Source organism: Saliphagus sp. LR7 (assembly GCF_003344565.1).
Taxonomy (GTDB): Archaea; Halobacteriota; Halobacteria; order Halobacteriales; family Natrialbaceae; genus Saliphagus; species Saliphagus infecundisoli.
In genome coordinates this window covers 222,298-276,635 of sequence record NZ_QPND01000004.1, presented here as the reverse complement: position 1 = coordinate 276,635, position 54,338 = coordinate 222,298, and the positions used below count along the sequence as shown (strand labels likewise).

General features: G+C 68.6%; 58 protein-coding genes and 1 pseudogene (2 of these 59 only partly in view). 30 read left to right on the top strand and 29 right to left on the bottom strand.

Annotated features, from left to right (window positions below):
• Both DVH23_RS08505 and DVH23_RS08500 read left to right on the top strand, forming a co-directional pair.
• Positions 1–458, top strand: the 3' end of a protein-coding gene (locus DVH23_RS08505) for a radical SAM protein (RefSeq protein WP_114577004.1). 1,276 nt of this gene lie to the left of the window's left edge; only the last 458 of its 1,734 coding nucleotides appear in the window; its start codon lies off the left edge, out of view; it ends in the stop codon at positions 456–458.
• Between the two features lie 100 nt (positions 459–558).
• The gene (locus DVH23_RS08500; protein WP_114577003.1) at positions 559–975 is read left to right on the top strand and encodes a TRAM domain-containing protein; all 417 of its coding nucleotides are present in this window, start codon (positions 559–561) and stop codon (positions 973–975) included.
• Positions 976–1,058: 83 nt separating this feature from the next.
• Here the strand turns inward: DVH23_RS08500 and DVH23_RS08495 are convergent, their stop codons facing one another.
• From DVH23_RS08495 to DVH23_RS24185, 6 genes are all read right to left on the bottom strand, one after another.
• On the bottom strand, positions 1,059–1,766 hold the full coding sequence (locus DVH23_RS08495; RefSeq protein WP_114577002.1) for a rhamnogalacturonan acetylesterase: 708 nt from the start codon (positions 1,764–1,766) through the stop codon (positions 1,059–1,061).
• Between the two features lie 100 nt (positions 1,767–1,866).
• Entirely contained in the window at positions 1,867–2,631 is a 765-nt protein-coding gene (locus DVH23_RS08490) for a heptaprenylglyceryl phosphate synthase (protein WP_114577068.1), read from the bottom strand.
• A 42-nt stretch (positions 2,632–2,673) separates the two neighbouring features.
• Entirely contained in the window at positions 2,674–3,366 is a 693-nt protein-coding gene (locus tag DVH23_RS08485) for a YkgJ family cysteine cluster protein (RefSeq protein WP_114577001.1), read from the bottom strand.
• Between the two features lie 37 nt (positions 3,367–3,403).
• Positions 3,404–4,147, bottom strand: a complete 744-nt coding sequence (locus DVH23_RS08480; RefSeq protein WP_114577000.1) for an MBL fold metallo-hydrolase — start codon at positions 4,145–4,147, stop codon at positions 3,404–3,406.
• A gap of 30 nt (positions 4,148–4,177) precedes the next feature.
• Positions 4,178–4,456, bottom strand: a complete 279-nt coding sequence (locus DVH23_RS08475) for a helix-turn-helix domain-containing protein (RefSeq protein WP_114576999.1) — start codon at positions 4,454–4,456, stop codon at positions 4,178–4,180.
• 121 nt (positions 4,457–4,577) lie between these two features.
• Positions 4,578–4,718 (bottom strand): hypothetical protein, encoded by a 141-nt coding sequence (locus tag DVH23_RS24185; RefSeq protein ID WP_198667878.1) that lies wholly within the window; start codon positions 4,716–4,718, stop codon positions 4,578–4,580.
• An 89-nt stretch (positions 4,719–4,807) separates the two neighbouring features.
• On the opposite strand from DVH23_RS24185, the gene DVH23_RS08470 reads away from it, so the two are divergent.
• The 3 genes from DVH23_RS08470 (at position 4,808) to thsA (ending at position 8,137) form a co-directional block, all read left to right on the top strand.
• Positions 4,808–5,515, top strand: a complete 708-nt coding sequence (locus tag DVH23_RS08470) for a class I SAM-dependent methyltransferase (protein ID WP_114576998.1) — start codon at positions 4,808–4,810, stop codon at positions 5,513–5,515.
• A 52-nt stretch (positions 5,516–5,567) separates the two neighbouring features.
• Positions 5,568–6,482, top strand: a complete 915-nt coding sequence (locus DVH23_RS08465; RefSeq protein WP_114576997.1) for a glycosyltransferase family 2 protein — start codon at positions 5,568–5,570, stop codon at positions 6,480–6,482.
• A gap of 110 nt (positions 6,483–6,592) precedes the next feature.
• Complete coding sequence (gene thsA / locus DVH23_RS08460; protein ID WP_114577067.1) at positions 6,593–8,137, top strand: thermosome subunit alpha; 1,545 nt, start codon at positions 6,593–6,595, stop codon at positions 8,135–8,137.
• Positions 8,138–8,945: 808 nt separating this feature from the next.
• Here thsA and DVH23_RS08445 read toward each other — a convergent pair.
• A complete protein-coding gene (locus DVH23_RS08445) occupies positions 8,946–9,737 on the bottom strand; it encodes an S-adenosyl-l-methionine hydroxide adenosyltransferase family protein (RefSeq protein ID WP_114576994.1) in 792 nt (263 codons plus the stop codon).
• Between the two features lie 202 nt (positions 9,738–9,939).
• Positions 9,940–10,461 (bottom strand): nicotinamide-nucleotide adenylyltransferase, encoded by a 522-nt coding sequence (locus DVH23_RS08440; RefSeq protein ID WP_114576993.1) that lies wholly within the window; start codon positions 10,459–10,461, stop codon positions 9,940–9,942.
• A gap of 164 nt (positions 10,462–10,625) precedes the next feature.
• Here DVH23_RS08440 and lonB point away from each other — a divergent pair, with 164 nt between their 5' ends.
• From lonB to DVH23_RS08425, 3 genes are read left to right on the top strand one after another with little or no spacing between them, the layout of a single operon-like run.
• Entirely contained in the window at positions 10,626–12,872 is a 2,247-nt protein-coding gene (lonB, locus tag DVH23_RS08435) for an ATP-dependent protease LonB (RefSeq protein ID WP_114576992.1), read from the top strand.
• Positions 12,873–13,736, top strand: a complete 864-nt coding sequence (locus DVH23_RS08430) for a CPBP family intramembrane glutamic endopeptidase (protein WP_114576991.1) — start codon at positions 12,873–12,875, stop codon at positions 13,734–13,736.
• A 24-nt stretch (positions 13,737–13,760) separates the two neighbouring features.
• Positions 13,761–14,102, top strand: coding sequence for a hypothetical protein (locus DVH23_RS08425; RefSeq protein WP_114576990.1), 342 nt, complete (start codon positions 13,761–13,763; stop codon positions 14,100–14,102).
• Here DVH23_RS08425 and DVH23_RS08420 read toward each other — a convergent pair.
• Both DVH23_RS08420 and DVH23_RS08415 read right to left on the bottom strand, forming a co-directional pair.
• Positions 14,090–14,515 (bottom strand): NUDIX domain-containing protein, encoded by a 426-nt coding sequence (locus tag DVH23_RS08420; RefSeq protein ID WP_114576989.1) that lies wholly within the window; start codon positions 14,513–14,515, stop codon positions 14,090–14,092. The two genes, DVH23_RS08425 and DVH23_RS08420, sit on opposite strands and share 13 nt — an antisense overlap.
• Before the next feature lie 79 nt (positions 14,516–14,594).
• On the bottom strand, positions 14,595–15,050 hold the full coding sequence (locus DVH23_RS08415; RefSeq protein WP_114576988.1) for an MGMT family protein: 456 nt from the start codon (positions 15,048–15,050) through the stop codon (positions 14,595–14,597).
• Positions 15,051–15,133: 83 nt separating this feature from the next.
• Here DVH23_RS08415 and trpC point away from each other — a divergent pair, with 83 nt between their 5' ends.
• The 7 genes from trpC to DVH23_RS08380 all read left to right on the top strand — a co-directional run bounded on the left by trpC (position 15,134) and on the right by DVH23_RS08380 (position 20,970).
• Positions 15,134–15,919 carry an indole-3-glycerol phosphate synthase gene (gene trpC / locus DVH23_RS08410; protein ID WP_114576987.1) on the top strand — a complete coding sequence of 262 codons (786 nt, stop codon included), beginning with the start codon at positions 15,134–15,136 and terminating at the stop codon, positions 15,917–15,919.
• Complete coding sequence (gene trpB, locus DVH23_RS08405; protein ID WP_114576986.1) at positions 15,916–17,223, top strand: tryptophan synthase subunit beta; 1,308 nt, start codon at positions 15,916–15,918, stop codon at positions 17,221–17,223. The genes trpC and trpB overlap by 4 nt, the downstream gene beginning before the upstream one ends.
• Entirely contained in the window at positions 17,220–18,041 is an 822-nt protein-coding gene (gene trpA / locus DVH23_RS08400) for a tryptophan synthase subunit alpha (RefSeq protein ID WP_114576985.1), read from the top strand. Before trpB ends, trpA begins: the two co-directional genes overlap by 4 nt.
• A 38-nt stretch (positions 18,042–18,079) precedes the next feature.
• Positions 18,080–18,871 (top strand): 2-amino-3,7-dideoxy-D-threo-hept-6-ulosonate synthase, encoded by a 792-nt coding sequence (locus tag DVH23_RS08395; RefSeq protein ID WP_380682881.1) that lies wholly within the window; start codon positions 18,080–18,082, stop codon positions 18,869–18,871.
• 9 nt (positions 18,872–18,880) lie between these two features.
• The gene (locus DVH23_RS08390) at positions 18,881–19,438 is read left to right on the top strand and encodes a SprT-like domain-containing protein (RefSeq protein ID WP_114576983.1); all 558 of its coding nucleotides are present in this window, start codon (positions 18,881–18,883) and stop codon (positions 19,436–19,438) included.
• Between the two features lie 109 nt (positions 19,439–19,547).
• A complete protein-coding gene (locus DVH23_RS08385) occupies positions 19,548–19,742 on the top strand; it encodes a hypothetical protein (protein WP_114576982.1) in 195 nt (64 codons plus the stop codon).
• Positions 19,743–19,794: 52 nt separating this feature from the next.
• Entirely contained in the window at positions 19,795–20,970 is a 1,176-nt protein-coding gene (locus tag DVH23_RS08380) for a 3-dehydroquinate synthase II (protein ID WP_114576981.1), read from the top strand.
• On the opposite strand, the gene DVH23_RS08375 is transcribed toward DVH23_RS08380, so the two are convergent.
• From DVH23_RS08375 to DVH23_RS08365, 3 genes are read right to left on the bottom strand one after another with little or no spacing between them, the layout of a single operon-like run.
• Positions 20,971–21,393: a zinc ribbon domain-containing protein gene (locus DVH23_RS08375; RefSeq protein ID WP_114576980.1), complete on the bottom strand. Its 423-nt coding sequence runs from the start codon at positions 21,391–21,393 to the stop codon at positions 20,971–20,973.
• 24 nt (positions 21,394–21,417) lie between these two features.
• The gene (locus DVH23_RS08370; protein WP_114576979.1) at positions 21,418–22,110 is read right to left on the bottom strand and encodes a type I 3-dehydroquinate dehydratase; all 693 of its coding nucleotides are present in this window, start codon (positions 22,108–22,110) and stop codon (positions 21,418–21,420) included.
• A gap of 41 nt (positions 22,111–22,151) precedes the next feature.
• The gene (locus DVH23_RS08365; protein WP_114576978.1) at positions 22,152–23,129 is read right to left on the bottom strand and encodes a transcription initiation factor IIB family protein; all 978 of its coding nucleotides are present in this window, start codon (positions 23,127–23,129) and stop codon (positions 22,152–22,154) included.
• A 164-nt stretch (positions 23,130–23,293) separates the two neighbouring features.
• On the opposite strand from DVH23_RS08365, the gene DVH23_RS08360 reads away from it, so the two are divergent.
• Positions 23,294–23,839 (top strand): DUF84 family protein, encoded by a 546-nt coding sequence (locus DVH23_RS08360; protein ID WP_114576977.1) that lies wholly within the window; start codon positions 23,294–23,296, stop codon positions 23,837–23,839.
• On the opposite strand, the gene DVH23_RS08355 is transcribed toward DVH23_RS08360, so the two are convergent.
• Positions 23,824–25,644, bottom strand: a complete 1,821-nt coding sequence (locus tag DVH23_RS08355) for a flippase-like domain-containing protein (RefSeq protein ID WP_114576976.1) — start codon at positions 25,642–25,644, stop codon at positions 23,824–23,826. The two genes, DVH23_RS08360 and DVH23_RS08355, sit on opposite strands and share 16 nt — an antisense overlap.
• Positions 25,645–25,885: 241 nt before the next feature.
• Between DVH23_RS08355 and DVH23_RS08350 the strand changes: the two genes are divergently transcribed.
• Positions 25,886–26,119, top strand: a complete 234-nt coding sequence (locus DVH23_RS08350; RefSeq protein WP_198667877.1) for a hypothetical protein — start codon at positions 25,886–25,888, stop codon at positions 26,117–26,119.
• Here the strand turns inward: DVH23_RS08350 and DVH23_RS08345 are convergent.
• The 4 genes from DVH23_RS08345 to DVH23_RS08330 form a co-directional block, all read right to left on the bottom strand.
• Positions 26,116–26,742, bottom strand: a complete 627-nt coding sequence (locus DVH23_RS08345) for a winged helix-turn-helix transcriptional regulator (protein ID WP_114576975.1) — start codon at positions 26,740–26,742, stop codon at positions 26,116–26,118. The two genes, DVH23_RS08350 and DVH23_RS08345, sit on opposite strands and share 4 nt — an antisense overlap.
• 80 nt (positions 26,743–26,822) lie before the next feature.
• Positions 26,823–27,962, bottom strand: coding sequence for an SPFH domain-containing protein (locus DVH23_RS08340; protein ID WP_114576974.1), 1,140 nt, complete (start codon positions 27,960–27,962; stop codon positions 26,823–26,825).
• A gap of 60 nt (positions 27,963–28,022) precedes the next feature.
• Positions 28,023–28,589: an NfeD family protein gene (locus tag DVH23_RS08335; RefSeq protein ID WP_114576973.1), complete on the bottom strand. Its 567-nt coding sequence runs from the start codon at positions 28,587–28,589 to the stop codon at positions 28,023–28,025.
• Between the two features lie 49 nt (positions 28,590–28,638).
• Positions 28,639–28,953: a hypothetical protein gene (locus tag DVH23_RS08330; RefSeq protein ID WP_114576972.1), complete on the bottom strand. Its 315-nt coding sequence runs from the start codon at positions 28,951–28,953 to the stop codon at positions 28,639–28,641.
• An 87-nt stretch (positions 28,954–29,040) separates the two neighbouring features.
• On the opposite strand from DVH23_RS08330, the gene DVH23_RS08325 reads away from it, so the two are divergent.
• On the top strand, positions 29,041–30,240 hold the full coding sequence (locus DVH23_RS08325; protein WP_114576971.1) for a site-2 protease family protein: 1,200 nt from the start codon (positions 29,041–29,043) through the stop codon (positions 30,238–30,240).
• A gap of 7 nt (positions 30,241–30,247) precedes the next feature.
• Here the strand turns inward: DVH23_RS08325 and DVH23_RS08320 are convergent, their stop codons facing one another.
• On the bottom strand, positions 30,248–31,231 hold the full coding sequence (locus DVH23_RS08320) for a formyltetrahydrofolate deformylase (protein ID WP_114576970.1): 984 nt from the start codon (positions 31,229–31,231) through the stop codon (positions 30,248–30,250).
• Between the two features lie 85 nt (positions 31,232–31,316).
• The gene (gene leuS / locus DVH23_RS08315) at positions 31,317–34,016 is read right to left on the bottom strand and encodes a leucine--tRNA ligase (protein ID WP_114576969.1); all 2,700 of its coding nucleotides are present in this window, start codon (positions 34,014–34,016) and stop codon (positions 31,317–31,319) included.
• 394 nt (positions 34,017–34,410) lie between these two features.
• Here leuS and DVH23_RS08310 point away from each other — a divergent pair, with 394 nt between their 5' ends.
• The 3 genes from DVH23_RS08310 (at position 34,411) to DVH23_RS08300 (ending at position 38,375) form a co-directional block, all read left to right on the top strand.
• Positions 34,411–36,111, top strand: coding sequence for a nitrite/sulfite reductase (locus DVH23_RS08310; protein WP_114576968.1), 1,701 nt, complete (start codon positions 34,411–34,413; stop codon positions 36,109–36,111).
• Positions 36,101–37,786 (top strand): Coenzyme F420 hydrogenase/dehydrogenase, beta subunit C-terminal domain, encoded by a 1,686-nt coding sequence (locus DVH23_RS08305; RefSeq protein ID WP_114576967.1) that lies wholly within the window; start codon positions 36,101–36,103, stop codon positions 37,784–37,786. Before DVH23_RS08310 ends, DVH23_RS08305 begins: the two co-directional genes overlap by 11 nt.
• Before the next feature lie 163 nt (positions 37,787–37,949).
• The gene (locus DVH23_RS08300) at positions 37,950–38,375 is read left to right on the top strand and encodes a hypothetical protein (RefSeq protein ID WP_114576966.1); all 426 of its coding nucleotides are present in this window, start codon (positions 37,950–37,952) and stop codon (positions 38,373–38,375) included.
• Positions 38,376–38,772: 397 nt separating this feature from the next.
• On the opposite strand, the gene DVH23_RS08295 is transcribed toward DVH23_RS08300, so the two are convergent.
• Entirely contained in the window at positions 38,773–39,264 is a 492-nt protein-coding gene (locus tag DVH23_RS08295; protein WP_114576965.1) for a DoxX family protein, read from the bottom strand.
• A 141-nt stretch (positions 39,265–39,405) separates the two neighbouring features.
• Between DVH23_RS08295 and DVH23_RS08290 the strand changes: the two genes are divergently transcribed.
• The 3 genes and pseudogenes from DVH23_RS08290 to DVH23_RS08280 all read left to right on the top strand — a co-directional run bounded on the left by DVH23_RS08290 (position 39,406) and on the right by DVH23_RS08280 (position 42,257).
• Positions 39,406–40,575 carry an MFS transporter gene (locus DVH23_RS08290; protein ID WP_114577065.1) on the top strand — a complete coding sequence of 390 codons (1,170 nt, stop codon included), beginning with the start codon at positions 39,406–39,408 and terminating at the stop codon, positions 40,573–40,575.
• 129 nt (positions 40,576–40,704) lie between these two features.
• Positions 40,705–41,325, top strand: a pseudogene (locus DVH23_RS08285) (DUF4397 domain-containing protein); the annotation flags it as partial.
• Between the two features lie 734 nt (positions 41,326–42,059).
• Positions 42,060–42,257 carry a hypothetical protein gene (locus DVH23_RS08280; protein WP_114576964.1) on the top strand — a complete coding sequence of 66 codons (198 nt, stop codon included), beginning with the start codon at positions 42,060–42,062 and terminating at the stop codon, positions 42,255–42,257.
• Between the two features lie 84 nt (positions 42,258–42,341).
• Here the strand turns inward: DVH23_RS08280 and DVH23_RS08275 are convergent, their stop codons facing one another.
• The gene (locus DVH23_RS08275; RefSeq protein ID WP_114576963.1) at positions 42,342–42,614 is read right to left on the bottom strand and encodes a PadR family transcriptional regulator; all 273 of its coding nucleotides are present in this window, start codon (positions 42,612–42,614) and stop codon (positions 42,342–42,344) included.
• A gap of 117 nt (positions 42,615–42,731) precedes the next feature.
• Between DVH23_RS08275 and DVH23_RS08270 the strand changes: the two genes are divergently transcribed.
• From DVH23_RS08270 to DVH23_RS08255, 4 genes are all read left to right on the top strand, one after another.
• Positions 42,732–43,277: an NUDIX hydrolase gene (locus DVH23_RS08270; RefSeq protein ID WP_114576962.1), complete on the top strand. Its 546-nt coding sequence runs from the start codon at positions 42,732–42,734 to the stop codon at positions 43,275–43,277.
• A gap of 123 nt (positions 43,278–43,400) precedes the next feature.
• Positions 43,401–44,867 carry a tRNA guanosine(15) transglycosylase TgtA gene (gene tgtA, locus DVH23_RS08265; protein ID WP_114577064.1) on the top strand — a complete coding sequence of 489 codons (1,467 nt, stop codon included), beginning with the start codon at positions 43,401–43,403 and terminating at the stop codon, positions 44,865–44,867.
• A gap of 43 nt (positions 44,868–44,910) precedes the next feature.
• Entirely contained in the window at positions 44,911–46,668 is a 1,758-nt protein-coding gene (arcS, locus tag DVH23_RS08260) for an archaeosine synthase subunit alpha (protein WP_114576961.1), read from the top strand.
• 95 nt (positions 46,669–46,763) lie between these two features.
• Positions 46,764–47,348 carry a DUF308 domain-containing protein gene (locus DVH23_RS08255; RefSeq protein WP_318247891.1) on the top strand — a complete coding sequence of 195 codons (585 nt, stop codon included), beginning with the start codon at positions 46,764–46,766 and terminating at the stop codon, positions 47,346–47,348.
• Positions 47,349–47,357: 9 nt separating this feature from the next.
• Here the strand turns inward: DVH23_RS08255 and DVH23_RS08250 are convergent, their stop codons facing one another.
• A complete protein-coding gene (locus tag DVH23_RS08250; protein ID WP_114576960.1) occupies positions 47,358–49,283 on the bottom strand; it encodes a bacterio-opsin activator domain-containing protein in 1,926 nt (641 codons plus the stop codon).
• 95 nt (positions 49,284–49,378) lie between these two features.
• Here DVH23_RS08250 and DVH23_RS08245 point away from each other — a divergent pair, with 95 nt between their 5' ends.
• Positions 49,379–49,648 (top strand): hypothetical protein, encoded by a 270-nt coding sequence (locus DVH23_RS08245; protein ID WP_114576959.1) that lies wholly within the window; start codon positions 49,379–49,381, stop codon positions 49,646–49,648.
• Between the two features lie 163 nt (positions 49,649–49,811).
• On the opposite strand, the gene DVH23_RS08240 is transcribed toward DVH23_RS08245, so the two are convergent.
• The 3 genes from DVH23_RS08240 to DVH23_RS08230 all read right to left on the bottom strand — a co-directional run bounded on the left by DVH23_RS08240 (position 49,812) and on the right by DVH23_RS08230 (position 51,797).
• Positions 49,812–50,456, bottom strand: coding sequence for a helix-turn-helix domain-containing protein (locus tag DVH23_RS08240; protein ID WP_198667876.1), 645 nt, complete (start codon positions 50,454–50,456; stop codon positions 49,812–49,814).
• 289 nt (positions 50,457–50,745) lie between these two features.
• Positions 50,746–51,036, bottom strand: a complete 291-nt coding sequence (locus DVH23_RS08235; protein WP_114576957.1) for a DUF424 domain-containing protein — start codon at positions 51,034–51,036, stop codon at positions 50,746–50,748.
• On the bottom strand, positions 51,036–51,797 hold the full coding sequence (locus DVH23_RS08230) for a tetratricopeptide repeat protein (RefSeq protein WP_114576956.1): 762 nt from the start codon (positions 51,795–51,797) through the stop codon (positions 51,036–51,038). Before DVH23_RS08230 ends, DVH23_RS08235 begins: the two co-directional genes overlap by 1 nt.
• Positions 51,798–51,881: 84 nt before the next feature.
• Between DVH23_RS08230 and thpR the strand changes: the two genes are divergently transcribed.
• On the top strand, positions 51,882–52,439 hold the full coding sequence (thpR, locus tag DVH23_RS08225; protein WP_114576955.1) for an RNA 2',3'-cyclic phosphodiesterase: 558 nt from the start codon (positions 51,882–51,884) through the stop codon (positions 52,437–52,439).
• Here thpR and DVH23_RS08220 read toward each other — a convergent pair.
• The 3 genes from DVH23_RS08220 to hisS form a co-directional block, all read right to left on the bottom strand.
• Positions 52,436–52,750: a HalOD1 output domain-containing protein gene (locus tag DVH23_RS08220; RefSeq protein WP_114576954.1), complete on the bottom strand. Its 315-nt coding sequence runs from the start codon at positions 52,748–52,750 to the stop codon at positions 52,436–52,438. The two genes, thpR and DVH23_RS08220, sit on opposite strands and share 4 nt — an antisense overlap.
• A 107-nt stretch (positions 52,751–52,857) precedes the next feature.
• Positions 52,858–53,502 (bottom strand): helix-turn-helix domain-containing protein, encoded by a 645-nt coding sequence (locus DVH23_RS08215; RefSeq protein WP_114576953.1) that lies wholly within the window; start codon positions 53,500–53,502, stop codon positions 52,858–52,860.
• Between the two features lie 39 nt (positions 53,503–53,541).
• Positions 53,542–54,338, bottom strand: partial view of a histidine--tRNA ligase gene (hisS, locus tag DVH23_RS08210; RefSeq protein ID WP_114576952.1) — the 3' portion only. 502 nt of this gene lie beyond the right edge of the window; the window shows 797 of its 1,299 coding nt (coding positions 503–1,299); its start codon lies off the right edge, out of view — the gene reads right to left on this strand; the stop codon is at positions 53,542–53,544.

Here is a 54,338-nt window from a genome sequence, read left to right as displayed (position 1 = left end):
CCGAGATCGCACACGACCACAAGAAGCTGTTCAAGCGCTACAAGCAGCGGGTCCGCGAGGAGATCGACAATCCAATGCTCAAGCGGGTCGCCCCGCCGGGAACCGTCCTCCCGGACGTCCACCTCGAGTACCACCAGGACGGGACGACGTTCGGCCGGCAGCTGGGAACCTACCCGCTGCTGGTCGGGATCCCCGGCGAGCGCGAGCTCGGAACGACGGCGGACGTCGCCGTCGTCGACCACGGCTACCGCTCGGTGACCGGCGTCCCCTACCCCCTCGACCTCAACGCGGCCTCGATGGACGAGCTGACGGCGATCCCGGGGCTTGGACGGAGCCGCGCCGGGGACGTCGTCGTCGGCCGCCCCTACGAGTCGGTCGCCGAGGCCGCCGGCGTCGCCGGCCCCGACGTCGATCTCGAGCGGTTCGCGACCGTGCGAGTGCCGGGCCGGGCGGACTGACCGGGATCGGCGCCGAACGGCACTCGGAAACCCCGAACGGGCGGGCCGTCGTCGGTAGTTCTATTACGGAGGGACCGTAGACTGCAGACGGAGGATCTCTATGGAAATCTCTGACAAACTCCTGTGTCTGTTCAGCACGGAGATCTCGACCGAGGGCGACCGCTACGTCGTCGAAATCCCGCGCCAGGAGATCGAGACCGGTGACATTGACCCCGAGGAGGTCTACCGCGTCGCGATCGTCTCCCGGGACCGCGAGGAGGAAACCGGCTCGAGCGCCCGCGAGGCCCGTCCCGCGGAGTCGACGCCCCCCTCGGAGCCACAGCCGCCGGTCGACGTCGGCGAGACCCGCTACGTCGAGATCGAGGACATCGGCAAACAGGGTGACGGCATCGCCCGCGTCGAGCGGGGCTACGTCATCATCGTCCCCGGCGCCGAGGTCGGCGAGCGCGTCAAGATCGAGGTCAGCGAGGTCAAATCGAACTTCGCCGTCGGCGAGATCATCGAGGAAACGTTCTAACCGGGCCGGCGGCGCCTCGTCGGCTCCGGTCCGGCTCCGGCCGTCGAAACCCCGAGCGTGCTCGAGCGACGGGTGACCCCACGTCACGAGGAGCTGTCTCGCGGATCGCCCCGGGCGACGTGGGAAGCCAGCTCGAGGTCCAGGTCATCGATGCCGTCGACGACCAGTTGGGCGACTCGGCGAGCGCCGTGCTCGCTGAAGTGGGTGTCGTCGGCGACGCCCTCGGGGTAGTTCGGGTGCTCTCCCGGCGACAGGTGGTTGTAGAGCGAGTTCGATCCCTGCGGTCCCAGTTCACGGAGCAGCGACCGGCTCCGCTCGTCCGCGTCGACGAGCGGGACGTCACGCGCCCGGGCGACCTCCCGCACCAGATTCGAATACTCCCGGTGGGTGTCTTCCGGGTCGCCGGTCCCGTCGAACCGGCGGCGCGCGATCGGCGTGAGCAACACCGGGTTCGCCCCGCGGTCGCGCGTCTCGGCGACGAACGTCTCGAGGTTGGCGGTGAACTCCGCCTCTGGCGTGTACTGGTCCTTCGAGGGGACCTCGTCGTTGTGACCGAACTGGACGAACACGTAGTCGTCCTCGTCGAGGTCGCGTATCACGGGCTGCCACCGACCCTCCGCCAGAAAGGTCCGGGTGCTGCGCCCGTTGCGGGCGTGGTTCTCCACCGTCACCGAGTCGTCGGCGAAGTCGGCAAACGGCGTTCCCCAGCCGGTTTCGGGACGTTCGCTCGGCTCCTTCTCGGCCATCGTGGAGTCCCCGATCAGGTGGACCGTGATCGACTCGGACGACATTTCGGAAGCGGTAGTGAGGGGAGGACAAATAAGAACCGGGATTGTCGTCCCCACGTGGCCGTGCGGTACCGTCGGGACGCGAACCGTTGGCGGGCGTCGCCTATTCGGGGATCGTCGCCCGGAACGCCGCCGGGTCGTCGTGGAAGCAGTCGCCGACGACGACCGCGTCCGCGCCCGCCTCGAGGACCTCCCTGGCCCGCTTCTCGCCGTCGATCCCGCCGCCGTAGAGCAGCGTCGTCTCCTCGAGATAGCGCGCGGCGGCCGTGACGTCCTCGGTGCCGCCGTAGGTGCCCGAATACTCGACGTAGAAGACGGGAAAGCCGTAGAACGCCTCGGTCGCGAGGGCCGCACCCGCGACCTGATCGGGCGTGTAGGTCCCGGCGACGCCCGCGGTAGCGGCCGCCGTGGCGTCGGGGTTCTGGACGACGTACCCCTCGCCGAAGAGGCTCCCGACGAGGTCGACGATCGCCTCGGTCGCCTGCTCTCGGATGGCGTCGCCGACGAACGGGACCGACGAGCCGAGGACCTCCTCCGGCTTGCGGGCGACCTCGGTGAAGAGATCGACGTGTTTCCCGACGAAGTTCGCCCGGTCGCCGTTGTAGACCGCCGGGATCGCGACCGCGTCGGCACGCTCTACGGTCTCCCGGGTGACGTGGTCGCCGCTGTACGGCTCCTGGAAGACGGGCACGTCGGGGGCGGCCGACTCGAGTTCCCCGATGGCGTCGAGGGTGTTCTCGCTCGTCACGCCGTCGGAGCCGCCGACGAGGATCAGGTCCGTCCCCGCGAGAACCCCGAGGTCCCCGGGAAGGGGTTTTGCGGGGTCGACCTTCGTGACGTGGGTAACCCCGTTCCAGTCGAACTCCATGGCCATGGCCGACGGTCGCCCCAGGAGCCTAAATAGCTCCCGCTACCCGCCCCGAGGTCGCCCGTCCGCCCGCTTCGTTCCCTCCGAGTCGTGGACGACGACCTCGCCCGAACCGGGATCTGCGGGCTCGTAGGCCTCGCGGACGGCGATCGCCTCCTCGAGCTCGCGGATCGCGCGTTCCTTGAGCGCCCCCGCGAGCTCCTCGGCGTCCGCCCGCGAGATGTCCCGGCCGAGACCCTCGCACTCGTGGGCCCGGACCGACCCCTCCCGATCGACGGCCGCGCCCATCGGCTGTGCGAGTTCGGTGTCCTCGCCCGCGTCGTCTCCCGCCCCCTCGTCCTCGAGAACCACGCTAAAGGGGTAGGTCCGGCAGATCAGCGGCCGGTCGGGGTGGACGGTACAGGCGCCGACGCCTCCCTCCTCCTCGTAGAACGTACAGTCGCCACAGCCGTCGGTGGCGAGCGCCCATTCGAAGGTCTCGCCCTCCGGACCTTCCTCGCCCTCGCGGAGCCCGTAGGGCATCGGCCGGGCGACGTCCCTCCAATCGTAGTCGTTCGTGTCCTGTATCTCCCGCACTTCGTCGGGGAAGACCGTCGCCGTGTGCGGGTCCTCGGCCTCGCTCGTACAGCAGGCCCCACACCGGGTACACTCGAAGCCGATCGACTCGACCGCGTCGGCGAGGTCGGCGACGGCGAGGTCGCGTGCGCGTTCGAGGTCTGCCTCGAGCGAGTCCATCGTCCCTCCATTCGCCGGCAGAGAGAAAAGCCCGTCGTCACCGCACCCGTTCGCTGTCCCACTCCACGACACCCTCGGCGGCCAGCTTCTCGATATGGGCGATGACGGTCCGGGTCGCGAGGTCGGAGACGCCCGACAGATCCCGTTCGTAGGCGGCCTCGCGGATCGCCTCGGGAACGCGGTTTCCGGCCTCGATCGCCTCCCGGACCCGCTGCTCTCGGGCGAGACGGTGGTCGATCAACTCCGCCAAGCGCTCGGCGGGTTCCTCGATCGGGTCGCCGTGGCCGGGGTAGAGAACGTCGAGATTCCGGTCCCGCAGGCGCCGGAGCGAGTCGAGGTAGGCGGCCATCCCCCCGCCGTCCGGACCGACGACGATGCTGCCGGTCGCCGTCGCGAGGTCCCCCGGGAGGGCGAACGCCTCGCCGGCGTCCTCGCCGCAAAACGTGACGTGGTCGACTGCGTGACCGGGCGTCTCGAGGACCGAGAGCCCGGCGACCGAATCGCCCTCGGCGAACGTGCGGTCGGGTTCGACTCCCGTCGCGGCCGCGAAACGGTCGGCGTGGCCCGAGAGCGCCCAGACCGTCCGGCCGTCGGCGTAGTCGGCGACCCCGCCGACGTGGTCGGGGTGGGTGTGAGTGACCGCGAGGTGGGAAGCGCCGGCGGCGTCGAGGCGGTCGGTCCGGCCCGCCGGATCGACGAGGCAGTCGCCGACACGGTAGGCGTTGGTCGCCCCCGTCGGCGCGCGGGTGTCGGTCGGGACGGGAACTCGTCGAACGTCCACGCCGGTGCTACCGCCCGGCGACGGAAGCGTCTACCGCTCGAGGAAGTAGACCTGTTTGCGGGCGTCCCGGAAACTGTACCGGGAGCCGACGAGGCCGACGTCCTCCAACCGATTCAGCGCGTAGCGGACGGTCCGGTCGGGGAGCAGCGACTCCTCGGCGAGCTGGCCCTGCGAGAGGGGGGCGTCGCCCTCTAAGACTTTGGCGACGAGTTTCGCCGAAGGGGGAAGCTCGCGGAGGCGGTCGCGGTACTCGGCCTCCGAGAGGGGTTCGTCGCTCGCGGCAGGATCGTCGGTGGTACTCGTGCTCATAGCCGGAGTGCGGAATCGGCGTTGGTAAAGCTTCCCCATATGTGGATACCTACAATCTTGTTTATAATAGGTGTATATATATGGTAGAATTATGTATTAGGTGCGGACGGTCGGCCGGCGGTCAGCGTCCGATCCCCGGCTCGCGGTACGTTCCCATCGACGCCCCACACGACGGGCAGTGAACGAACAGGAGGTCGCCCGACTCGTGGCGCACCAGCTCCTCGGCGTCGAGGGTCGTCTCGCAGTGGGTGCAGGTGGGCATAGGTGTCCTACGGTATCAGGGGCCAAAAGCCGATCCGTCGGCCGACTCCAGTACCTCTTTATCCTCCGGGAAGTGTAGATCCGCCCAGCGTGAAAGGACAGGAGTGGTATCAGGCCGACGACGTCGCCGAGGAGTACGACGACAAACGGTTCTCCCGGGGCGGTCGGCTGATCGACCGACGCGAGAAGCGGGCGCTCCTCGAGGCGGTCGGGCCCGTCGAGGGCCGGGAGATCCTCGAGATCGCCTGCGGGACCGGCCGGTTTACGACGATGCTGGCGCGGCGGGGCGCGGACGTGGTGGGACTGGACATCTCGGCGGCGATGCTCCGACAGGGCAGGGAGAAGGCCCGACGGGCGGGGGTCGCGGATCACCTCGAGTTCCTCCGGGGCGACGCGGGTCGGCTCCCCTTCCCCGACGACCACTTCGACACGGTGGTCGCAATGCGGTTTTTCCACCTGGCCGACGACCCCGAGGGCTTCCTCCGGGAGATGCGCCGGGTCGCCAGCGACCGGATCGTCTTCGACACGTTCAACCGCTTTTCGGCCCGGAGCATCTACAACTGGGCGCTGCCGATGGGGTCGCGGCTGTACTCGAAGAGCGAGGTCGCGGTCCTGCTTGCGAAGGCGGACCTCACCCTCGTGGACGTCGCCGACGACTTCCTCGTGCCCTACGGGCTCTACCGGGCGATCCCGAACGCCCTTGCGGCCCCGATCCGTGCGGCCGACGAGGCCGTCGGGGCGCTTCCGACCGCCGACCACTTCGCCTCCGTCTCCTACTGGACGGCCCGCGTCCGCTGATGGACGCCCGAACCCCAGCCTATTTTACCGATCGCGGAAACTATCCATGAGTATGGAGCTCTCGGTAGTCGTCTCGACGCTCAACGGCCGGGAGCGACTGCTGCCCTGTCTCGACGCCCTCCGGACCTCGGTGCCCGCGAGCACCGAGGTCGTCGTCGTCAACGGTCCCTCCGCCGACGGGACGACGGGGGCGGTCCGCGAGCGCGACGACGTCGACGTCTTAGTCGAGATCTCCGAGCGCAACCGGAACGTCTCGCGGAACGCGGGGATCGAGGCGGCGACGGGCGACGTCGTCGCGTTCGTCGGCGGCGAGTACGCCGTCGACGGGGGATGGTACGGGGCCCTCGAGTCCGCGAGCGCGAGCGGTGCCGACGTCGTGACCGGCCCCGTCCGGGACGGCGTCGGGAGCCCGGCCGGCGACGACCGGTCGCCGTCGGACCCACGGCCCGTCCGCGGCCGGGCGGTCACCGGCTTCGACGGCGACAACGTCGCCTTCGACCGCGAGGTCATCGAGGCCCTCGACGGGTTCGACGAGTACCTCGAGACGGGCGGAGCCAAGGACTGTGCCCACAGGGTCGCGGCGATGGGGTACGACGTCACCTGGAGCGGGGGGATGGCCGCCCGCCACGAGGTCGGCACCGACGGCGGCCGCCTCGAGCGCAACTGGGGGGTCTGTTACCGGTCGCTTGGCTACCGGCTGGCGAAGAACTACGGGCTCGGCCCGACGGTCCTCGCGCGGGCGGCCGGGAGCGCGCTCCGGGACGCCTCCCAGGAGGTCCGGGCGGTCGCGACCGGCGACTCGACCCCGACGGGCTGGGTCGGCAACGGCGCGGCGGTCGTCCGCAGCACGGCCCGCGGGCTCAGGGACGGGCGATCCGCCCGCGGGGAGGACGGGGGCCAGCGGCGAAACCCCCACGGGCTCTCGGCCCGACAGGACCGGGCGGTCCGCCAGTACGACCTCCGGTAGGGATCGCACGAGGGAAGCGAGCCGGGAGAGAAACGTTTATATAGAAGTGCTAACGACAGGGTAGTGAGGATCGACACATGGCACAACAGCGACGCATGGGCGGACAACCCATGTTCATCATGAGCGAGGACAGCCAGCGAACCCAGGGGCGGGACGCCCAATCGTCGAACATCATGGCCGGGAAGGCCGTCGCCGACTCGGTCCGGACGACCCTCGGCCCCCGGGGGATGGACAAGATGCTCGTCTCCTCGGGCGGCGACGTCGTCATCACCAACGACGGGGCGACCATCCTCGAGGAGATGGACATCGAACACCCCGCCGCCCAGATGATCGTCGAGGTCGCCGAGACCCAGGAGGACGAGGTCGGCGACGGAACCACGACGGCGGCCGTCGTCACGGGCACCCTCCTCGAGGAGGCCGAAGACCTCCTAGAGCAGGACGTCCACCCGACGACGATCGTCGAGGGCTACCACGAGGCCTCCCGGATCGCCCTCGAGGCGGTCGACGACGAGGTACTGGGCGAGGACGTAGACGACGAGGTCCTCGGTCAGGTCGCGGAATCGAGCATGACCGGGAAGGGCACCGGTGGGCTGACCGCCGACGTCCTCGCGGAGACGGTCGTCGACGCGATCCGCCACGTCGACGGCGACGACGGCGTCGTCCGCGAGAACGTCAACGTCCACACCGAGGTCGGCGCCTCCTCCTCGGCGACCGAACTCATCGAGGGGATCATCGTCGACGAGGAACCCGCCCACAGCGAGATGCCGGTCTCCGTCGAGGACGCCGACGTCGCGATCGTCGACGTCGAACTCGGCGTCCGCACCGGCGACGTCGACGCCGAGTACTCCATCGAGTCGATCGACCAGCTCAACGCCGCCCTCGACGCCGAGGAAAGCGAGCTCGCAGGCTACGCCGAGACCGTCGCCGACAGCGGCGTCGACGTCGTCTTCACGACCGAGGACGTCGACGACCGCGTCGCGAGCGCGCTCGCGAACGAGGGCGTCCTCGCCTTCGAGAACGTCTCCAGTAGCGACGCCCGCAAGATCGCGAGCGCGACCGGCGCCGCCCGCGTCGGCGACTTGGACGATCTCGACGCGGACGCCTTCGGCCACGCAGACCACGTCCACACCGACACCTACGCCGGCGAGGACCTCGCGTTCGTCGAGGGCGGCGCCGCCGCCGAGACCGTCACCGTCTTCGTCCGTGGCGGCACCGAACACGTCGTCGACGAACTCGAGCGCGCGATCGGCGACGCCTTAGACGTCGTCGCGACCGCACTCGAAAGCGGCGAGGTCGTCCCCGGCGCGGGCGCGACCGAGATCGCGATCGCCGACCGCATCCGCTCGGAGGCCGCCGGCATCGAGGGCCGCAAACAGCTCGCCGTCACGGCCTTCGCCGACGCCATTGACATCGTTCCCCGCACGCTCGCGGCCAACACCGGCCAGGACCCGATCGACGTCCTCGTCGATCTCCGGGCCGAACACGAGTCGAGCGGCCGGGCCGGTCTCGTCACCGACGGCGAGGACGTCTCGATCGCCGACCCCGTCGAGTACGGCATCGTCGATCCCGCAGACGTCAAACGGGAGGCCGTCGAGAGCGCGACAGAGGCCGCGACGATGATCACCCGGATCGACGACGTCATCTCCGCCGAGTAACGTCGTTCCACCGCTTCGAGTTCTTTTGGTAGCGCAAAAGAGGCCGTCAGAGAACTGTCTCCACCCGTGCAGTCTTCGGCACACGCTCACTGCAGGTGCGAGTATATCACTTGTCTGACTGCGCGTATCGGTCGTACAGCCACCACGGAACATCGAGTACCATGGCCAGTGCGACTACTACTCCAAGTCCCACAAGTAACCCATCAGTAAGTCGAGTTGCGAGGAAGACTGCAGTAACGCTCACAGCAACTCTCACCACTCGGTTCAGGTTCCAATCGAAAAAGGCAGACCGAAGCGCCGACATACTATTCAGTCAGACGGGAGGAATTATAATTGTTCTGTAAATCGAAGCTCTGACGGGAGCAAACCGGTACGTACACGCTCTGTACCAAGCACAAGATCCAGTCAAGAATCGGCCGAATTGAAGAGCATCAATTGCTTAGTATGGCTGCGCGTCGACCGATTTAACTCTCTCTTGATCTACTCGTTGATGTGGAGTACGAAACGAGCGCTCGGCTGCGAATGCTAATTGCGATATGCGTCACTGCGCTACTGACGATACGCCGGACGACTGACTTGTTAGCGTTCGTTGGGATGCTCGAACTAATCGCAGCCTCGGTGGCCATTATTCTGTGTCTCGCCGGATGGTTTTATCACGATCTATCAACTGGCAGTGCCTGATAGAGCTACAACCTACACTGAGCACGAGATTCGGTTCAGACAGGTCGAAAACGATTCTGTAGGAACGATTCTATGGCGTCCTAAGCGTGTAACCGGAAGCCAGCACTCCGTCGGGAACCCGAACGGATCAGTCGGGATCGAACTCCAGAGCCACGTCGTCGCCCGCCGAGAGCCCGAAGAACGTCTCGCCGCGGCCGTCGTTGACGTCGAGTTCGACGTAGCCGTGGCTGCCGACGGTCGCCAGCCCCTCGCTTTCCGGGACCGCCGCGAACGTCTCGACTGCCGGAACGCGTTTCCCCGCGGCCTCGACCCGCTCGACGCCCGCCAGGGCGCTCCCGGGAACGTTCGTGACGACGTTCCCGAAGCCGTCGACGACGAGCACCTCGCCGGTCGCCCGGCCGTCCTCGAGGGTCGCCTCCGGGAACCGGCAGTCGGTGACGTCGTCGGCGGGCTCGAGGGCGGAGAGGGTCTCCATCTCCTCGATGCCGGCCTCGTGGACCGCCGCCGCGGCGGGCGCGAAGACGTCCCGTCCGTGGAAGGTCGTGCTCGCCGAGCCGCCTGACGGATGGCCGACCCGCCCGGAGATCGACTCGTCCACGACGAACGGTTCGACCTCCCCGAGCCGGCGGGCGGCCGGCAGGAGCAGGCCGTTGTCCGGTCCCACGAGTGCGTGGTCGCCCGCCCGGACGGCGAGCGCCGCCCGGTCGGTGCCGACGCCGGGGTCGACGACCGCGAGGTGGGCCGCTGGTGGGAAGTAGGGCAGCACTTCCCGGAGCCAGAACGCCGCGGTCCGAACGTCTCCGCGGGGAAAGTCGTGGGCCACGTCGACCAACCGCGGTTGCGGGTCTGTTTCCGCGAGGAGTACCCCCTTCATCGCCGCCGGGTACGGCGAGCCGAAATCCGAAGCGAGCGTGATCATGGCCGTCTGTTGACTCCCGGACGGCAAAATCGACCCGGTCGCCCCGTCGACCCGATTGCCGCGGCCGGAACGACCGCGTTTTCTCGACGGGTTCCGTCCTGCTGGTGGGGACCATGGCCGGGCTGCTGGTGGGGTTTCGAGTTCTCGACCGGCCGCCGAGGACGGCTCGCCGGGAGCACCGACGGCCCGAACGCAAAACCGGTTACCCGTCGCCGTTGGCGTCCGTCCGGTTTATCATCTCCATCCGTTCTAACCCGTCGATCTCGGAGACGACGGAGACGACGGCGTCGGGGACCAGCGACTCCCAGTCGTCGTCGGCGACCATCCGTTCTCTGATCTGGGTGCCCTCGAAGGTGTCGCGGTTGAACATCGGCGACTGGCGGACCTCGACGCCGGCTTCTCGAAAGAGCTGGATCACCAGCGGGTTGTTCGAGTAGGCGATCTCGAAGTCGGGACTCATGCTCCGGACGTGGCTCACCCACACCGAGTTCCGCTCTAGGTCCTCGATGGGGACGACGTAGGTGACGAGGTCGACGTCGATGAGCGCCTTCGAGATCATCATCACGCGTTCGCCAGCGGTGAAGGGGTTTCGCCTCGTGTGGGAGTCGCCCGCACTCCCGATGCCGACGACGAGTTCGTCGACGTCCTCCGCGATCCGTTCGACCATGCTCAGGTGGCCGTTGTGGAAGGGCTGGAACCGGCCGATGAGAAACCCCCGCGTCATGACCCGGCTATCGGGGCTCGTACTCTTAAGCATGGCGAGACGTCCGTTCGACCGGAAGTCCCGAAATCAGTCGTTTTGGACCCCGAGGAGGCCGGAGGACCGTTTCGGAAGGGAGAAAGTATATCAGTCACAGTCCCCTCGAAACGGGTACCGAATCACGTTCTATGAGCAACGATACGAACCGCGAGGAGGCCCCCGAGGACGACCCGCCGGAGCCGTCGGCACCCGCCGGCACGGACGACGGGTCGGCCGAGGGTTCCGACGCCGACCGCGAGCGGGCCGACGAGGAGTCCCCCGGTCCGTCCGAGGACGCGCCGGAGCCGGTCGATCCGCTGACGGACGACCCCGTCGACGAGCGCGTCGATCCGGACCCCTCTGCGGAGACGACCGAAGACGGGAGTACCGACGCCGATGAGACCGGCGAGAACGGCGGATTCGACGGCGCCGAGGACGTCGAGACCGTCGAGGACCTGGGAAGCTCGGTCGACGTCGATCCCGGCGTCGAGATCGACGAAGAGGAAGAAGAGGGTCTGCTCGGCGGGCTCAAGATCACCTCGACGGCCGACATCGAGGTCCCCGACCGGCTGGTCGATCAGGTCATCGGCCAGGACGAGGCCCGCGACATCATCATCAAGGCCGCCAAACAGCGCCGCCACGTGATGATGATCGGCTCGCCGGGGACCGGGAAGTCGATGCTGGCGAAGGCGATGAGCCAGCTGCTCCCCCAGGAGGACCTCCAGGACGTCCTGGTCTATCACAACCCGGACGACGGCAACGAGCCGAAAGTTCGGACGGTGCCCGCCGGAAAGGGCGACCAGATCATCGACGCCCACAAGGAGGAAGCCCGGAAGCGAAACCAGATGCGCTCGATCCTGATGTGGATCATCATCGCGATCATCATCGGCTACGCGCTGATCATGCGCAACATCCTCCTGGGGATCCTCGCTGCGGGGATCATCTGGCTCATCTTCCGATACACCTCCCGGGGAACCGACGCGATGGTGCCGAACATGATCGTCGACAACGGCGACAAGCGCCAGGCCCCCTTCGAGGACGCCACCGGCGCCCACGCCGGCGCGCTGCTGGGCGACGTCCGCCACGACCCGTTCCAGTCGGGCGGAATGGAGACCCCGAGCCACGACCGCGTGGAACCCGGCTCGATCCACAAGTCCAACAAGGGCGTGTTGTTCGTCGACGAGATCAACACCTTGGACATCCGGACCCAGCAGAAGCTGATGACCGCGATCCAGGAGGGCGAGTTCTCCATTACGGGCCAGTCCGAACGGTCCTCGGGCGCGATGGTCCAGACAGAGCCCGTCCCCTGTGACTTCATCATGATCGCGGCCGGCAACTTGGACGCGATGGAGAACATGCATCCGGCGCTTCGCAACCGGATCAAGGGCTACGGCTACGAGGTGTACATGGAGGACACCATCGAGGACTCCCCCGAGATGCGCCGGAAGTACGCCCGCTTCGTCGCCCAGGAGGTCGAACGCGACGGCCGGCTCCCCCACTTCACCGACGAGGCCGTCGAGGAGCTGATCCTCGAGGCCAAGCGCCGGTCGGGCCGGAAGAATCACTTAACGCTTCACTTCCGGACGCTGGGCGGACTCGTCCGGGTCGCGGGCGACATCGCCCGCGCCGAGGACGCCGAGCTCACCACCCGCGAGCACGTCCTCCAGGCGAAGAAACGGTCGCGCTCGATCGAACAACAGCTCGCCGACGACTACATCGAGCGCCGGAAGGACTACGAACTGCAGGTCAACGAGGGCGGCGTCGAGGGCCGGGTCAACGGCCTCGCGGTCATGGGCGAGGACAGCGGCATCATGCTCCCCGTCATGGCCGAGATCGTCCCCGCCCAGGGCCAGGGCCAGGTGATCGCGACCGGCCAGCTCAAGGAGATGGCCGAGGAGTCGGTCCAGAACGTCTCGGCGATCATCAAGAAGTTCTCCGACGTCAACCTCTCGGAGAAGGACGTCCACATCCAGTTCGTCCAGGCCGGCCAGCAGGGCGTCGACGGCGATTCGGCCTCCATTACCGTGGCGACCGCCGTCATCAGCGCCTTGGAGGACATCCCGATCGACCAGACCGTCGCCATGACCGGCTCGCTCTCCGTGCGCGGCGACGTGCTTCCTGTCGGCGGGGTGACCCACAAGATCGAGGCGGCCGCGAAGGCCGGCTGCAAGACGGTCATCATCCCGGCGGCCAACGAACAGGACGTGATGATCGAGGACGAGTACGAGGAGATGATCGAGATCGTTCCGTGCTCGAACATCAGCGAGGTCCTCGAGGTCGCCCTGATGGGCGAGCCACAGAAGGACTCGCTGGTCGATCGCCTCAAACAGATCACCGGCTCCGCGCTCGAACACCAGACGGTCGGGGCCGGCGGCTCGAACCCGAGCCCCCAGTAGATGACCCAGTGGGCGACGTTCGTCGGCCTGACGGGCGTCGTCACCGTTCTTCTTCTCGCGCTCTCCCGTGCAACCGAGAGTGCCCTCATCGAGCCCACCGAGCGAGACGCCGGCTCTCGAGCCGATAGGGCCGAGGGAGCCGGCGTGGCTACGCCGCCGCTCGAGCCCGCCGTCGAGGAGCGGGGGGTCGACGACGGGCGGGCGCCGGTCGTGGGCCACGAAGAGGAGCCCAACCCGGGAGACACGCTCGCCGACTCGATGTCCACCGGCACCCTGCTCGCGAACGTCGCGCTCTCACAGGGGCTGTTCGCGGCCCTGCTGGTCGGTGCGGCTCTCTACGCCGCGATCCCGCCCGAGGCCCTGGGACTCGACCTCTCTCGAGCGTACGTCACGGAGGGAGTCCTCTACGGCACCGTCGCGGGGATGGTCCTCTACGCCGCCAACGAGGCCGGCGCGGCCGGCGCGCGGCGGGCGGGAATCGACCACGACGAGGGGCTCCGGGAGTTGCTCGCGCCCGACTCGGCGGGCGGGTGGCTCGTCCTCCTGGTCGGCGTGCTCCCGCTGATCGCGATTTTCGAGGAACTGCTCTTCCGGGCGGCGCTGATCGGGGCCGTCTCGGCGGGCTACGGGCTCTCGCCGTGGCCTCTCGCCATCGGCTCCTCGATCGCCTTCGCGCTGGGCCACGGAATCCAGGGCACCGCGGGGATCGTCGTCACCGGACTGCTGGGCTTTGCCCTCGCGGCGCTTTTCATCGCGACGGGGAGCCTGCTCGCGGTCGTCGTCGCCCACTACCTCGTCAACGCCCTCGAGTTCGTCGTCCACGAGGGGATCGGGCTCGAGCCGGGCGGGGCCGAAACCGCTTAAGCCCGCCCGGCCCCACGTTCGGGTATGTCGGCCTCGCTCGACGGATCTGACCGTGCCCGCCGGTGGCTCCTCGGCGGGGTCGTTGCCTACTTCCTCCTGCTTGGCTACGCTGTCCTCGCGAACGACCCGATCGCACGGCTGGCCGCCTACGCGCTGTTCGGGGTCATCGCGGTCGCGATCGGCGTCGCCTTGCTCGCCCAGGGGCCGACCGACCCGATCGGGGCCGCGGGGGCCTCGTTCGCAAGCGGCGGGGTCGCCCAGTTCGTCTGGATCGCGACGGGTGATCCCGCCTTCGAACTCCTCTCGACGGTCGGCGTCTTCGCGGGAATCGGGCTCTACGTCTACGCGACCCGCTACAGGAGGTGAACGTAGTCGTCGAGTTCGAGCGCGAACTCGCGGCCGGCGGTCGAGGAGAGGTCGAGCCAGGTGAAGTCGTACTCGGTGCCGCGTTCCTCGCCCTCGCCGGTGACGACGTGGGTCCACCGGTCTCTGGGCTCGTGGACGGTCGCGTGAAAGAAGTGGCGGACGTAGCGTTTCGGCGGCGAGTTCCGGCGGGTCCAGACGTCGCTCGCGAGGTGGCGGGTCTTCCCGAGCGCCGAGAGCCCGCTCTCCTCTAGGACCTCCCGGAACAGCGCGCTCCGGGGATCCTCGCCGGCCTCGATCGTTCCCTTGGGGATCTGGAGTCCGTCGTGTTCCGGGCCACGGAACACGAGGAGCTCTCCCTCCCCGCGGGTCACGTAGGCACAGGCCTTCTGGACGTGCGTGATCTGGGCGGCCATTCTCCCGCATATAACCACGGGGGTAGATAAAAAGCTTTCAGGGAAGGAATACCGCCCGTCCTTAAAGAATGAATATCAATCAGATCCCCTCTAGGGACCGCAGGCGGGCCTCGACGGCGGCCGGCGCCGCGCTCGGCCCGTCTGGGACCCGATGGTCGGGGATCAGGATCGGAAGCGGGTTCTCCCGCAGGGCCGCCCGAACCGTCTCGCCGTCCTCGTCGTCGAGATCCGGGACCGACCGCGCGATCGAGGCGACGTCGCGCTCGCGGCCGTAGGGGATCGTCCGGACCTCCTCCAACACCCCCCGATGGGGCGTCGGGACCGTGAGCGCGACGGTGACGTCCCCGAAGTCGTCCTCCTCGCCATCGAGGGCGGCGAGGAGTCGCTCGAGAACCGGATGATCCCCGGCGGCGTCGGCAGGGACCTCCTCGGGGAACGAGATCGAGATCACCCGGCCGCTCGCGGCGCCCAGTTGGACGACTCGGTCGATGGCGGGCGACTCGCGCGCGTAGATTCCGGTGATCGCCTCGTCCATACCCGACGGTCGGCCCGGACCGACTTCAAAACGCCGCCGATGGCGCAAGGCTTTTGTACATATGAGTACGTCGATGTACAACAATGGAGCAAGAAACGGAGCTCGCACCCCCGGTGCGCTCGATCCTCGAGACCGCCCGGGACAGGCCGGGCGGCGACCGCGTGGCCGTCGCGGAGCGGCGGTCGCTGCCGGCGGCACTCGCGGAGGCCGCCGCCGAGGGTCGCGTCCCGGTGATCGCGGAAGTGAAGCCGACCAGCCCGACGACCGACGGGGAGCGCCGGGAGGACCCCGTCGAACTCGCCGAGGCGATGGTCGAGGGCGGCGCGGCGGCGCTGTCGGTGCTGACCGAACCCACACACTTCGGGGGGTCGCCCGACGCGCTCGAGCGAGTCCGGGCGGCCGTTTCCGTCCCCGTGCTCCGGAAGGACTTCCTTCTCGAGGAATCGCACCTCGACGTCGTCGAGGCCGACCTCGTCCTCCTGATCGCGCGCTTTCTCGAGGACGTCGAGGGAATGGTCGAAGCCGCCCGCGACCGGGGGTTCGAGCCGCTGGTCGAGGTCCACAGCGAGGACGAACTCGAGACGGCTATCGGTGCGGGGGCCGAACTCGTCGGCGTGAACAACCGCGACCTGGCGGGACTCGACGTGGACCTGGAGACGTTCGAGACCGTGGCGCCCCACGCGCCCGAGGACGTCACCCTGATCGCCGAGAGCGGGATCTCCTCTCGCGCCGACGTCGCCCGGATGCGCGCGGCCGGCGCCGACGGCCTCCTGATCGGGAGCGCGATCATGGCCGGCGACGTCGAGGACCGCACCCGGGAGCTGACGACGCCGACTGCCAGCGAGACCGGGACCGGAGGGACCGCATGAGCGAGGCGACCTTCGGCGAGTACGGCGGCCAGTACGTCCCCGAGGCGCTGATGCCCGCGCTCGCCGAACTCGAGGATGCCTACGAGCGGTACGTCCGCAACAACGAGGAGGGGTTCATGCACGAGTTCCGCGAGCGGATGGCCGACTTCGGCGGCCGACCGACCCCCCTCCAGCGCGCGGACAGACTGAGCGAGCGCTACGACAGGGAGATCTACCTCAAACGCGAGGACCTGCTCCACGGGGGCGCCCACAAGCTGAACAACGCGCTCGGGCAGGTCCTCCTCGCGAAGTACATGGGAAAGGAGCGGATCATCGCCGAGACCGGTGCCGGCCAGCACGGCACCGCGACGGCGATGGCGGCTGCCCACCTCGACATGCCCTGTGAGATCTACATGGGCCGGACCGACGTCAACCGCCAGCGGCCCAACGTCTACCGGATGCGGATGAACGGCGCCGAGGTGACCCCCGTCGAGGCCGGTCGGGGTACCCTGAAAGAGGCGATCAACGCCACGATGCGCGACTGGGCGACGACCGTCGAGAACACCCACTACGTGATCGGGAGCGTCGTGGGACCCCACCCGTTTCCGACGATGGTCCGGGACTTTCAGTCGGTGATCGGCCGGGAGGCCAGAGACCAGATCCGGGAGAAGGCGGGCCGGCTGCCCGATAGCGTGCTCGCGTGTGCGGGCGGCGGCTCGAACACGATGGGGTCGTTCCACGCGTTCGTCCCCGACAGCGTCGAGCAACGCTCCGCGAAGGATTCGAGCGGGCAACGCCCGCGAGACGGAGTCTCCCTCTACGCGGTCGAGGCCGGCGGCTCGAGCCTCGAGATCGACGAGGAGGAGGGGCTGGCCCCGAACTCCGCGACCCTTTCGACCGGGACCGACGGCGTCCTCCACGGCGCGATGACGAAACTCCTCCAGAGTACCGACGGCCAGATCATGGAGTCCCACAGCGTCAGCGCCGGCCTCGACTACGCCGGCGTCGGTCCCGAGCTCTCCCACCTCGTCGCTGAGGGCCGGGTGACGCCCGCGAGCGTCGGCGACGACGCCGCCCTCGAGGCGTTCCATCGGCTCTCGAGACTCGAAGGGATCATCCCCGCCCTCGAGTCGGCCCACGCGCTTGGCTACCTGGAGCGAGTCGCGGGACCCGACGCGGGGGAGTACGACGTCGAGGCGGATCTCGGGGATCTCGTCGTCGTCACCGTCTCGGGACGGGGCGACAAGGACCTGGAGACCGTCCTCGAGGAGACCGAGAAACGCGACATCGAGGCCGCGCCCGACGTGGAGGTGTTCGGCCAATGAACGCCGGCACGGACTCAGAGATCGAACGGACGATCCGGGAGAACCACCCGGCGCTGATCGCCTACATCACTGCGGGCGATCCCTCGCTGGAGGAAACCCGCGAATACGTCGAGGCCCTAGATCGGGGCGGGGCGGACCTGATCGAACTCGGACTGCCGTTCTCGGAGCCAATCGCGGAGGGGCCGACGATCCAGGCCGCGATCAACCGCTCGCTGGAGGCCGGAACCACTCCTGGAGCGTTCTTCGATCTCGTGGCAGGTCTCGAGACGGAGGCACCGCTGCTGGTGATGACGTACTACAACATGATCCTCCAACACGGCCCCGATGCGGATCCGGAGCCGTTCGTTTCCCGTGCGGCGGAGGCCGGCCTCGCGGGAATCATCGTCCCCGACCTGCCCGCAGAGGAGAGCGGGCCCCTTCGAAAAGCGTGCGAGGCCCACGGGCTCGACCTGGTCTTCATCGTCGCGCCGACGACCGACGACGAGCGCCTCGACTCGATCATGGAGCGGACGGCGGGCTTCGCCTACGTCCAGGCCCGGCTTGGGACGACCGGCGCGCGTGCGGACGTCTCGGGGGCGACCCACGACAGTCTCGCGCGCCTTGACGAGTACCCGATCCCGAAGGCGGTCGGCTTCGGCGTCAGCGAGGGCGACCACGCCGCCGAGATCGTTTCGGCGGGTGCCGACGGCGTCATCGTCGGCAGCGCGCTCGTGGATCTGATCGCCGAGAGCGAAGATCCCGCGGCGGCCCTCGAGTCGAAGGCACGAGAGTTGAAGGCGGGCGCCGAACGCGGCGTGCCCGAACCAGAACAGCCATAACCGAACGTTTGCTACACACTCACAACATGACTTCCGGTATGACGGGAACCGAGGCGCGTCTCGAGCGGATCGGGACGGACGGACGCTACGTCGTCGTTCCGATGGACCACGGGATCACACTCGGTGCGGTCGAGGGCCTGGTGGACATCGAGGGGACGATCGACGCGGTCACGCGGGGGGGCGCCGACGCCGTCCTCACCCAGAAGGGGATCGCCCCGCGGGTCCACCCCAACAAGAACGGAAAAGGGTACGTCGTCCACCTGAACGCCTCGACGACGATCGGTCCCGACGAGAACGACAAGCGGCTCACGGGAACCGTCGAGGAGGCCATCCGGGCGGGGGCCGACGCCGTCTCCTTTCACATCAACGTCGGCTCGGACCACGAACCCGACCAGCTCTCCCAGCTCGCCGACCTCACTGGCGAGGCGGCCCGCTTCGGCATCCCCGTGCTCGCGATGGCCTACGCCCGGGGCCCCGGCGTCGAGGGCGACGACCCCGAGGCACTGGCCCACGCCGTCCGCCTCGCCGAGGAACTCGGCGCCGACCTCGTCAAGACGGGTTACAGCGGTGACGGCGACAGCTTCGAGCGCGTCGTCGAGGCGACCGCCAAGCCGGTCGTGATCGCCGGCGGCTCGCGGGGCACGGACCGGGAGACGGTGGAGATGGTCCGGGGAGCGATGGACGCCGGCGCCGCGGGCGTCTCGATGGGCCGGTCGGTCTTCCAGCACGAGGAGCCCGAATCGATCGCCCGCGCGGTCGCCGGCGTCGTCCACGACGACCGGACCGCCGAGGAGGCCCTGCAGAGCGCGGGACTCGCCCTCGAAGCCTGACCCGGCTCCGTGAGCGACGCCACTCCGACCGTCGAGGAGGCGATCGTCGCCCAGGCGCGGGTCCACGCCCGCGAGGTCGCAGACGAGATCGGGGTCGATCTCGCGAGCGTCGACTGGGCGGTGTCGGCGCGGGCGAAGCGGCGTGCGGGGGTCTGTCGGTACGACCACGAACGGGAGGTTGCGACCGTCGTCCTCTCGCGGCGGGCCTATCGCTCGTACGACTCCGGCGAGTTCGAGGCGATCGTCCGCCACGAACTCGTCCACGCCTGGGAGTTCCAGACCCACGGCGAGTCGGGCCACGGCCCTCGGTTCCGAGAACGGGCGGCGGCCGTCGATGCGCCCCGCCACTGCGAGCCGTTTTCGGAGCCCAGATACCGCCTCGTCTGTTCCGACTGTGGTTGGGAGGGAAAGCGCCACCGGGCGTCGAACCCCGTGAAGGCGCCCGACCAGTATCGATGCGGGGACTGCGGGGGTGGCTATCGGGTCGAACACGTCGAGAGTGGCCGGACGTGGACGACCGCGGGCGGCTACGGCGCCGCGAGGGCCGCCCTCGGCGACGACTGGTAGGCAAACCCTACCTCTGTCTCCGTTCCCCGGGCCGTATCCGCCAATAGATGCACGATCGGAAAGCTATATACGTATACACGAGCCATTCATCCACCGAGAGGAAATACAGATGTCCGAACGCACGGATTACAGTAGTTCCGAACCGGCCGACCCCGGAACCGCCCAGCTCGAGCACGCGATCGTCGTCGAGGACGATCGGTCCGAGTGTACGATCTTCCCGCGGGCGTGTCCCGAGGAGGCGATCCTCACCCGCTGGATCACCGCCGACGAGACCTCCCACGTCCCGCTGACGAACTGCCGGTAGCGAACGCTGCGGGTTTCGCCACGTTCAAGCCCGTTCCGACGGACCCTCGACCATGACCGGAGACGTCTGGATCAAGGCCGACGACACCGTCGGCGACTGGGAGGAGCGTCGCGCACGGATCACGGCCGCCCTCGAGGCCGGCGCCGACTGGGTGCTGGTCGAGAGCGAAGACGTCGAACGGGTCCGCGAACTCGGCGAGATATCCATCGCCGCCTTTCGGACCGACGGCGACGTCTCGCTGATCGACGACGCAGAGAGCGACGACCCCGTCCACCCCGACGCCTACGTCGTCGGCAAGAACGGGGAGGGCGACGGGACGATCGATCTCCCCGCGGACTTCTCGGGATCGGCCGATCTCTCGACGCTCCGCCGGGACGACGGGCTCACGACCGGCGCCTACGTCCGTATTCTGGGGTCGGAGTACGAGTCCTTCGCCGAGGCCGCCGCCGACGCGGCCGACCACACCATCGTCGTCGGCGAGGACTGGACGATCATCCCCCTCGAGAACCTGATCGCCCGGATCGGCGAGGAGACCGACCTGATCGCGGGCGTCACGAGTGCCGAGGAGGCCCGCACGGCCTTCGAGACCCTGGAGATCGGCGCCGACAGCGTCCTCCTCGACAGCTCGGACCCCGACGAGATCCGCCGGACCGTCGAGGTCCGCGATGACGCCGGCCGCGAATCCCTCGACCTCACGTGGGGGGAGGTCATCGAGATCGAGCAGATCGGCAGCGCCGACCGGGTCTGTGTCGACACCGGCTCCCTGCTCGAGGACGACGAGGGAATGCTCGTCGGCTCGATGTCGCGGGGCCTGGTCTTCGTCCACGCCGAGACCGCTCAGTCGCCCTACGTCGCCTCCCGGCCGTTCCGGGTCAACGCGGGCGCGGTCCACGCCTACGTCCGCACGCCCGACGGCGGCACGAAGTACCTCTCGGAACTGGGAAGCGGCGACGAGGTCTGTGTCGTAGACACGGAGGGCAACACCCGCGAGGCGGTCGTCGGCCGGGTCAAGATCGAGCAGCGGCCGATGTTCCGGGTCGCCATCGAGGCCGACGACGGTGACCGGATCGAGACCCTCCTCCAGAACGCCGAGACGATCAAGGTCGCCACCCGCGAGGGCCGGAAAGCCGTCACTGACCTCGCCGCTGGCGACGAACTCCGCTTCTACCACGAGGAGACCGCCCGCCATTTCGGCGAGGAGGTCGAGGAGAGCATCATCGAGAAATAGTTAGTCGGTGTTGGCGGGTTCTGGCTCCTCCCACTCGATGCGGGTCGTACACCAGTGACAGAACTCGAGGTCGGTGTCGAGTTCGCGCCCACAGCTCGGACAGGCCGGCCCGTCGGTGGTGGCCGACCGCGAGCCCGGCGGGAACCCCAGCGCGCGGAAGCCGGCGTCCGCGGCCGCGAAGACGAGCATGAACCCGAGGACGAACTGCGTCGTCCGGGGCTCGGCCAGCAGGATCGCCTCGACCTCCGAGATCGAGCCGGCCGCGGCTAGCGGATCGACGGGGAGCAAGAGCGCGACCGCGGTCGTAAACAGGCCGGCGAAAAGCAGGGCGCGGATCCAGTCCCGAAGCAGGACGTGGCCGGCGCCGGGGAACAGAAGGGAGAGCCCGGCGGCGACGATCGCGCGGATCCAGATCGTGACCATGATCTCGTTCCTCACCGATCCGGGTTAATTCTCCCGTTTTCTCTCTCCCAGAGCGCCGACGAGTTCCCGCAGCGTCGCCAGGTCGTACTGGCCCGGCGCGGTCGCCCGGGCCGGATCGACGGGCGCGTAGCCGATCCGCGAGCCGTAGACGGGCGCCACCGCCCGGGTGTGTCTGCCGACCTCGCCCATCGCCATCGTCGCGACCCGGTCGCCCTGGCGACTCAGCTGCTCGGTCGCCGACAGCAGTGTGAGTGTGTCGGCTCGTGACTCCGCCGTGACCGCCAGCTTCGCGACGTCGCCGTGTTTGCCCGCCTCGGTCAGCGTTCGGACGAGCTCCGGGCGCGAGGGCGTCCCCTCAAAGTCGTGGGCGGAGACGATCGCTCGAACGTCGTTCGCGCTGGCGGCCTCGAGAACGCCGTCGGCTTCTCCCTCGAGAACGGAGGCGAGTTCGACGTCGATCGCCTCGACGGCCTCGGTTCGAGCCGCCTCCGCGAGGTCCTCCAGACGGTTCTCGTCGTCGGCCTCGCCGCCCTCCCACGCCGCGCGGTTGGTCGCGATGAGGGGGAGGTCGCCGTCGTAGGCCGAGAGCGCGTCGAGGGAGTCCTCGGCGAGGTCCATCCGGAACTCGAGGCAGTCGGCGTCGGCGCGCGCGGCGGGCTCCTCGCTCAGATCGGCGGTCGCGGCCGCGAGAACGAACTCGTCGAACGTGGGGTCCATGCGTCGGCCACGCAGCCGTCGGGCAAAAAGGTCGTGTCCGCTCAGGCGACGCCGATCGACTCCTCGGCCTCCAGCAGTTCGTGATACCGGTTCCGGATCGTCACCTCGGAGATGTCGGCGACCTCGCTGACGGCGGCCTGGGTCGTCTTCTCGTTCGTGAGGAGGGCCGCGGCGTACACCGCGGCGGCCGCCAGCCCGACGGGCGACTTTCCGGAGTGGACGCCCTGTTCTTTCGCGTTCTGGAGCAGGGAGCGCGCGCGGTGCTCGGCCTCGTCCGAGAGGTCGAGTCCCGACGCGAAGCGGGGGACGTAGCTCTCGGGGTCTGCGGGCTGGACCTCGAGGCCGAGTTCCCGGACGACGTAGCGGTAGGTGCGGGCGATCTCGTTTTTCTCGACCCGCGAGACGTCGGCGATCTCGTCCAAGCTCCGGGGAACGCCGGCCTGGCGGGCGGCGGCGTAGACGCAGGCGGTGGAGACGCCCTCGATCGAGCGCCCGGGGAGGAGGTCCTCGTCCAGCGCGCGCCGGTAGACGACGCTCGCGGTCTCGCGGACGTTCGTCGGGAGGCCGACGGCGCTCGCCATCCGGTCGATCTCACCCAGCGCCTGTTTCAGGTTTCGCTCCTTGCTGTCGCGGGTTCGGAAGCGTTCGTTCCACTTCCGGAGGCGCTGCATCTTCTCGCGCTGGCGGCTCCCCAGAGAGTTGCCGTAGGCGTCCTTGTTGCGCCAGTCGATGTTCGTCGACAGCCCCTTGTCGTGCATCGTGTTCGTCGTCGGGGCGCCGACTCGAGATTTCTCGTTTTTCTCGCTGGCGTCGAACGCGCGCCACTCGGGGCCGCGATCGACGGAGTTCTCGTCGACGACGAGCCCGCAGTCGGCACAGACGGTCTCGCCGTGTTCGTCGTCGGTGACGAGCTGGCCGGAACACTCCGGACACCGGAGGTCGTTGTCCTCGGTTTCGGTCTCCGTCTCCTCCTCTCGTTCGGTACGCCGTACTCGGGTGGTCGATGATGCGTTAGTCATGACGAAGGGGCCGGCCGAACGCCACAGAAGTCCGGACGGGTTCAGTGTCTACCCGGTTCAGAGAGGCCACATATAGCCCTTTCGGATCACTTCACCTCGGAGGGGCGAGACAGCGGTAGCAACCGATAATTCCAACCAGTAGCGTTCCATTGATATACGACACCATGGACGCGCCCCGCGTCGCCGTCGGCAGCACCAACCCCGTCAAGGAGGCGGCCGTCCACACCGGTCTCTCGAGGCTCGAGCCCTTGACCTCGACCCACGACGTCGAGTCGGGAGTGAGCGAACAGCCCCGCTCGGTCGCGGCGACCGTCGCGGGCGCCGAAACCCGCGCCGAACGGGCGCTCGCCGCCGCACGGGCCGAGGGGATCGACGCCGACTACGGTGCCGGGCTCGAGGGCGGCGTGGCCCGCCTCGAGGGGACACCCGGCCTCCACCTGATCATGTGGGCGGCGATAGTCGACGGCGAGCGGACGAGCCGGGCGAGCGGCCCGAGCCTCCGGCTCCCCGATCCCGTCGCCGACCGTCTCGAGGCCGGCGAGGAACTCGGGCCCGTGATGGACGACCGATTGGGCCGGGAGGGCGTCGCCGAGAGCGAGGGCGCCGTCGGCGTTCTCACCGGGGGCCTCCTGACTCGGGAGGCGGCCCTCGCCGCCGCGGTGTCCTGTGCGTTCGCGCCGTTTTCCGACGGGGGTCAGTCCGAGCCGTAGCCGTCCCCGGGCGCGACGTCCCCGCTCTCCTCGACGGCGGCCGAAAGCGAGACGTCGAGAGCGACCGTCGCGCCCAGCCCGCCGACGACGGTCACCAGGTTCTTGATGGCGTGATCGACGACCGCGGCCGCGAGCGCGAGCGCGGGCGAGACCGGCGCGAGCGCGACGACCAGTACGGTGAAGGCGCCCTCGTAGAGCCCGATCCCACCCGGCGTCAGCGGCAACACCTTGGCGAGGTTGCCGACGCTGACGGCCAGCACGCAGACCGAGAGCACGGCCGGGAGCGGGAGTCCGGCCCCGAGCGCCTGGAGGACGGCCGCGGCGACGACGGCATCGACGATCCAGATGACGAGGCTCGAGGCGCCGACGACGGCGAACGCCCGCCGGTCGGTCGCCACCGTCTGGACGTCGCCGGCGAAGCCCGCCAGGAGGTCACCGATCCGGGCCGCGTAGGCGTCGTCACCCAGCCGGGCGACTCCCTCGCGAAGGATCGACCGCTCCGAGCGGGCCGTGGCGACGATCCCGACCAGTGCGGCGAGGGTGGCCGCGGCGACGACGGCCGCGACGGCGACCGCGACCCGGCCGCTGCGGGCGAGGCCGTCGCCCACGCCGGCGCCGTCGACTGCCGCCCGGAGCCCCTCCGTCGCGCCCGTCAGGAAAAAGCCCGCGAGGACGACGGCGGCGAGTGCCAGGACGGTCAGGAGGTCGAACACCCGCTCGACCGCCAGCGAGGCGAAGCCCGTCGGATACGGAACCGCCCGCCTGGCCTTCAGGACGTACGCCCGGACCGCGTCACCCGCCCGCGCCGGAGCGACGAGGTTCCCGGTCTGGCTCACGAAGATCGCGGCCATGAGGAATCCGACCCCCTCGCGGTGTCCGAGGCGCGCGAGGATATCGCGGTAGCGAACCCCCCGGACCGGCCACGAGCAGGCATAGAGGACCGTCGCGGCTCCGAGAACGGCCGGGTCGGCGCCGGCCATCGTCTCGATGACCGCGAGGTCGAAGGAAGCCGCCAGGACGGCGACCGCGAGGACGACCAACAGCGAGCCCGCGAGCAGGCGGCTCCGTCGGCCGATGCGAGGTTCGACCGCCCGCTGCCACCAGGTCCGGGCCAGTTGCCCCCCCATCCCGAAGCCGTCCCGGAGGAGGTCGACGTCGGTGTCTCCCCTGGGGGTCCACTCGACGGGAAACTCCCGGACGCGGTAGCCCGCGCCCTGGGCGGCCACCAGCACCTCGGTGTCCCAGAACCAGTGGCCGTCCTCGACCGCCGGAAGCACGTCCTCCAGGACCGCGCGGTCGAACGCCTTGAACCCACACTGGTGGTCCCGCAGCTCCGACCCGAGCGCGAGCCGGACCAGCCCGTTGTAGACGGCACTCGGCAGGCGCCGCTTCGCGGGCCGGTCGGCCCGCCGCCCCGAGAGCCGGCGCGAGCCCGTCGCGACGTCTACCTCACCCGACCGGACCGACTCGACGAGCTCCTCCAGATGCGAGAGGTCGGTCGCGAGATCGCAATCGAAGTAGACCAGCGTCTCCCCGTCGGCCGCCCGGAACGCACGTTCCAGGGCCCGCCCGCGGCCCAGGCGCTCCCCGCTGTGGACGTGACGGACCCGGTCGTCGCCGGCGGCGAGTTCGCGGGCGATCTCGGGGGTCCGGTCCGTACAGCCGTCCTCGGCGACGATCACCTCGAAGCTCCCCGCCGGCAGGAAGGAAGCGAGGGCCTCGAGAGTGGCACCGACGGTCTCTTGGAGTCGCCCTGCCTCGTCGTGGGCGGGGAGGACGACGCTCACGGAGGCCGGGCGGCTCATCGGTTCCACTGGGTGACCGACGGCCAAGAACGTTCTGCCGGAAACCGCACTGTCAGGAGATCCTGAACGTTGAGAGCCGACGTCGGTTCGCGAACGCGGCGGTTAACTGCCCGTACCAACACCCCCCTGGGGCGCCACCCCACGTCGGAATACGGAGGTTACTGACGGGAAAACCGCTATCGGGCACCGGGTTAACCTGACGTACCAAACCCCCTAAGGCCGATTCGACCGACTACCCGATATGGCCACGACGCTGGCACCCGACCTCACGAGCAAACAGCGACGGATCCTCCGATACCTCCGGGAGAACGCGGCGACCAAGACCTACTTCAAGTCCAGGCTCATCGGCAACGAACTCGACATGACCCCCAAGGAGGTCGGCTCGAACATCACCGCCCTCCAGGAGGGCAACTATGGAGTGGACGTCGAGAAGTGGGGCTACTCCTCGAGCACCACCTGGAAAGTGAGCGTCTAGCCGTCGTAACGCACCAGTCCGTCGGCCTCGGCCGCGAGCGTCCGCGCACGATCCCCGAAGGAGTCGGCGTGGGCCACGAGGAGCAGGAGGATCGTTTCGGGGCGTTCGACCGCGTAGCCGTCGGCCCGCGAGAGCAGCCCCGCCTCCTCTAGCTCGCCGGCGTACTTGCTGACCGTCGGCGCCGACACCCCCAGACTGGTCGCGAGTTCGCTCGCGGTCGCCTCCGGGCGGGCCAGTAGTTCGATCAGCATTCCCCGGGGCGTTTCCCGCCGGAGGTAGCCGAGCGCCTGCTTCTCGAAGGCGTCGAACCGACCGGCGGCGACGAAGCGCTTGTAGTCGCCGTCCCGGAACCGCTCGACGACGCCCTCCTCCTCGAGCCGGCGGAGGTGGTGTTGGGTCTCGCCGGTGCCGAGTTTGAGGTCGTCCCTGATCTTCGAGAAGTGGGCGCCGGGGGTCGTCGAGAGGTAGCCGGCGATCGCGTCGCGGGCCTCGCTGCCGCCCGTCTCGGACCCCTCGTCGGACTCCGAGAGGCGCGCCAGCGGCGAGGCCGCCCCGACGGCGGCGAACCTGCGGAGCGTCGCCCGTTTGCGTTCGTCGACGCCGTCGGTTCCCTGGCCCGCCATGCTGTCTTACCCTTCCGAACGTGCCCCGGCGTAAAACGCGTTTCGCTCGGGCCGCCCCGCGAACGCCGCGGGGATCGTGGCTACTCGTCGGGTTCGGGCTCGGGAGCCTCCTCGAACTCCTGGCCCATGTCCGCGATCACGTCGTCGGAGTTCGAGATGTCCCCCGCTCCCTTCCCCTCCTTGATCGCCTGGGCCTGTTGTTCGAGCTCCTCTAGGTCCATCTCGGCTTCCTCGTCGATCTCGCCGATGATCTCGGCGATGTCGTCGAGCCCGATCAGCTCGCGGGTCTCCTCGTCGAACTCGAGGCTCTCCAGACTTCCGTCGCCCTCGCTGACGTCGCTGCCCGTGAGGTGTTTGCCGTAGCGCCCGACCATCGAGGACAGCTCCTGGGGGAGGACGAACGTCGTCGACTCGGACTGGCCGATCTCCGAGAGCGTCTCCATCCCCTGGTCGATGATCGCGCGCTCGCCCATCGATTCGGCCGAGCGCGCACGGAGGACCGTCGAGATCGCATCCCCCTGGGCCTCTAAGATCTGGCTCTGTTTCTCACCCTGGGCGCGGATGATTTCGGACTGCTTGTCACCCTCCGCTTTCTCGACGGCACTGCGGCGTTCGCCCTGTGCCTCGAGGATCATCGCACGCCGTTTGCGCTCGGCGGACGTCTGTTGCTCCATCGCGCGCTGGACGTCCTGGGAGGGGTTCACTTCCCTCACTTCGACGCTCTCGACCCGAATGCCCCACTCGTCGGTCGGCTCGTCGAGTTCCGTGCGAATGCGGGTGTTGATCTCCTCGCGCTTCGAGAGGGTGTCGTCGAGTTCCATGTCGCCCAGCACCGCCCGCAGCGTCGTCTGTGCGAGGTTCGAGACCGCGCGTTTGTAGTCGTCGACCTCGAGGAACGCCTTCTTGGCGTCCATCACCTTGATGTAGACGACGGCGTCGGCGGTGACCGGCGAGTTGTCCCGCGTGATCGCTTCCTGACGGGGAACGTCGAGCGTCTGTGTCCGCATGTCGAACTTGTAGGTGTTCGAGACGAACGGCGGGATCACGTTGATCCCGGGCTCGAGCAGCTTTCGGTACTCCCCGAAGACGGTCAGCGCTCGCTTCTCGTAGGCGTTGACGATCTCGATCGCGCTCAGCAGGGCGGCGAGCACGACGACCAGTACGAGCGCGCCGATCGCCAGCCCGACCTCGGCCTGGAGGACGATTGGTTCGAATGCCATACGAGCGACTTGTAGCTGTAGCGTAAAAAGCGTTCCCTTGGGGGAGTGACAGGTCCGGCCTCAGCCCGACTTCTCGGTTTCGGTGGCACGGTCGGTCCCCCGCTCGCTCTCCCGGCTCGCGGCCTCGCGGGCGAGCGCCCGGTCGATCTCGTCGTCCCCGAGCCCGCCGAGGGGGGCGACGGTGAGGACGTTCCCTCCGCCCGGATCGAGGACGATCACCTCCTCGCCCTCGGGGATCGGCTCGTCGGCCGTCCGCGCGCTGTAGTGGGGGCTAAAACCGCCCTCCTCGAGTTTGACCTCGCCGCTTCGGTTCGTGACTCGCTCGGTGACGTAGCCAGTCCGTCCCGAAAGCGAGTCCGAGTCGCTGGTCTGGGCGGTGCCTTTTCCGCCGTAGAAGTCGAACTCGCGGTAGATCCAGGTCGCGGCCGCGCCGAACAGCAGGGTGAGCGCGGCCATCACGAGCGGCCCCGCGATCGGGGGGAAGAGCACGCCGATCAGGCCCGCCCCGACCAGCGCGACGCCGACCACGATCAGGTGCGCGCCGGGGGAGACCGCCTCGAGGACCATAAGGACGAGCCCCGCCCCGAGAAGGGCGAGGGGCAGGTTCTCGACGAGGAATTCGACCATGACGGCGACTAAGGTCTCGGCATGATTAAAGGTTTACCGCCCCTCGATCTCAGATCCCGAACCCGGCAGCGACGAGGCGGACGAGGACGCCGACCATCACGAGCGCGCCCAGGAGGACGAACGCGGCGTTCTCGGCCGACGGGCTCCCCCGGACGACCGACGCGGAGTTCGGTTCGGGCGCGCGCGGCCCCCCCTCGCCGTCCCCGCGGTCGTCGTCGTTTCCCGCCGCCCGCTCCTCTATGTCCGCCAGCGAGAACTCCCACTCTTCGTCCTCGTCGGACTCCTCCGGGCCGGCGTCGGAGGTGGCGGCGAACTCGCCGTCCTCGCCGCCGCCCGACTGCTCGCCTGCCGGGTCCTCGCTCATGGGGCCGCGTACGGCCTCGAGGATCAAAAGCCCGCCGACGGCCGGGGCGGCGGCGCGTTTAAGGGCGTTCCCCCGGTATCCCTCCGCATGAAGGGGTTCCGGATCGGGTCGCTGTTTGGCATTCCGATCAAGCTCGACCTGACGTTCCTGCTCGTCCTTCCGCTGTTTGCCTACCTCATCGGCGTCCAGATTGAGCCGACCGCCGAGATCTTAAACGAGCTCTGGGGCGCCGAGATCGCCGTCGAACCGCTGACCGCCGGGACGATGCCCTGGGTGTTGGGGCTCGTCGCCGCCGTCGGCCTCTTCGTCGGCGTCGTCGCACACGAACTCGGTCACTCGCTTACCGCCCAACGCTACGGGTTCCCGATCGAGTCGATCACGCTCTGGCTGTTCGGCGGGATCGCCTCGCTGTCGGAGATGCCCGAGGACTGGCGCCAGGAGTTCGCCATCGCCATCGCCGGTCCGATCGTCAGCGTCCTCGTCGGCGCCGTCTCCTACGTCGCCTTCCTCGCGACCCCCGGCGTCCTCGAGGGGACCCTCTCCTCGGGAGCCGTAGACGGCATCCGGTTCGTGCTCGGCTACCTCGCCGTCCTCAACATTGCGCTCGCGATCTTCAACATGGTGCCCGCGTTCCCGATGGACGGCGGCCGGATCCTCCGGGCGCTGCTGGCCCGGTCTCGGCCGTACGCACGCGCGACCCAGCAGGCCGCCAGCGTCGGGAAGACGTTCGCCGTCCTGATGGGGCTGTTCGGCCTGCTGGCCTGGAACGTGATCCTGATCGGCGTCGCGCTGTTCGTCTACATCGGCGCCGCAAGCGAGTCCCAGCAGGTGACGATGAAAGCCGCCTTCGAGGGCGTCACCGTCGCCGACATCATGACCCCCGCCTCCGACCTCCACACCGTCACCCCGGAGACGACCGTCGCCGAACTCGTCTCGCGGATGTTCCGCGAGCGCCACACCGGCTACCCGGTCATAGAGAACGACCGCCTGGTCGGCCTCGTCACGCTCGACGACGCCCGCGAGGTGCGGGAGGTCGAACGCGACGCCTACACCGTCGAGGAGGTGATGTCGACCGACCTGAAGACGATCACCGCCGACGCGGGCGCGATGACCGCGATCGAACGCATCCAGGGGGAAGGGATCGGCCGGCTGCTCGTCGTCGACGACGAGGCGGCCCGGGATCCCGACCTCGTCGGCTTGATCTCCCGGACCGACCTCATGACCGCGTTCAACGTCATACAGCAGAGCGGCGCGGCCGGCGCCGCCGGACGCCAGCCCGCCGACTGACACCGGGTCAGTCGCCGGCCGCGTCCTTCGGGGTATCGCCGTCGTCGGACGAGCCGACCGCGCTTGCGAGCCCGTCGACCGGCCGGTCGGGAACGAGTTCGCGGTGCTCTTCGTGCAGGCCGAGCTGGTACTCTCCTTCACCCTCCCGGACCGTCGTCCGGCCGCGGTGGACCGAGACGTCGCCGTTCAGGTGGAGCCGGACCGCCTCGAGCAGGGCATCGGCCTCGAGGGGCTGGCCGCGGCGTTTCATCTCGCCCAGGTCGGCGTCGTCAGGGACGTCGAACGCCCGCTGGGTGATGATCGGCCCCTGATCAAGATCCGTGGTGACGTAGTGGGCGGTGACCCCTGCGACCCGGACCCCCTCTTCGACGGCCTGGCGGTAGGCCTCGGCGCCGGGGAACGCCGGCAGCAAGGAGGGGTGGACGTTGATGATGCGGTCCTCGTACCGGAAGACGACGTTCGGGCTGAGGATCCGCATGTAGCGCGCCAGCACGATCAGGTCGGCGTCGTACTCGGCGAGCAGCGAGAGGAGGCGCTCCTCGTTCTGGGCGCCGCTCTCGGACCCGATGTCGTGGAAGGGGACGTCGTAGTGTTCGGCGAGGGGCCGGAGGTCGTCGTGGTTGGCGATGACGACGCCGATGTCCGCCCCGAGGTCGCCGTTGGCCCACGCCTCGAACAGCGCCTCGAGACAGTGGCTCTCCTTGGTCGCGAGGACGGCGATCTGCTGGCTCTCGCGGTCGGCCGGAAAGCGGACCTGGACGTCGAGTCCGAGGTCGTCGCCGAGTTCCTGGAGGTCGGCCCGGAGCGTGTCCTCCGTACAGACCATGTCGGAGGTGTCGACCGCGAGGTACATCCGGAAGACGCCCTCCCTGACCGCCTGATCCAGGTCCTCGATGTTGATCCCGCGCTCGAAGAGGAGGCTCGTCACTCGGGCGATCAGTCCCGTGTCGTCGTCCCCGATGACCGTGATCTCGGTCACGTCGGTCGTCATCGCTCCCACCTCCCGCGGGTCGTTCGAACCATTACCAGCGGGGAGACGACGGGCAGATAAAAGGATTCAGGTCCTCGTTCGCGACTCACTCGACGATCTCGATCGCCGGCCGACCGGGTTCGGCGTCACCGGCGTCGGGGTCGGCGTCGACGACACGGACGGGCGCGTCGAACTCGCGTTCGATCAGCCAGGCCGCCGACTCGAGGGCTGCGCGTTCCTCCTCTCGCGCGAGCGTCGGCTCTAAGGCCTCGCGTCCCGCCTGGAGGTCCTGGCCGTAGTCGGCGGCCGCGTCGCCGTGTTCGCGGATCTCCTCGACTCCCATCAGGTCGCCGATCAGGTTCGGCGACTCCGACTCGAGGGCGACCTCGAGGGCACGGTACGTCCAGTCGGGCGCGACCGCGAGTTCGATCCGTTCGGGGTCGTCGATGCCGGCGACCTCGATTATGTCGCGGACGTCCCCGCGGGTGTTCTCGACGAGGCGACGCCGGCGCTCTGCGTGCTCGCGGTCGGCGTCGCTGTCGGGCCAGTTGGCCTCGGCGACGAATCCCTCCCCGCCGAGTTCGTCGTGGAGCTCCTCGGTCAGGTGGGGGGCGACGGGCGCGAGCAGCCGGACGACGGCGGCGAGCCCGCGCTCGTAGGTCTCCGCGTGGGGTTCGGTGTAGTCGGCGTACTGGCGCAGCGTTCGAACCAGGTCCTGGGCCTTCCGGGTCGCCCGGTTGAACGTCAGTTCCTCGTACTCCTCGGTGGCGATGGCGACCGTCGCCGCTATCTCGCTTTCGACGTAGCTCGCGACCGCGTCGTCGTCCCCGTCGGGGTCGTCCTCCACGAACGACTCGACCATCCCGCGCAACCGATTCAGGAAGGCGTGCGTCGAGCGGACGCCCTCCTCGCTCCAGTCGAAGTCGCGCTCCGGCTGGGCGGCCTGCATCATGAACAGCCGGGCGGTGTCGGCGCCGTACTCCGCAACGATCTCCTGGGGAGAGACGACGTTTCCCTTCGACTTCGACATCTTCGACCCGTCGAGCAGCACCATCCCCTGGGCGAGATAGTCCGTGAAGGGCTCCCGATGTTCGAGACCCTCGTGGTCGGCGAGCACCTTCGTGAAAAAGCGCGAGTACAGCAGGTGCATCACAGCGTGTTCGATCCCGCCGACGTACTGATCGACGGGCATCCAGTCGTTGGCCCGTTCGACGTCGAAGGGGGCGCTCTCTATGTCGGGCGAGACGTACCTGAGGAAATACCACGAAGAGTCGACGAACGTGTCCATCGTGTCGGTCTCCCGTTCGGCCTCCGCCCTGCAGTCGGGACAGGTCGTTTCCTTCCACTCCTCGGCCGCGTCGAGGGGATTCCCGGTGGTGTTGACGAACTCGGGCAACTCGACGGGCAGGTCCTCGTCGGGAACCATCACGGGACCGCACGACTCGCAGTGGACGACCGGAATCGGCGTCCCCCAGTAGCGCTGGCGGGAGATCCCCCAGTCCCGGAGCCGGTACTGGGTCGCCTCCTCGGCGCCCTCGGTGTCGGCGGTGATCCGTTCGCGGGCCGCCTCGCTCTCGAGGCCGATGTACTCCTCGGAGTTCACCAGCACGCCGTCGTCGGTGAACGCGGACTCGCTCACGTCGGGCGCGTCGGGCACGGTTCCCGAATCGGGGTTCCAGTCGTCGGGTACGGGAGCCACCACGGGCTCGATGGGAACGTCCATCTTCTCGGCGAAGGCGTGGTCGCGGTCGTCGTGGCCCGGGACGCCCATCAGGGCGCCCGTCCCGACGTCCGAGAGGACGAAGTCGGCGACGAACACCGGAAGCTCCTCGCCGGTGACGGGGTTCGTCGCCGTCAGATCAGTCCGGACGCCGTTGGGTTCGTCGCCTTCGGGGTCGGCCTCCTCCTCGACGAACCGGCGAACCTCGGGGTCGTCCTCGGCGACCGTCTCGCTGATCGGGTGGTCGGGCGCCAGCGCGAAGAACGTCGCGCCGAAGACGGTGTCCGCGCGGGTCGTAAACGCCTCGACGGTGCCGTACTCCGTGCTCCCCGTATCATCCTCGTCCGAGGCGCCGGGCGCCTCGCCGATCTCGAACGGCAGGCGGGTGCCGTACTGGCGGCCGATCCAGTTTCGCTGCATCCCCCGAACCGGGTCGGGCCACCCCTCGAGGCCGTCGATGGCGTCCAGGAGTTCGTCGGCGTACCGGGTGATCTCGAGGAACCACTGGGAGAGTTCCCGCTGGGTGACGGGCGTATCACACCGCCAGCAGATCTCGACCCCGTCCTCGAGTTCGACCTGCTCGTCGGCGAGGACGGTTTCACAGCTCGGACACCAGTTGACCTCGGCGTCCCGCCGGGAGACCAGCCCCTCCTCGTGAAAGCGCGAGAACAGCCACTGGTTCCACCGGAAGTAGTCGGGTTCGCAGGTCGTGATCTCCCGCTCCCAGTCGTAGCCAAAGCCCATCGACTCCATCTGACCTTTCATGCGAGCGATGCACTCCTCGGTCCACTCCCGGGGGTTCGTGTCGCGTTCTTTCGCGGCGTTTTCGGCGGGTAATCCGAAGGCGTCCCACCCCATCGGGTGGAGCACCTCCTCGCCGGACATCCGGAGGTAGCGGGCGTAGGCGTCGGTGATGGTGTAGTTGCGGACGTGGCCCATGTGGAGTTCGCCGGAGGGGTAGGGGTACATCCCGAGGACGTAGGCGGGGTCCGTCGCGTCGTCGGGCGTCCGGTAGACGTCGGCGTCGGCCCACGCCTCCTGCCAGCGTCGCTCGACCGTCTCGTGGTCGTAGCCGTCGGCGCTCATTGCCTAGTCCTGGTCGGATGAGACCCCTATACCTTTCGAAGGGGTGAGCCCGCGACCCACGGACCGCCGTGCCCGACTACGGGCAAGTATTGCCCCGTCGTCTCCGGACGAGGGAGCCCGTTCGCGGGGATCCTGCCCGATCCGTCGCCTCTCGAAGGGCCCGGGACCGGACGGGGCGACGATACCGGCACCGATTGCCGGTGTATCCCAGTCACGTCAGTGTTCGCCCCTTTGCGCGCCCGTATAGGTCGTGGAGCGTACTACACCTCTAAGATGGATCTACCGACCGCCCAGTCGATCGATTCCGAAACGGCCATCCCCGCCGAGGGGGGAGACAATCCATGAACGCCGGAAGAGCGGGCGCTTTCGAGCCCACGCGAACGGGGTGGTTCGCGTGAACACGGTCGAGCAACACAAACAGGAGAAACATCCCCTCGACGTCATCGAGGACCTCCAGGGGTACGCCGACGAGGGCCTCTCGTTCGCCGAGATCGAGGAGGAGGCCGGCGGCGGCGAGTGGGAGCGCCTGAAGTGGGCCGGGATGTACACCCAGAAACAGGACGACTTCTTCATGGTCCGCACGAAGGTCCCCGGTGGATACCTCACGCCCGAACAGGCCGAGGTCATCGGCAAGGTCACCGACGACCTCGCTACCGCGCCCGAGGAACACGGCGGCGCCGAACAGAACGAACTCTGGGGCGACGCCTACCTCGACATCACGACCCGCCAGGACATCCAGAAACACTGGATCGAGGTCGAGGACGTCCCCGAGATGTGGGAGCGATACGAGGAGGTCGGGCTGACGACGATCCAGGGCTGTGGCGATTCGGCGAGAAACGTGCTCGGCTGTCCCGCCGCCGGCCTCGACGACCACGAGTGTTTCGACGCCCAGCCCGTCATCGACGCCGTCTCGGAGTTCTTCACCGAGAATCGGGAGTACGCCAACCTCCCCCGCAAGTTCAAGATGACGATCACGGGCTGTACCCACGACTGCGCCCAGTCCCAGATCAACGACGTCGGGCTGGTCCCCGCTCGCAAGGAGATCGACGGCCAGCAGTACTACGGCTTCCACGCCCGCCTCGGCGGCGGGCTGTCCGACGGTCCACGAATGGCCTCGAACGTCGACGTCTTCATCCCACCCGAGGACACGGTGGAGTTCTGTCGTGCGGTCGCCCAGACGTTCAAGGAACTCGGCGACCGGCACAACCGCGGCGTCTGTCGAATGCGCTACCTCGTCGAGCAGGTCGGCCCCGAGAAGTTCGAGGAGGCCGTCCGCGACCGCTGTACCGTCGATCTCCCGACCGCGGGCGAGGGGCTGACAACGGGCTACCGGGGCGACCACGTCGGCGTCCACGACCAGAAAGAGGAGGGGCTGCAGTACGTCGGCTTCAACGTGATCGCCGGCCGGATGGGCGGCGACGAGTTCGCCGAGGCCGCCCGCGCCGCAAAGAAGTACGGCACCGACGAGGCATCGGTCCGGCTCGCGACGGATCAGAACTTCCTCATCACGCACATCCCCGAGGAGAACGTCGAGGACCTCCTGGCGGAGCCGTTCGCCCGGGAGTACCAGCCCGACCCCGGCCCGTTTTCGAGAGGTGCCGTCGGCTGTACGGGCAACGAGTTCTGTAACTACGCGATCATCGAGACCAAAAAGCGGACCAAGCGCTGGGCCCGCGAACTCGACGAGCGCATCGACGTCCCCGACGAGATCGACGTCGTCCGGACCCACATGTCGGGCTGTTCGGCCTCCTGTGCCCAGCCACAGATCGCCGACATCGGCTTCCGAGGGGAGACGGTCAAGCTGGAAGACGAACACAGCCCCAATGCCGAGGGCGACAACATCGTCGAGGGAATGGACTTCGGGCTGGGCGGCGCGCTCGGCGCGGACAACGAGTTCCTCGACTGGGTCGAGACCGCCGTCCCCGCCGGTGCCGTCATCCCGGCAATCGAACAGCTCTTCGAGGCGTATGCCGACGAGCGGACCGAGGGCGAACGCTTCTACGAGTGGTGTCGGCGAGTGGACAACGACCGGCTCCGGGACGTGATGCGCCAGGCAGACGCCCCCGTTACGCGAGGTGTTGCCCATGGGGACTGATAGCGAGGGCGAACGCAGTGAGCCCTCGAAGGAAGCGAGCGGCGGAGCCGCGAGCCGCGAGGACGAGCGCAGCGAGTCCTCGGAAGAGCGAGCGTTCCCCGGCGTTCCTGACGTCGGAGAGGACGACGAGGACGTGAGCGTACCGCCGACCCAGAGTGCGCGCAGCCACGACCACCAGGGCGCCGACGCGCCGTCGAAGGCGTTCGACGCCCAGCAGGGCGGTCACGGTGGCCACGATCACGCCGACGACGAGAGCGAGAGCTGCTCGCCCCAGACCTGCACCTGTGGAGCCCAAACCGAGCAGAAGCAGGCCGTCACGGACGGCGGCGGCGTCGCCAACGTCGACGAGAACGGCTCGCTGGGCGACCTCAAATTCACCGAACCCGCCGCCGAGGGGACGAGCCAGGACATCGAGGGGACGGACCCGACGCCTCGCGTCGGCGTCCCCGAGGGCGTCTCCCTCGACACCCCCGACTACTCGATCCGGTCGCGGATGAACGACATCGAGACGCCCGACGAGAAGACCTGGTTCATGGAACTCGACGAGGCCGTCATCGACGAGGGCCGGTGTATCCAGTGTGGGACCTGCGTCGCGGCCTGTCCCTCCGACTCGATCGGGATCGGCGACGACGACCTGCCCGAGTTAGTGAAAATGTGTACCGGCTGTTCGCTCTGCTGGGACTTCTGCCCCCGTGGCGGACTCCGGTACGAGCGTCAGTGGAAGATCACCGGTGGCGACGACAACGTCAAGGGCGCGGGCGATCCGATCACGGAGTTCTCAGCGAAGGTCGAGGACGACTGGACCGACGGGGCTCAGGACGGCGGCGTCGTCACCGGCGTGCTCTCGACGCTGCTCGAGAAGGGCGAGATCGACGGCGCCCTGATCGCGACCGAGAGCGACGAGGAGGCCTGGAAGGCCGAGAGCTACCTCGCGACGAGCCACGAGGATCTGATCGAGAACGCCGGCACCATCTACAACCAGACGATGGCGCTTGGCAACCTCGACCTCTCGAAGTGGGAGCACAAGCTCCCCGACAAATCCTGGGACGAGATGAGCCTCGCGCTCGTGGGCACCCCCTGTGAGATCGAGGGGATCCGCGCGCTCCAGGACTTCGAGTGGGACTACCAGAAGCAGAACGAGGGCGTTCGCGCCGTCGATTATACGATCGCGCTGATGTGTACGAAGAACTTCAACTACCACAGCCTGATGGGCGAGATGTTAGAGGAGCAACGCGGCATCTCTCCCGACGAGATCGGCAAGATGGACGTCCTCCACGGGAAGATGATGGTCTACGGCCACGACGGCGAGATGATCGTAGAGGAGGACATCGAGAACTTCCACGACGCCGCCCTCAAGGGCTGTGACGAGTGTGCGGACTTCACGGGCTACGCCGCCGACATCACCGTCGGCTCCGTCGGCTCCTCGGACGAGTACTCGAGCGTGATCGTCCGGACCGAACAGGGGATGGACGCCTGGGAGCTCACCGAACCCAATCTGGACTACCACGACCTGGAGGACCGCGGCGCGATCGGCGGCCTCCAGAGCTGGGACAAGAAGAAGGCCTTCGAGAGCCTGCAGCGGCCGTTCGACCCCGACGCGCCACGGTTCATCGACTACACCGACCACGCCGAGAACTACGGGACCGCGCTCAATCCCCACGATACGGGGCACTGAGCGCTCGTCGATCGGAGTCCACTCACGCCGTGGCACCAGTCGGGTTCTCCCTCGTACAGGTACGGATCCATCAATCGGCTTCTCGCCCGTTGTGAGCGGCGGTGAGAAGCCAGATAGCGTGAGGCCCCAAACACTTTTCCAAAGATAATTCAAATAGTAGAACATGAACTGGACGGGCTGGCTGTCCGGGATCCCGGAGAGGCCGCCGACGTGGACGGAGGTCATTATCGGCCTTCTCATCGCTATTACAACTACCCTAGATCTTCTCTCCCCGTCGACGATGTCGATCCCTGGGGTAGGTATCGGATTTCTTACGTTCGCCGTCGCGCTCGGCCCGGCATCCACGACGGCGTTAGGCACCCGAATCGGACAGTGGTTCAGAGAGATCGGCGCTGCTGGGCGAGCAACTGCCATTATTCTGTTTGCTATCGGAGTCGCGATCACATACCGGATAGAGGCAGTCCCGAACTCTCTCCTTCATGGCATTGGAACCGGCGGACTCCTGGCTACTCTTCTGTACATGACCGCACACATCATATCGGCAGGTGAAGTATCCGGCTGGAAACCAAACCGGAAGTGGACTGAGTGAAAGCGAGGATATTGAATATCGTATCTTGTCGAAATAGGGATATCCGAGTCGATCCACCTATGGGAACAACGATGAGTTCAACGAACTCGTTATCCGAGTTTTCGTACTAAACACGAGATCCAATCAGAAAGCGACCGTACTAAAGAAATACATTGGCTCGCTTCAGGTGCCAACCTTTTGCCGAGCGACCGAGCACCGCGAGGGAGCGCAGCGCAAAAGGTTGATCAAAAGCACTCCTCCCTCCCCGTTGGGTCGGTCGTCGGCCCGCTCGCTCACTCCGTTCGTTCGCGGGTGCCGTGCTTGTCCTACAGCCTCAACTGAGCAAGCTATTCCATCGACCGCAAGCGTCGCTGTCGGGACGAAACCACGAAAAACCGGTCGAACGCGAACGTGAGCGTCAGTCCGATTTCCGGCCGAGGCCGAGCAGCGCGAGCGCCGCGCCCAGCAACGCCGTGTTCTTCAGGAACTGGATCAGCTCCTGCTGGTAGCCCTCTTCGTCCTCCTCGTTCCAGAAGTCGTGCATCACGGGGGTAACGCCGGCAAGGAAGCCGACGACGCCGGCGGCAGCAGCGGACGGGAGCCGCCAGAGGGCGATCCCGACGCTACCGGCGAGGAGTCCGCCGCTGATCGCGGGGACCGAGATATCGGGACGGGGCGCGCCTTTCGCCTCGGCATAGGCGATCCGACCCTCCAGATTGCGGAGGTTGTCGATGGCGTTGTACGCGAGGACGCCCCCGAACAGGAGCCGGCCGAGGCGGAACAGCGGCGCCGTCTCGACGGCCCCTTCGGCGGCGTCCTCTCGTGGTTCCGGTTCGACTTCGGGATCGGGCTCCGAGCCCGATCGGAACTCGTTCGCGCGTCGCTCGAGCGATTTCGATAGTCGACTCATCGCTCGGAAATCGGCCCTCGAACGGGGTATGTCTTCGGGATCCGGAGTGGGTCGAGTGGCATTCCCTCCCTCGATTTGAGCGATTCCGGAAAGAGCGGCCGGCTTCCGAAGGGCGAGGGCCGTCGGGCGTCGAGCGAGAGCGTGCGCTGGCGCTACCGGGAGACCGTTCTCGCGCTGTGTACGGCCGCGCTGTTCGTGACGATGGCCGGCCGGCTGGCGATCAGCCCGGTCGTTCCCGAGATTGCCGCCGACTTCTCGGTCTCGAACGGGGTCCTGGGTGCGGCGCTGTCCGGAATGTGGGTCGCCTACGCGCTCGCGCAGTTTCCCAGCGGCGTGCTTGCCGACCGGATCGGCGAGCGCCCCGTCATCCTCGCCTCGATCGGCGGAACGGGGATCGCGGCCGTCGTGATCGCGCTCTCGCCGGGCCTGCCCACGTTCGTCGTCGGGACGATACTGCTGGGCGGGCTCGCGGGACTGCACTACAGCGTCGCGACCTCCTTGCTGACCCGGACATACGACGGGATCGGGACCGCGATCGGGATCCACAACGGCGGGGCGCCGCTCGCGGGGGTCGTGACCCCGGTCGTCGTCGCCTGGGTCGCCGTCGCCGCCGGCTGGCGGGTCGCCGTCGGGCTCGCGGGGCTCGTCGCCGTCCCGGTCTTCGCGCTCTTCGCCTGGCGGGTGCGCCCGACCGAGCCCCGCCGGCCCGACGAGCCGATGCGCGCCCGGCTCGAGCCGGGGACGATCCGGGAGCTGCTCACCCGGCGCTCGATCGTCTTCACGGGGATCATCGCGGTCATCTGTGACTTCACCTGGCAGGCGCTCGCCTCCTTTCTCCCGACCTTCTTCGTCGCCTACCACGACTACTCGGCGACGTTCGCTGGGACGCTGTTCGCCGTCTACTTCCTCGCCCAGGGGGTGTTGCAGATCGGTGTGGGCATGCTGGCCGACCGCGTCGGACGGGACGCGACGACCGCGGGCTGTATGGTCGCCGGAATCGCCGGGCTGGGCGCGCTCGTCCTCGCGCCCGGCCTCTGGACCATCGTCGCCGGCCTCCTCTCGCTCGCGGTGGGGATGGGGTGGGCCGCCGCCGTCTTCCCCCGGTTCATGGACCTCCTCTCGGCCGACGAGCAGGGGGCGGGCTTCGGGCTGATCCGGACGGCCTACATGATCGTCGCCGCCTCGGGGTCGGTCGTCGTCGGCTCGCTGGCCGACGCCTTCGGCTGGGCCGTCGCCTTCGGCTTCCCGACCGCGCTCCTGGGCGTCGTCTGCCTGCTGTTGGTCGCGAACTGGACCGTCGGCCTCGAGTAGCGCGGTGTAGGCTCCGGTTTCGCGCGTGCAGGCCGATCCTACGCCCGTTTCATCGGGGAAACGCCGCGACGATCGGCGAAACCGACTGCACCGTATTTCCCCCGTCCCGTCCCCGCTTCACCCGCAACCATGACGACGACACGACGATCCACGCTCGCGGCGATCGGTGGTATCGGCGCTCTGGCGGCGGCCGGTCCCGTCCTCGGGATCGGCGACCACGCGGACGACGAGCGCGACGACGCCAACGAGACCGACGACACGAACGGAACGGACGACGCTGGCGAAGAGTCGGCCCCGACCGCGGCGGTCCGGGTCGCACACTTCTCGCCGGACGCGCCGAACGTCGACATCTACGTCGACGACGAGCAGGTGCTCGCGGACGTCGCCTACGACACCATCTCCCCGTACCTCGAGATCGCACCCGGCAGCTACCAGGTGAAGATTACGGCCGCTGGTGACCCCGAAACCGTCGTCTTCGACGAGGAGGTCCCCGTCAGCCGGGCGTTCTATACGATCGCTGCGGTCGGCGAACTCGGGGCCGGCACGTTCCGGGCGATGGTCCTGACTGACGCCGGCTCGGCACTGATCCGGCTGGTCCACGCCTCGCCGGACGCCCCTGCGGTCGACGTCGTCGGCAGCGACAGCCCCCTGGCGCTGTTCGAGAACGTCGCCTTCGGCGAGATGACGAACTACGTCGCGCTCCCGGCGGCGACGTACTCTCTGGACGTCCGCCCGGCCGCTGGCGACGGGGAGTCGGCGGGGATGACGACGGAGACCGACGACGCCAACGAGACCGGGTGGAACGAGACGGACAGCAACGAAACGGTCGGCAACGAGACCGACACCAACGAGACCGACGGGGCCGACGACGCGGGAGCCGACGATGCCGTTGCGAGCGTCGAGGTCACCCTCGAGACGGGAACGGCCTACACCGCGTTCGCGACGGGCTACCTCGGCGCCGAGCCCCCGTTCGCGGTCAGGCTCGCGGTCGATGGGCCGAACGGGGAACCGGCCGGCGAGATGGCAGCCGACGACGGAGAGGAGTCCGTAGAGGACGATCCCAACGACACCGACGAGGAGATGGGTGAGAACGAAACCGACGACGGCCTCAACGACACCGACGACAACGAGACGGACCTCGACGACACTGACGACGATCTCAACGACACCGACGATGACGACGGGTTCGGCGACGACGACAACGAGACGAACGGCTTCGGCGACGACAACGAAAGCGACGACGGTCTCAACGACACTGACGACGACAACGAGACGGATGGCTTCGGCGACGACAACGACTCCGAGTACGGCAACGAGACGGACGACGACTGCGGCTGCTGAGCGCCCCGGCCGGGGCGAACTCCGCTTCTACCGAAGAGCGCTCGAGTGCGAACCCCGTCCGACGAGAACGATCCGGAGCCCTCTATAGAGGAACTAGCAGCGGTTTTATCTCCGGGTGACCCTCCCCGAACCGGAGAACACGCATGAACGGGACCACGGACGGCTCCGACGGTCGCCCCGGCGCGAGGGACCGAACGACGACGGTCCCTCTCGAGGCCGTCGTCGTCCGCTACGAGCACCGGCCCGATCGACGTACGCTCTCGCCGAAGGAGAGGGCGACGCGAACGGCCTGGCTCACCGCCGACCTCGAGGCGTTCGTCGATCTGGACGATGCCCGATAGCAACTCGGACGGACCGCTGTACGCCGTTTCCGGAACCGGCCAACGGCGAGGCGATCACACCGGGAAACAGGGGGTCAGTCCGCCTCAGACCTCGACATAGCGTTCGGTCCATTCCCGGCGTTCCTCCAAGGCGCGTTCGCCCCGGTCGGTGAGCGCGTAGTAGTTCGTCCGTCGGTCGCGTTCGCCCTTTTCGACGAGGCCGCACTCGACCAAGGCATCGAGGTTCGGATAGAGCCGGCCGTGGGTGACCTCCTCGACGTAGTCGTCGATGTCCGCCATGATCTCCCGACCGGACGGCTCGTCCGTGCCCGCGATGACGTACAGCAGGTCGCGCTGGAAGCCGGTGAGTTCGTCCATGGTCTCGAAAACGGGGAGTCGTCCGCCCCGACCTTCGTTACACGGCTGGTACACCGAATCAGGAACCGCGTAGCGACGGTGGCTCGCCTTTTTGTGGCGGCCGCCCGACCTCCGCCCATGGACTCCGAACTGGCGTGGGAGACAGTCGCGCGGCGGACCGCGTATAGCTGTGACGGCTTCGAGATCCGCAACGAGCGGGTGGCCCTCCCCGACGGGACCGAGACCGAGTTCGACTACCTTTCGGAGCCCGAAAGCGTCTGTATCCTCCCCCTTACGCCCGACGACCGGGTCGTCTGCATCGAGGAGTGGCGCCAGGCCGTCTCCCGGGTCAACCGGGGCCTCCCCGTCGGCAGCACCGAACCCGACGACGACTCCCTCGAGGCCGCGGCCCGCCGGGAACTCCGCGAGGAGACCGGCCACGAGGCCGAGGACCTCGAGCACCTGCTCACCGCCGAGCCTGCAAACGGCATCGCGGACAGCGTGATCCACTTCTTCGTCGCCTCCGGCTGTCGGCCGACCGCCGCCCAGCAGTTGGACGACGACGAAACCATCCGCGTCGCCGAGACGTCCCTCGAGGACCTGCTCTCGGAGATCGAATCGGGCGACCTCCGGGACGGGCGAGCGATACTCGCGGTGACGTACTACCGGCTGTTCGGGGAGTGATCCGGGCCGCCGTACCCGTCCGCCGGGGAACCGCGATCCGTCTGCGGTTCTCCCGGAGTGATCGAGGGCGGCCCGGATGAAAGAACGGAACGGTTTACCGCCCCGCGGGCGAACGGCCACCAGATGCGCGATCGTTTCGAACTCCGAGAGACCGACGCCGGCGGGCGGATCGGCGAACTCCGCGTGCCGCGTGCAGGGGTCACCGTCGAGACCCCCGCCCTGCTGCCGGTCATCAACCCCAACATCGACACGATCGCACCGCGCCGGCTCGCCGAGGAGTTCGGCGCCGAGGCCCTCATCACGAACGCCTACATCATCCACGACACTCCGGACCTCCGCGAGCAGGCGCTTTCGGAGGGCCTGCACGGAATGCTCGACTTTCCGGGTGCGATCATGACCGACTCCGGCTCGTTCCAGCTGGCCGAGTACGGCGAGATCTCCGTGACCACCGAGGAGATCCTCTCCTTCCAGGCCGGGATCGGTTCGGACATCGCGACCCCCGTCGATCTCCCGACGCCGCCCGACGCCCCCCGCGAACGTGCCGCGGCGGACCTCGAGACCACCCAGGAACGCCTCACGATCGCAGAAGGGGTTGACGTCGGCGACACCCTCGTGAGCGCGCCGGTTCAGGGCTCGACCCACCTCGACCTCCGGGAGGACGCCGCTCGCCACGCCGACGGCACTGACCTCGACGTCTTCCCGATCGGCGCGGTCGTCCCCCTCCTCAACGACTACCGCTACGCCGAGACGGTCGACGTCGTCGCGGCCGCCAAACGGGGCCTCGGAGCCGACGCGCCGGTCCACCTCTTCGGCGCCGGCCACCCGATGATGTTCGCCCTCGCCGCGGCCGCGGGCTGTGATCTCTTCGATTCGGCGGCCTACGCCATCTACGCCCGCGACGACCGCTACCTCACCGTCCGGGGCACCCGCCACCTGGCGGACATCGACTACCTCCCCTGTTCGTGTCCGGTCTGTCTCGAACACACCCCCGACGAACTCCGCGCGCTCCCGGACAAGCCCCGCGAGAAGGCACTCGCCGCCCACAATCTTCACGTGAGCTTCGCCGAGATCCGCCGGATCAGGGAGGCGATCCGGGAGGGGAATCTCTTGGAACTCGTCGAGGCCCGCGCGCGCTCGCACCCGGCGATGCTCTCGGGCTACCGCGCACTTCTGGAGCACGCCGACCAGTACGAACGGTCGGACCCGGTCTCGAAAGGGACCTTCTTCTACGTCTCCGCGGAGAGCGCCGCCCGGCCCGAAGTCCTGCGGCACCACCGCCGGCTCGAACGCCTTTCCGTACCGGACTCCCTGCTGCTCGCTGAGGGCGACGTCTCCGGCGGGGAGTACGACGAGGTCTGGACGCTCCGCCCGCCGTTCGGCCCGGTCCCGCCCGCGCTGGTCCAGAGCTATCCCCTGAATACCGACCCGCCCGAACGGCCCGACCGGGCGATTCGCGTCGCGGCCCTCCGGGGGGTCGCCCGGCTCGCCGAGGCGAACCCCGACAGCGAGCTAGCGGTCGCCCACGAGGGGTGGCCCCCCGGCATCCTCGCGGCGCTGCCCGATCGGGTCGAGACGATCGACACGAAGTAATGGAGACCGACAGCCTCTTTCGCCCGCTCGCGTCCATAGAGGTATGACCGACTACTTCGAGGTCCACGCCCGGGACGGGCCCGCCCGCCTCGGCGAACTCCGCCTCGATCCCCCGCTTGCGACCCCCGCTACCGTCGGCGACCGCCTCGCCGACGCCGGCTCGCTGTGGGCCGACGAACGCGAGGTACCCGAGGGCAGCGAGGGGGAGCTGACGGTGCTCCCCCACCGCGGACTCCCCGGCGGGACCCCCGAGGAGGTCCGCGAGTCGTTTTCCGTCGAGTATCCCGACGTCGAGTATCCCAGCGCCGCGGTGATCTCGAGTGCGTCGCCGGAGGCCCACGCGGTCGACGCCTACCTCCTCTCGGATGGCCAGTCGATCGTCGGCCACGGCGCCTCCTTCGTCTCCGGGATCGTCTCCGTCCGGGAGGCGATCCAGCCCGACACCCTCCTGGTCCTCTCGGGAGTCGCCACGCCCAGAAACGTCGCGACGCTCGTCTACGCCGGCGTGGACGCGGTGGACGCCGCCCGCGCGACCGCCGAGGGCACTCGAGGCCGATACCTCACGACCGAGGGCGACCGCCGACTGTCCGATCTCGAGGAACTGCCGTGTGCGTGTCCAGCCTGCCGGACGCCCGTCGAGGAGTTCACCCGCGCCGACTGCGCCGAACACAACGAGAACGCCCTCCGTGCGGAACTGGCCGTCGTCCGCCAGCGGATCCGCGAGGGACGGCTCCGGGACTACGTCGAGGGCCAGGCCCGCCACGACCAGTGGCTCACGGCGACCATGAGAGAGCTCGACGACCGGTGGGGGTATATCGAGGAGCGCGCGCCGATCCTCCGGGAGGCCGAGATGACCGCCGCGACGGGCGACACCATCCGGCGACCAGAGATCCGCCGGTACGCCGACCGGGTGACGACGCGCTATCGCAATCGGTTCGAGAATCCGCTCGTGCTCGTCCCCTGTTCGGCCCGGAAACCCTACAGCGAGTCCAAGAGCCACGGCCGCTTTCACGACGCGATCGGTTGGCGGGCCCACCTCGTCTCGATGACCTCGCCCATCGGTGTGGTTCCCCAGGAACTCGAGACGACCTACCCCGCCCAACAGTACGACACGGTCGTGACGGGCCGGTGGACCGAAGAGGAGACGGCGTTCGTCGCCCGCGTGCTCCGGCGCTATCTCGAGCGAAACGAGTATCCCGAAATCGTCGCCCACGTGCCGACCGAGGGATATCGGGAGATCGTTGAGCGCGTCGAGAGCGATCTCGCCCTCGACGTCACGTACACCGTCCCGGAGGGCGCCCACCCCACGGACGAGAGTTCGTTGGAGAACCTCGCCGAGGCCCTCGCGGGCGAACTGAAGTACTCGAAACGCGAGCGCGAGCACAACACCGTCCGTGCGATCGCCGACTACCTCCTCGGGGACGGCGCGGGCGACGACCTCTTTCCCGACCTCCGGACCACGGGACGCTATCCGAAACTGCAGGTCCGCGACGGCGACGACACGCAACTCGCGACGATGGTGCCCCGCTACGGCACCCTCTCGTTTACCCTGGAGGGCGCCCGGCGGTGGGTCGAGAGTTCGGTCCCGACCAAACGCGTCGAGATCGACTCGTTTACGCCCCACGGAAGCGTGCTCGCGCCGGGAGTCGTCAGCGCCGACGAGGGAATCCGCGTCGGCGACGAGGTCGTCATCGAGGGACCGCGGGCGTTCGCGGTCGGGCGCGCGGAGATGTTCGGCCGGGAGATGGAAGGGAGCACGCGGGGCGTGGCCTGTGAGGTCCGCCACGTCGAGGAGCAGTGAGTTCGGAACGCGGACCGGTCGCCCGCCCGGAGTTACTGTCAAATCGTGTATCGGTATTATCGTCGTCGCCGGCGTACTGGTAGCCGGTGACACCCATGGCAGAATACACCGACGAGCAGTACGTATCGGAGGAACGAACCGAATCGATGCCCGCCCGGCGCCCGCTCGCGATCGCGGGGATCGTCCTCGGGGCGATCGGCGTCCTGGCGATCATCGCACCCTTTCTCGCCGGGATCTCGATCGCCTACGCGATCGGCGCGCTCCTGGTCGTCAGTGGGGTCGTCAACGCGGCCCACGCGGTTACCGCCGGAAGCTGGCGGGGGCGGCTCTGGCAGGTCGCGCTCTCGGCCGTCTCCCTGATTGCGGGGCTGCTCGTCCTCGCGAACCCGGTCGTGGGGGTCGCGTCGCTGACGCTGTTGTTGATCGCGTACCTGGTGGTCGACGGCGTCGCCGAACTGGTTGTCGCCGCCCGGATGGCCGGAGCGGGTCGGGGCTGGATCGCCGCAAGCGGCGCGCTCTCGCTGATCCTCGGGCTGGCGCTGTGGGCCGGCTTCCCCGCGGACGCGGGCTGGGTGCTCGGCGTCTTCGTCGGCGCGAGCCTGCTCGCGACCGGGATCTCGATGCTGCTGGTCGCCTACGGCGGACGGACCGCCGGGTCGACGGCCGCGACGCCGATGTAACTCCCTTCTTTACTCCCGATCGAACGTCGCCTCGAACAGCTTTCGTTCCGCCGCCCGGAGGTGCTGAGCGAACGTCGCGGGGGCGATCCCCAGGCGTTCGGCGACCTCCTCGCCGGTCGTCGCCCGCGGCCACTCGAAGTAGCCCGCGTACGTTGCCGTCTCCAGCACTTCGCGCTGTCGCTCGGTGAGCCGGCGATCGAGGAGGGCGGTGCCCGGAAACGCGGGCGCCTCCCGGCTCGTCGTCCGTTTCGCGACGTAGCTCGTCTCGTAGCCCGACTCGAGGGCGTCGATGAGTCGGCGGGTGTCGGCCCCCTCGGGGAGTTCGACGACGAACCGGCAGTCGCCGTCGGCGATCGTCGCCGAGGACAGGCGGCCGCCGTAGCCCGCCAGCGTCTCGACAAGCGGGACCGCTCCGTCGGCCTCGAGTTCGAACCCGTAGCTCCCCTCCTCGCGCTCTATGACCCGAACGGAGACGAGGTCTTCCTCGCGCTCGACGGCCCCACACAGGCGCTCCTCGGGGACTCCGGTCGCGGTCCCGTAGGCGATCAGGCGGTCGTCGTGCCGGGAGAGGTGCTCGAACCGCAGGATCCCCCCCGACTCCCGCGAGCAGGCGACGAGCGCCTCGGGAAAGCCCTCGGCGCGGAACTCGAGTTCGACGACGGTGTCGCCCGCGAGCGCGGCCTTGCGCTCGATGGCCGCGATCGCGTGGCCGATGACTTCGCCCAGCCGCGAGAGGACCCGGGTCTCGTCGCCGGAGAAGGCGTCCGGGCAGGCCGCATAGACGTTGAGGAGCCCGTAGAGCAGGCCGTCGTGGGCGATGGGCACCGCGATGCTGGCCCGGTAGCCCCGCGCGACGGCCGCCTCGCGCCAGGGCTCGAAGTCCGGATCGGTGGTGATGTCGGTGACGACCTGGACTTCCTGAGTTTCGACCGCCCGCCCCGTCGGGCCGGCGGCGGTCTCGGCCTCGTCGGCCGTGATCCGGACCGCATCCAGATATCCCTCCTCGACGCCCGCCCAGACCCGCGAGATCACCCGCGTCCCGCCGGGCGCGAGTCCGCCGATCCAGACGAACCGGTAGGGCTCCGCGAGCCGGTCACAGACCCGCTGCTCGAGGGTCTGGCGGTCCGGCGTCGTGATCACGAGGTGGGTGATCTCCTGGCAGAGCCGGTTGAGTCGGTTGGCCCGCTCGAGACGGCGCCGGCGCTCGCGGCGCTCCGTGACGTCCTCCGCGATGCCGACGACCCGGCGGACCTCCCCGCCCTCGCGGATCGGGTACGCCCGATCCCTGACCCACCGGATCGAGTCGTCGGGACGGACGACCCGGTAGACCTCCTCGTACTCGTCGCGGGCGCGCTGGGGGATGGTCTCCCGGATCCGGTCGCGGTCCTCCGAATGGATCCCCTCCAGAAACGACATCGGTTCCTCGTAGAGGCTCTCGCGGCTACGCCCCCAGACCTCCTCGTAGGCCGGGTTGACGTAGTGTATCTCGTCGATTTCGACGGAGCTCATCCAGACGACCTCCTCCAGCCGTTCGGCGAACTGCCGGAACTTCCCGCCGGCCCAGGCCCGCTCCAGAACCGTCACGACGTCCTCGAGGAAGCCGATATCCGCCTCCGAGAGCTCCCGACTCCCGACACAGAGGACGCCCCGGGGGTCGCCAGCGGGACCGACGACCGCGCCGACCCCGGCCTCGCTCGCGACGACCCTTCCCTCGCCGGTCAGCGCCCGCTCGGCAAGCGAAGAGTCGTCGAACTCCCCCGCGAGGCGTTCGGGCCCGTCCGGACCGGGCTCGAACAGCGCCGCAGGCGCCGCCAACACGTCGCCGACGGCCGCGACCGCGTCGACCGCCAGCCGACGGCCGTCGCCCTCGAGCGCCCCCATCGCGATCCCCGCGACGGCCTTCCGGCGGTCGCGTTCGTCTGCGTCCACCCCCATTCGTTCTCTCGATGGACGCGGCCGAACGGCGTAAACGTAGCGCTCGTGCCGACGAAACCGGACGATCTAAACCGGCCGGTGCCCTCCCTCCGGCGATGAGAGGCCCCGGACTCCTCGGGATGATCGAGATCGCCGCCGGGCTCTCGATCGCCGGTCCGATGTTCATCGTCGGCGTCGAGTTCGCCCGGAGCGGCCAGTTCGCCCTCGGCGGGGCGATGGTGGGCCTCGGGTTCGTCGCGATGTTCTTTCCCTCCTATCTCCTCCGCCGGATCGGCGGCTGGCTCCGCCATCCGCTCGGCGGAAACGAGGACGAGGACGACGATCCCGGGCGTTCGAGCCTGCTGGACCGTTTTCGTGGCGAGTGAGGACCGATCGATCCGGTCGCGTGAGCCTCCGATACGGACACGATCGGCGAGCGACCTCGAATTAGATATCGCGATATGAAGTTTATCACCCCGTTCTCGGCGGAGAGACGCGTCTCCGTCGAACCCCGCCGCAAGCGCCCGCACGGATGCTGAATCGGCCGAATCAGGCCATCGTGGCCGCGGCGCCGTCCCCGAGCTCGGAGCTGGCCAGCGTGCGGTAGGCCCGCCGGAACCGCTCGGAGAGCGCCTGGTGGGAGATCCCGAGTTCGTCGGCGAGCTCCGCGAGCGAGACCCGGCGAGGGATCTCGAAGTATCCGCCCTCGATCCCGGCGGCGAGGGCCTCGTACTGCTCGGCGGTCAACCCCGAGGGCACGCCCGCCGCGGTCGGCTCCGAGAGCCGGAGGACCTCGACCTCGAGGCCGGCCTCCACCAGCCCCGCGTAGATCTCGCGGGCGTCCTCCCGGCGGAGGAGCCGGAGACTGACGGTCCAGGCGCCGCTCCTGCCCGCGGCCTCGAGGACCGTCCCCCGGCGGTCGGCGACGGCCTCGAACAGCGTCGCGAACGCGCCCGCGAACCCGACCTCGTAGAGCGCCCACCCCTCGCCCGCCGCGATCCACTCGAGGTCCGGGACGGTCGGGTCCGCGCCGAGGGCCGCCTCGATTGTGCTACGGTCGCCAGCCGTAACCAGAAGCCCGATGCCGCCAGCGACGACGGGCTCCAGCTCGCACTCGAGGTCTGGCCACTGCTCGAACGCCCCGCCACAGGCGATCCCGTCGCCGGACAGCCGGAGTTCGGTCGTCGTCGTCATGAATTCACCCCTCGGAGGGTAGCGGGATTCAACTTGCCTCCTAAAGGGTTTGGTCCCGCCGTCGCAGTCGCCCGTTTTCCGCCGTTTCGGACGGCCGAGCGCCATCGCGACTGCGGCCGGAAGCCGACGGCATCCGAGCGCCGGTAAATCGTATGGCGCGATATAGAATCGTGCCCGCCGGCCGAAACGGCGGGCGGAGAGCGACCGAGGTCCGTGCGCTCACGGGTCGTTCCTCTCCGTTCGCAACAGCGCGGTTCTCGCTCACTTCGTTCGCTCCGAACCGCGCCGACTACATCCAGAGGAGCTGGGCGTGACGGGTTCGGCCGACCTCAAGGACGTTTGCCTCGTCGATGAACCCCTCCTCGACGGCCAGTGCGACGGCGGCCTCGCCGACGATGTTCGCGATCGAGGCCCGCGCCAGCGAGTCGGCGGCCGACTCCTCGTCTACCGTGGATCCGCCGTAGAACTCCTCGGTGACCGTAAGCGAGATCTCCCCCGAGTCGAACGTCTCTCCCAACACGTCGTCGTCACAGATCGTGACCAGGAGCCCCTTCTCGGTCTCGCGTTCGCTGACGATCATCACTCGACCAGCCGGTCGTCGCCCTCCTCGCGTTCGTCCATCATCCGTTCCTCGGCGCGCTCGCGGAGTTCGTTCGCCTCGTCGGCGATCTCTTCGGCCTCGTCGTACTCGCCCAAGTCCTCCAGGATGTGGGCTTTCGTCTCGAGCACGCGGGCGTCGCGGTTGCCTAGCCGGATCGCGTTGTCGATGCAGTGAAGCGCCTCCTCGGAGAGCCCCCGCTCGGAGAGGAAGAAGGCACGATTGTACCACGCCTGGGGGAACCGCTCGTCGATCTCGACGGCGCGTTCTGCGTGCTCTAGGGCCTGGGCGGTCTCGCCGAACTCCCAGAGGGCGTAGGCGAGGTTCGTCTCGGCGCTCGCGGCGTGTTCGCTCGAGTCGTCGATCGAGAGCGCTTCCCGGTGAGCGCCGATCGCCTCGTCGAACTCCTCTAACTCGGCGTGGGCGACGCCCTTGTTCACCCAGGCCTCCTGTTCGAGCAGGTCGTCGTCGGCGAAGTTCGCGGCACGCTCGAACGCCTCGGTGGCCTGCTCGAAGCGGTTGATCCGCATGTAGTTCAGGCCGACCTCGAGCAGTTCCCCCGCGTCTACCTCCTCGCTGCCGACGTTCCGGCGGTCGAGCAGGTCGGTAACGACCCGCGAGTCCACGGGATCGACCTTCGTCGGGTCGACGTCGAGTTCCGGCGGATCGAGGTCGAACTCCTCGTAGCTGCTCTCGACGTCGTCCTCCGAGAAGGGGTTTCTGTCGTCCGTTCGGTCGGTCATTACCCGGATTTGGGTCGGCGGACTGTTAAGGTCTGCGACCCCGGCGGCCGTAGGTTCAAGACCGTTCGAGGCGACTCCTCTCCCATGCGGCTGTTCGTCAGCGTCGATCTGCCCGACGGCCTCGCGAGCGCCGTCGCGGACCTCCAGGCGGAGTTCGAGGACGCCTCCGGGCTGAGCTTCACCGACCCCAAACAGGCCCATCTCACGCTGAAGTTCCTCGGCGACGTCGAGGCAGCGTGCCTGCCCGAACTCGAGGCGGAACTCGCGGCCGCCGTCGACGAATCCGAAATCGCCCCCTTCGACGCGTGCTTCGAGGGGCTCGGCGTCTTCCCCGAGATGGAGTACATTACCGTCGTCTGGCTCGGCGTGAGTGCGGGCGGCGACGAGCTACAGCGGCTCCACGAGACGATCGAGGATCGGACGACGGCGATGGGGTTCGAACCCGAACCCCACGAGTTTACTCCCCACGTCACGCTCGCGCGGATGGACCACGCCGGCGGGAAGGAACTGGTCCAGGAGGTCGTCCGCGAGCGCGATCCCACCGTCGGGGAGAGCCGCGTCGAGGCGGTCAGGCTCACCGAGAGCCGGCTCGAACGCGAGGGACCGGTCTACGAGACGGTCGCGTCGTTCGCCCTCGGTTAGCGGGCGGCGTTCCCCTCGCCGCGAGGGGAGACGACAACGCGGCCGTCGCCCTCGCGGGCCGCGACGGTCACGCGCCACTCGCCGACCGGAAACGAGACCGTCCCCGAGCGGGTGGTCCCCGCCGACCGCGTCGCGAAGACGGCGTCGAGCGCGCTCGTATCGACCGCGTCGTACAGCGAGTCGAGTTCGGTCGAGTCGCGTCCGGTGGCCGCAGCGAGCGCCTCGGCGACGGCGACGGTCACCGAACCCTCGCCGATCTCGTGGCTCACGGTCGGCCGCTCGTCGCGACGGACCCCGTCGGCTCCCCCCATCAGCGTCCCCTCTCTCGTCCGGCCGGCCGGAGCCGGCAGAGGATCGTCGTCATCAACGATGGAGACGTCGGCCCCGGGAGTGATTCTGGCGGGTCTATGTAGAACCCCTACTTCGCAATCGTGTTCGCGACCAGCCGGGAGAGCCCCCGGCGGAGCCGCCGGGAGATCGCGCGCTGGCTGACGCCGAACGCCGTCGCCAGCTCGCTCTGGGTCACGCCGCGGGGCTCCTCGAAGTAGCCCCGATCGTAGGCGAGACGAACCGTCTCGAGCTGGGCGTCGGTGAGCTGGTAGCCCGAGCCGGCGGCCCGCTCCCGGATTGTCGACACCCGGCGCACCTCGATCGGAAGCTCCCGCTCCCGGCAGTACCGCTGGAACGCCCGTACCCGCTCGCGCTCGGGAAACCGGAGCTCGAATCGCCACCCCTCCTCGCCGCCGACCGCCTCGACGATCGTCGCGCCCGTCTCGACCAACCCCGTGACGATCCCCTCGACCCGGTCGTCCCACCGGGCCCGATAGAGCCGGTCGCCCTCGACCCGCGAGACGACCTCGACGCCCCGGACCGCGGGGGTCGCGAGCACCGCCCGCTCGAAGCGCTCGAACGACGAACAGTTCCGGACCCAGAAGAAGGGGAGCACCCCCTCGGTGGTCGGCACGATCCGCTCGAGGTCGATTCCGAGCCCCGGATCCTCCGGGATCGCCATTCCGAGGGGAAACCCCTCGACGGGCAGCCGGACGTCGACGATCGTCGCCATGGGGGGCCTACGTCCGGCGCGAAGAAGTATCCGGGGCCCTCACTCGAGGTCGGCGAGCGTCGGGCGCTCGTGGTCGCCGGGGAACCCCTCGACGGGAACCTGGAGCTGATCCCCCGATTCCATCTCCTTTACCGTGACCTCGTCGTTGGCGAGGTCCTGCTCGCCGACGATGACGACCGTCTCGGCGTTGATCGAGTCGGCGTACTCGAGTTGGGCACCGAACGAGCGCCCGGCGACGTCGCCCTCGACGACGTGGCCCCGCTCTCGCAGCTCGCGGGCGATCCGGGCGGCGGTGGGTCGGGTATCCCCGACCTGCAGGACGTAGTAGTCGGTCTCGACTGCCTCCTCGGGCCAGACGCCCGCGCGCTGACAGAGCAGGGACAGCGTCGCGTGGCCGGGCGCGACGCCGACCGCGGGGGTGGGCTGGCCGCCGTAGGACTCGATCAGGTCGTCGTAGCGCCCGCCGCCGAAGATCGATCGGGAGACCTCGCCCGCCGAATCGAAACACTCGAAGACGACGCCGGTGTAGTAGTCCAGGCCGCGGGCGGTCTCGAGCGAGATCGTACAGTACTCGCGGGCGCCGAAGTCCTCGGCCGCCGCGAGGACGTTCCGAAGGTTCTCGACCGCGGCATCGACGCGCTCGGCGTCGGCGAACTCGGCGACCTCCTCTAGATCGCCGCCCGCGATCAGGTCGGCGAACTCGGCGGCCTGGTCGTAGGTGAGGCCGGCCTCGACCAGCAGGTCGTGGTACTCGGCCTCCGCGAGCGCGTCGCTCTTGTCGACCGCGCGGATCGCGTCCTCGACGTCGACGTCCGCCTCGTAGGCCTCGAGAACTC

What these genes read in the sequence shown, in the direction of transcription:
- DVH23_RS08345 (WP_114576975.1), bottom strand. Translation starts at nt 26,742, where the DNA reads ATGGCGGGCCAGGGAACCGACGGCGTCGACGAACGCAAACGGGCGACG.
- DVH23_RS08445 (WP_114576994.1), bottom strand. Translation starts at nt 9,737, where the DNA reads ATGATCACGCTCGCTTCGGATTTCGGCTCGCCGTACCCGGCGGCGATG.
- leuS (WP_114576969.1), bottom strand. Translation starts at nt 34,016, where the DNA reads ATGAGCGCCGACGGCTACGACCACGAGACGGTCGAGCGACGCTGGCAG.
- DVH23_RS08235 (WP_114576957.1), bottom strand. Translation starts at nt 51,036, where the DNA reads ATGATCGTCAGCGAACGCGAGACCGAGAAGGGGCTCCTGGTCACGATC.
- trpC (WP_114576987.1), top strand. Translation starts at nt 15,134, where the DNA reads ATGGAGCAAGAAACGGAGCTCGCACCCCCGGTGCGCTCGATCCTCGAG.
- DVH23_RS08375 (WP_114576980.1), bottom strand. Translation starts at nt 21,393, where the DNA reads ATGGTCACGATCTGGATCCGCGCGATCGTCGCCGCCGGGCTCTCCCTT.
- DVH23_RS08340 (WP_114576974.1), bottom strand. Translation starts at nt 27,962, where the DNA reads ATGGCATTCGAACCAATCGTCCTCCAGGCCGAGGTCGGGCTGGCGATC.
- trpB (WP_114576986.1), top strand. Translation starts at nt 15,916, where the DNA reads ATGAGCGAGGCGACCTTCGGCGAGTACGGCGGCCAGTACGTCCCCGAG.
- DVH23_RS08360 (WP_114576977.1), top strand. Translation starts at nt 23,294, where the DNA reads ATGGACGCGCCCCGCGTCGCCGTCGGCAGCACCAACCCCGTCAAGGAG.
- DVH23_RS08240 (WP_198667876.1), bottom strand. Translation starts at nt 50,456, where the DNA reads ATGACGACGACGACCGAACTCCGGCTGTCCGGCGACGGGATCGCCTGT.
- arcS (WP_114576961.1), top strand. Translation starts at nt 44,911, where the DNA reads ATGACCGACTACTTCGAGGTCCACGCCCGGGACGGGCCCGCCCGCCTC.
- DVH23_RS08355 (WP_114576976.1), bottom strand. Translation starts at nt 25,644, where the DNA reads ATGAGCCGCCCGGCCTCCGTGAGCGTCGTCCTCCCCGCCCACGACGAG.
- DVH23_RS08475 (WP_114576999.1), bottom strand. Translation starts at nt 4,456, where the DNA reads ATGAGCACGAGTACCACCGACGATCCTGCCGCGAGCGACGAACCCCTC.
- DVH23_RS08420 (WP_114576989.1), bottom strand. Translation starts at nt 14,515, where the DNA reads ATGGCCGCCCAGATCACGCACGTCCAGAAGGCCTGTGCCTACGTGACC.
- DVH23_RS08220 (WP_114576954.1), bottom strand. Translation starts at nt 52,750, where the DNA reads ATGGGGGGAGCCGACGGGGTCCGTCGCGACGAGCGGCCGACCGTGAGC.
- DVH23_RS08465 (WP_114576997.1), top strand. Translation starts at nt 5,568, where the DNA reads ATGGAGCTCTCGGTAGTCGTCTCGACGCTCAACGGCCGGGAGCGACTG.
- DVH23_RS08395 (WP_380682881.1), top strand. Translation starts at nt 18,080, where the DNA reads ATGACGGGAACCGAGGCGCGTCTCGAGCGGATCGGGACGGACGGACGC.
- DVH23_RS08500 (WP_114577003.1), top strand. Translation starts at nt 559, where the DNA reads ATGGAAATCTCTGACAAACTCCTGTGTCTGTTCAGCACGGAGATCTCG.
- DVH23_RS08295 (WP_114576965.1), bottom strand. Translation starts at nt 39,264, where the DNA reads ATGAGTCGACTATCGAAATCGCTCGAGCGACGCGCGAACGAGTTCCGA.
- DVH23_RS08330 (WP_114576972.1), bottom strand. Translation starts at nt 28,953, where the DNA reads ATGAGCGAGGACCCGGCAGGCGAGCAGTCGGGCGGCGGCGAGGACGGC.
- DVH23_RS08335 (WP_114576973.1), bottom strand. Translation starts at nt 28,589, where the DNA reads ATGGTCGAATTCCTCGTCGAGAACCTGCCCCTCGCCCTTCTCGGGGCG.
- DVH23_RS08490 (WP_114577068.1), bottom strand. Translation starts at nt 2,631, where the DNA reads ATGGAGTTCGACTGGAACGGGGTTACCCACGTCACGAAGGTCGACCCC.
- DVH23_RS08230 (WP_114576956.1), bottom strand. Translation starts at nt 51,797, where the DNA reads ATGACCGACCGAACGGACGACAGAAACCCCTTCTCGGAGGACGACGTC.
- DVH23_RS08495 (WP_114577002.1), bottom strand. Translation starts at nt 1,766, where the DNA reads ATGTCGTCCGAGTCGATCACGGTCCACCTGATCGGGGACTCCACGATG.
- DVH23_RS08425 (WP_114576990.1), top strand. Translation starts at nt 13,761, where the DNA reads ATGTCGGCCTCGCTCGACGGATCTGACCGTGCCCGCCGGTGGCTCCTC.
- DVH23_RS08365 (WP_114576978.1), bottom strand. Translation starts at nt 23,129, where the DNA reads ATGACTAACGCATCATCGACCACCCGAGTACGGCGTACCGAACGAGAG.
- DVH23_RS08280 (WP_114576964.1), top strand. Translation starts at nt 42,060, where the DNA reads ATGAACGGGACCACGGACGGCTCCGACGGTCGCCCCGGCGCGAGGGAC.
- DVH23_RS08370 (WP_114576979.1), bottom strand. Translation starts at nt 22,110, where the DNA reads ATGGACCCCACGTTCGACGAGTTCGTTCTCGCGGCCGCGACCGCCGAT.
- DVH23_RS08385 (WP_114576982.1), top strand. Translation starts at nt 19,548, where the DNA reads ATGTCCGAACGCACGGATTACAGTAGTTCCGAACCGGCCGACCCCGGA.
- DVH23_RS08300 (WP_114576966.1), top strand. Translation starts at nt 37,950, where the DNA reads ATGAACTGGACGGGCTGGCTGTCCGGGATCCCGGAGAGGCCGCCGACG.
- DVH23_RS08305 (WP_114576967.1), top strand. Translation starts at nt 36,101, where the DNA reads ATGGGGACTGATAGCGAGGGCGAACGCAGTGAGCCCTCGAAGGAAGCG.
- thpR (WP_114576955.1), top strand. Translation starts at nt 51,882, where the DNA reads ATGCGGCTGTTCGTCAGCGTCGATCTGCCCGACGGCCTCGCGAGCGCC.
- DVH23_RS08485 (WP_114577001.1), bottom strand. Translation starts at nt 3,366, where the DNA reads ATGGACTCGCTCGAGGCAGACCTCGAACGCGCACGCGACCTCGCCGTC.
- DVH23_RS08350 (WP_198667877.1), top strand. Translation starts at nt 25,886, where the DNA reads ATGGCCACGACGCTGGCACCCGACCTCACGAGCAAACAGCGACGGATC.
- DVH23_RS24185 (WP_198667878.1), bottom strand. Translation starts at nt 4,718, where the DNA reads ATGCCCACCTGCACCCACTGCGAGACGACCCTCGACGCCGAGGAGCTG.
- DVH23_RS08415 (WP_114576988.1), bottom strand. Translation starts at nt 15,050, where the DNA reads ATGGACGAGGCGATCACCGGAATCTACGCGCGCGAGTCGCCCGCCATC.
- DVH23_RS08275 (WP_114576963.1), bottom strand. Translation starts at nt 42,614, where the DNA reads ATGGACGAACTCACCGGCTTCCAGCGCGACCTGCTGTACGTCATCGCG.
- DVH23_RS08255 (WP_318247891.1), top strand. Translation starts at nt 46,764, where the DNA reads ATGGCAGAATACACCGACGAGCAGTACGTATCGGAGGAACGAACCGAA.
- DVH23_RS08430 (WP_114576991.1), top strand. Translation starts at nt 12,873, where the DNA reads ATGACCCAGTGGGCGACGTTCGTCGGCCTGACGGGCGTCGTCACCGTT.
- DVH23_RS08215 (WP_114576953.1), bottom strand. Translation starts at nt 53,502, where the DNA reads ATGGCGACGATCGTCGACGTCCGGCTGCCCGTCGAGGGGTTTCCCCTC.
- DVH23_RS08250 (WP_114576960.1), bottom strand. Translation starts at nt 49,283, where the DNA reads ATGGGGGTGGACGCAGACGAACGCGACCGCCGGAAGGCCGTCGCGGGG.
- DVH23_RS08320 (WP_114576970.1), bottom strand. Translation starts at nt 31,231, where the DNA reads ATGACGACCGACGTGACCGAGATCACGGTCATCGGGGACGACGACACG.
- DVH23_RS08440 (WP_114576993.1), bottom strand. Translation starts at nt 10,461, where the DNA reads ATGACGCGGGGGTTTCTCATCGGCCGGTTCCAGCCCTTCCACAACGGC.
- DVH23_RS08270 (WP_114576962.1), top strand. Translation starts at nt 42,732, where the DNA reads ATGGACTCCGAACTGGCGTGGGAGACAGTCGCGCGGCGGACCGCGTAT.
- thsA (WP_114577067.1), top strand. Translation starts at nt 6,593, where the DNA reads ATGTTCATCATGAGCGAGGACAGCCAGCGAACCCAGGGGCGGGACGCC.
- trpA (WP_114576985.1), top strand. Translation starts at nt 17,220, where the DNA reads ATGAACGCCGGCACGGACTCAGAGATCGAACGGACGATCCGGGAGAAC.
- DVH23_RS08325 (WP_114576971.1), top strand. Translation starts at nt 29,041, where the DNA reads ATGAAGGGGTTCCGGATCGGGTCGCTGTTTGGCATTCCGATCAAGCTC.
- DVH23_RS08380 (WP_114576981.1), top strand. Translation starts at nt 19,795, where the DNA reads ATGACCGGAGACGTCTGGATCAAGGCCGACGACACCGTCGGCGACTGG.
- tgtA (WP_114577064.1), top strand. Translation starts at nt 43,401, where the DNA reads ATGCGCGATCGTTTCGAACTCCGAGAGACCGACGCCGGCGGGCGGATC.
- lonB (WP_114576992.1), top strand. Translation starts at nt 10,626, where the DNA reads ATGAGCAACGATACGAACCGCGAGGAGGCCCCCGAGGACGACCCGCCG.
- DVH23_RS08245 (WP_114576959.1), top strand. Translation starts at nt 49,379, where the DNA reads ATGAGAGGCCCCGGACTCCTCGGGATGATCGAGATCGCCGCCGGGCTC.